The organism is Aquabacterium sp. (assembly GCF_044226965.1).
In the GTDB taxonomy this organism is placed as follows: domain Bacteria; phylum Pseudomonadota; class Gammaproteobacteria; order Burkholderiales; family Burkholderiaceae_C; genus Pseudaquabacterium.
This window is the reverse complement of sequence record NZ_JBGAGA010000040.1, coordinates 1-53,691: the sequence shown is the minus strand read 5'-3', so window position 1 is coordinate 53,691 and position 53,691 is coordinate 1. Positions and strand designations below refer to the sequence as shown.

The window sequence follows — 53,691 nt, the reverse complement described above, 5'->3', positions numbered from 1 at the left end:
AGCCGCCAGGGTGCGAGCGCGCGAAGTCCTCCTCGCGGAAGCCGCGCGCGTCGAGCAGCGCCACGGCCAGCGCATCCCCCAGCGCCATCTGCGCGGTGGTGCTGGCGGTGGGCGCCAGGTTCAGCGGGCAGGCCTCCTGGTCGACCGCGCTGGAGACCACCATGTCGGCGTGGCGGGCCAGCGTCGAGCCCGGCTTGCCGGTCATCGCCACCAGCGTGATGCCCAGGCGCCGCAAGGTCGGCAGGATGGCGGCGAGCTCGTCGCTCTCGCCACTGTTGGAAATCGCCAGCACCACGTCGCCGGGCGTCACCATGCCCAGGTCGCCGTGGCTGGCCTCGGCCGGGTGCACGAAGAAGGCCGGGGTGCCGGTGGAGGCCAGCGTCGCGGCGATCTTGCGACCGACATGGCCGCTCTTGCCCATGCCCATCACCACCACGCGGCCGCGGCAGCGCAGCATGGCCTCGACGGCGCGCGTGAAGCCCTCGCCCTGGCGCGCGGCCAGGCCTTGCAGTGCCGCAGCCTCGATCTCGAAGGTCTGTGCGGCCAGCGCCAGCGCACGCTGGGCATCGAACGGAACGGCAGTGCTCATCGAGCGCCCGTGGCGGCCGCATCGGGGGCGGCCGCGTCGCTTAGGATCGGGCATTCTAGGAGGCAGGCCCGCCGCGTGCCTGGCCTCTCCGACCGGGCCCTCTCTCCCGCCCCCCGCGATGGCATCGACTCTCGAACTGGCCCTGTTGTACCTGGTGGCCGCCGTGCTCGGCGTGGTCGCCTGCCGGCTGCTGAAGCTGCCGCCGATGCTCGGCTACCTGGCCGTCGGCGTGCTGATCGGGCCGAACGCGCTGTCGCTGGCCAGCGACTCGGCTGGCATCAAGTACCTCGCCGAGTTCGGCGTGGTGTTCCTGATGTTCGTGATCGGGCTGGAGTTCAACCTGCCCAAGCTGCGCAGCATGCGCACGCTGGTGTTCGGGCTGGGCCTGTCGCAGGTGGGCTTCACGATTGCCGGCGCCGTGCTGGGCAACACGCTGCTGACGCTGGCCTTCGCCTGGCTGGGCCGGCAGTGGGAGCTGTCGTGGCAGGGCGCCATCGCGCTCGGGGCGGCCATGGCGATGTCGTCCACTGCCATCGTCGTCAAGCTGATGGCCGAGCGGCTCGAGCTCGAGACCGAGCATGGCCGCCGCGTGATGGGCGTGCTGCTGTTCCAGGACCTGGCGGTGGTGCCGCTGCTGGTGCTGATTCCCGCTCTGGGCGACAGCGGCGGCGACATGGTGCGGACCCTCTCGTTCGCCTTGCTGAAGGCGGTGGTGCTGCTGACCATCCTGCTGGTCGGCGGCCAGCGCGTGATGCGCTGGTGGCTCACGCTGGTGGCACGGCGCAAGAGCGAAGAGCTGTTCATCCTGAACCTGCTGCTGGTCACGCTGGGCCTGGCCTGGCTGACCGAGCATGCCGGCCTGTCGCTGGCGCTGGGCGCCTTCATCGCCGGCATGCTGATCGCCGAGACCGAATACAAGCACCAGGTGGAGACCGACATCCGGCCCTTCCACGACGTGCTGCTGGGGCTGTTCTTCATCACCATCGGCATGAAGCTGGACTGGCGCCCGGTGTGGGACCAGTGGCTGCTGGTGCTGCTGCTGACGACCCTGCCGGTGGTGGCCAAGGCCGCGCTGGTGGCGCTGCTGGCGCTGGGCTTTCGCGCCACGCCAGGCGTGGCCATCCGCACCGGCCTGTACCTGGCGCAGGCCGGCGAATTCGGATTCGTGCTGCTGACGCTGGGCGCCGACGAGGGCCTGATCTCGCAGCGCTGGATGAGCCCGGTGCTGGCCAGCATGGTGCTGTCGATGCTGGCCACGCCCTTTGTCGTGATGTACAGCAACCGCATCGTGATGAAGCTGCATGCCGGCGAATGGCTGCTGCAATCGGTGCAGCTGACCTCGATCGCGAAGAAGTCGATCAAGACCGAGGCCCACGTGATCATCGCGGGCTATGGCCGCAGCGGCCAGAACCTGGCGCGCCTGCTCGACCAGGAACGCATCCCCTACATGGCGCTGGACCTCGACCCCGACCGCGTGCGTCAGGCCGCCGCGGCCGGCCAGAGCGTGGTGTTCGGCGACGCCGCCCGCCTGCCCAGCCTGATGGCCGCCGGCCTGGCGCGCGCCAGCGCGGTGGTGGTGAGCTACCACGACACCGCATCGGCGCTGAAGATCCTGCACCTGGTGCGCGAGCATGCGCCGCGCGTGCCGGTGATCGTGCGCACCATCGACGACACCGACCTCGAGAAGCTGCGCGACGCCGGCGCCACCGAGGTGGTGCCCGAGGCCATTGAAGGCTCGCTGATGATGGCCGCGCAGACCCTGGCGCTGGTGGGCGTGCCGATGCGCCGCGTGATCCGGCTGACGCGTGACGCACGCGATGCGCGCTACAGCCTGCTGCGTGGCTACTTCCACGGCACCGACGACGACACGGTGGAAGAGCTGCAGCAGGCCCGGCTGTCGACCGTTGCGCTGCCGGTGGCGGCGGCCTGCCTGGGCCGCAAGCTGTCCGACCTGGCCCTGCACGCAGTGGGCGTGCAGGTGGTGTCGGTGCGCCAGGCCTCGGGCCGCGTCGTCGACGGCCACGACGGCCTGGTGCTGGCCGCCGGCGACACGCTGGTGATCAGCGGCCTGCCCGAGCCGCTGGCGCTGGCCGAAGAGAAACTGTTGAAAGGATGACGATCGCTATGACCGAAGTGCTGCGCCTGGGCATACTGAGCACCGCCAACATCGCCCACGGATTTGCCGAGGGCCTTGCCGACGCGCGCGGCGTGCGCATCGACGCGGTGGCCAGCCGCAATGCGGAGGCTGCCGGTGCCTTCGCGGCACGCCACGGCATCGCGCGCAGCCATGCGCGCTATGAAGACCTGCTGGCCGATCCGGCGATCGACGCGATCTACAACCCCTTGCCCAACAGCCTGCATGCGGCCTGGACCGAGGCTGCGCTGAAGGCCGGCAAGCATGTGCTGTGCGAGAAACCGCTGACGCTGACCCGCGCCGAGGCCGAGCCGCTGTTCGCGCTGGCGCGCGAAAGCGGTCTGGTGCTGCTGGAGGCCTTTCCGTACCGCTACCAGCCGCAGACCTTGCGCCTGCGCCAGCTGCTGGCCGAAGGCGCGATCGGCCAGGTGCGGATGATCCAGGCCTACTTCGGCTTCTCGCTGCGCGAGGGGCCGAACATCCGGCTCGACCCCGCGCTGGGCGGCGGCGCGCTGCTGGACGCGGGTTGCTATGCGGTGAGCTTCGCGCGGCTGGCGGCCGGGGCTGTGCCGGTATCGGTGCTGGCCCAGGCGCGCTGGGGCGACAGCGGCGTCGACATGGCGCTGACCGGCACGGTGCACTATGCCAACGGCGCGGTGGCGCAGATCGGCTGCGCGATGGATACCGCACCCCAGCGCCTGGCGCTGGTGGTCGGCAACCAGGGCGTGATCGAGACCGACTACCTGAACCACACCAGCGTGGCGCGCCCGGGTTGCCTGCGCGTGCGCCGCGGTGCGGGCTGGGACAGCGTGGCGCAGGACGAGCCCTATGCGCTGGCCAACGGCTTCCGCTGCGAGGCCGAGCACTTTGCGCGTCAGGTGGCGCTGCCGGCCCTGCAGCGCGACCGCGAGGACGAGGCGCTCAGCCTGCAGAACATGGCCACGCTCGAGGCGCTGCTGCGCAGCGCCCGCGAGGGGCGGGCTGTGAACCTGGCCACGGCCTGAGCCCGGGCCCGGGCCCGCCAGCGCTGCCCCGGGCTGCGGGCCCGGTGGCGACTCACTTGCCGATGCAGAAACGGCTGAAGATCTCGCCCAACAGGTCGTCGCTGGTGAAGGCGCCGGTGATCTCGGCCAGCGCGTCGTGTGCCAGGCGCAGTTCCTCGGCCAGCAGGTCCAGCGCGGCGTCGGCGGCCGCGGCGTGGACCTGGGCGGCCTGCAGGTGTGCGCGGCTGCGCTGCAAGGCCTGCACATGGCGCTTGCGGGCCGTGAACACGCCTTCGGGCGCTGCGTGCCAGCCGGCCCGCTCGAGCAGGGCCTGGCGCAGCGCGGCCAGGCCTTCGCCACTGCGGGCCGACAGCACGAGACCCTGCTCGCGCAGCGGCGGCCCCGGCGTCACGGCGTCGGCCTTGTTGTGCACGTGCAGGATGCGCTGCGGATCGTCGAGGTGCAGGCGCTCGGCGATCGCGAGCTCGGCGGCTTCGTAGTCGGGCTGGCCGCGGCGCGTCAGGTCGTGCAGGAAGATCACGGCGTCGGCCTGCCCGATCGCGTCCCAGCTGCGCGCGATGCCGATGCGCTCGACCTCGTCCTGCGTGCTCTCGCGCAGGCCCGCGGTGTCGATGACATGCAGCGGCACGCCGTGGATCTGGATCGTCTCGCTGACCTTGTCGCGCGTGGTGCCCGGAATCGGCGTGACGATCGCCAGCTCGGCACCGGCCAGCGCGTTCAGCAGCGAGCTCTTGCCGACGTTGGGCTGGCCGGCCAGCACCACCTGCAGGCCTTCGCGCAGCAGCGCCCCCTGGCGCGCCTGGTCGAGCACGCGGTCGACTGAAAGCACCAGCGCGTCGAGCTGGCCGCGGGCATCGGCCTTCTCGAGGAAGTCGATCTCTTCCTCGGGAAAGTCGAGCGTCGCCTCGACCAGCATGCGCAGCCGCACGATGCGCTCGCGCAGGCCATCGACCTCGCGCGAGAAGGCACCTGACAGCGAGCGCCCGGCCGAGCGCGCCGCGGCTTCGGTGCTGGCCTCGATCAGGTCGGCGACCGCCTCGGCCTGAGCCAGGTCGAGCTTGTCGTTCAGGAACGCGCGCTCGGTGAATTCGCCCGGGCCCGCCAGGCGCAGGCCCGGCAGGCGCGGGCGGCCGGTGGCCGGATCGGCTTCGGCCGCGGCTTCCAGGCAGCGCGCCAGCAGCAGCTGCAGCAGCACCGGGCCACCATGCGCCTGCAGCTCCAGCACATGCTCGCCGGTGTAGGACTGCGGGGCCGGAAAGTGCAGCGCCAGGCCCTGGTCGATGGCCTGGCCGTCGGCGGCCAGCAAGGGACCGTAGTGCGCATGGCGCGGCTGCAGCACCCGGCCGCACAGCGCATGGATCAGCGGCTGCAGCGCGACGCCGGCCGAGACCCGCACGATGCCCACCGCGCCACGGCCCGGCGCGGTGGCAATCGCGACGATCGGCTCATGGTGGCGGGGCAGGGTCACCGCGGCATTCTGGCCCAGCGGGCCAGACGGGGCTTCGCTGCGCGACCCGCCGGCACGGCGTGGGGCCGGCGGGTCGGCGCCGTTGGCGCGGGGTGGAGCGTCGGGCAGGCCGCGTGGCCCGCTCGGTGACACGCCCCAAGGCCGGTGTTGGGCACACCAGGGGTCCCCGCATTGATCGGTAGCCGCATCTTCGGCCGGCGGGGCCCGGATTCAACCCCCCGCCTGGGGAGGGCGATGCCCCGGCCGTGCCGCTTGTCACGCGTTGCCGCGTGCCTTCACCTGGCGCCGATCTGCCGGTTGATGAACCACTGCTGCGCAATGCCCAGGATGTTGTTCGTCAACCAGTACAGCACCAGGCCGGACGGGAAGAAGAAGAACATCACGCTGAACATCAGCGGCATGATCCACATCATCTTGGCCTGCACCGGATCGGCCGGTGTCGGGTTCAGCCAGGTCTGGAACATCGTCGAGGCCGTCATCAGCAGCGGCAGGATGTACAGCGGGTCTTTCGTCGACAGGTCGTGGATCCAGCCGATCCACGGCGCATCGCGCATCTCGACGGTCGACAGCAGCACCCAGTACAGCGCAATGAAGAAGGGCATCTGCACGAAGATCGGCAGGCAGCCGCCGATCGGGTTGACCTTCTCCTCGCGGTAGATGCGCATCATCTCCTGCTGCATCTGCTGCGGCTTGTCCTTGTAGCGCTCGCGCAGCTCCATCACCCGCGGGTTGATGGCCTTCATCTTGGCCATCGAGCGGTAGGCGCTGGCATTGAGCCAGTAGAACGCGATCTTCAGCAGCACCACCAGCGCGACGATGGCCCAGCCCCAGTTGTGCAGCAGGCCGTGCAGCGCATCGAGCAGCCAGAACAAGGGCTTGGCGATGATCGCGAAGATGCCGTAGTCCTTCACCAGTTCGAGGTTGGGCGCCAGCGCGGCGAGCTTCTTCTCCTCCTGCGGACCGGCGAACAGCGTGGCCTCGTGCACCAGCTTGCCGTCGGCCGCCAGCTCACCCAGGGGCAGCACCATCGCGATCGAGTACAGGTTGCTGCCGGGCTTGTCGGTGCGGAACTCGCGCGCGCCAGGCTTGTTCACCAGCCAGGCCGAGTTGAAGTAATGCTGGACCATCGCGATCCAGCCGTCGTTGGCCTTCTCGACCGTGTGGAAGGCCTCGCCCTTCTTGTCGCGCTCGGCCTTTTCCTTGTCGAGTTCCTTGAAGTCGAACTTGCGGTACTTGCCGGCCTCGGTGTACAGCGCCGGGCCGGTGAAGGCGCTGGGCGCCATGAACATGCTGCTGGCCGGCACCTGGCCATGGCGCGCGAGCTGCAGGTAGAGCTCGGGCTTGATCACCGCCGACGAGCCGTTGCGCAGCTCGTGTTTCACCGCGATCGTGTAGCTGCCGGGCTGGAAGGTGAAGGTCTTGATCAGCCGCACGCCGCCCTGGTCGGGCGACTCGAAGCTCAGGCTCAGCTCCTTGTCGCCGGCCTTCAGCGTGCGCTCGCCCGGCGCCACGGTCATCGGCGTCAGGTGGTTCGGCAGCTGCACGCCGGCCTGCTGGGTGACCAGGCCGGTCTGGGCCAGGTATTCGTTGCCCGCCGTGTTGTCGAAGAGCAGCATGTTGCGCTTCGGGTCGTCGGCATCGTGGTACTTCAGCAGCTCCAGCCGCACCAGCTGGCCGCCGATGCTGTTGAACGTGGCCTTCAGCACATCGGTGCTGATGACCACCAGTTCGCCAGCGGCCGACGGGCTGGCCGCCGGCGTGGCGGCAGCGCCGGCCGTGGCGGCGGTGCCAGCCGCGGCCGGCACGCCCGAGGCGGCGGGCGAGGCGCCTGCCGCCGCCGTCCGGGCCGGCGCGGGGCTGAACATCGACGGGTGGCCGTTGTACTTGTTCCAGGCGTCCCACAACAGGACGAGCGAGGCGGAGAACACCACCCAGAGGATGGTGCGGCGCATATCGGTCATGGGCGGGTCTTCGAGAGCAGGCGGGAGAACAGGCGGGGCGGCTGGTCCGGCACCGGATCACAGCCGCCGTCGCACCAGGGGTGGCAGCGCAGGATGCGCGTGACCATCAGGTAGCTGCCGACCGCGGCGCCGTGGCGATCGAGCGCCTGCAGGGCATAGGCCGAGCAGGTGGGCTCGAATCGGCAGGCGTTGCCAAGCCAGGGCTTGAGAAAAAAGCGATAGCCGCGCACCAGCCCTGTCAGCAGGGCTTGCGGCAGGTGCATCAGCGTTTCGATCACGGCAGGGGCGGCCGCTCAGCGCGCCGCGGCGGCGCGCTGCAGCAAGGCCTGCAGTTCATCGCGCACACAGTGGCGCAGCGGCTGCGAAGCCGGGCTCGGGAACTGGCGGGCATCGAAGCCCGCCTTCAAGCGCAGGACCCACAGGCCTGCCGGCAGGCCCTGGGCCTGGGCCGCCATCACCGCGCGCATCTGGCGCTTCAGCAGGTTGCGGGTCACGGCACGACGGGCGTGGCGCTTGGGCACCACGGTGCCAAGCCACCAGCCCTGCGGCGCTGCCACCGGCAAGTCATCCACAGACTGTGGACCAATTGGTGCACCGACTGTGGATAACTGGCTGATAACTGCCTTGGCCGGGGCTTTTCGCGGCGGCACCGAGGGCTTTGCCGCCAGGTGATGGACGGCAAAGTGGGCACTGCGCGAACGCGGCGCCTGGGCCAGCACGCTCTCGAAATCGGCCGTCCGCACGATGCGACCGACCATGTCCGGCAACGTGGCGTCAGCCCCGGGGCGCGGGTCAGACCTGCGACAGGCGCTTGCGACCCTTGGCGCGGCGCGCCGAGATCACTGCACGGCCGCCACGGGTCTTCATGCGAACGAGAAAACCGTGCGTACGGGCACGGCGGACTTTGGACGGCTGGTAGGTGCGCTTCATATGATTTCCTTCGGGGGGTGCCTGACTCAAGGATCCAAGGATCGAGCCCAGGCTTGGAACTCCCCGGAAGCTTTGGGTCGCTTCTTGCCTTTTTAGGGCGTTGGGGAAACCCACTATTAGAGCAAAAAGCCCCTTTAGGGTCAAACACTTGCACCACAAGCTGTGGGCTGGCGCGGGGCTTGACCCTGGGCTTCAAACTGTGGATAACAGCGGTCCTGGCGGCCACGGGGGCCTACAATGCCGCCGCTCTGAGAAGAACTTGTCCACAATGAGCCTAGACCTCTGGCAGCGCGGTTGCGAGCGCCTCGCGATCGAATTGCCCGAACAGCAATTCAACACCTGGATCCGGCCACTGCCCGCCGCCGACATCACCGACGATGGCGACGAGGGCGCGGTGGCGTCGGTGCGCGTGCCCAACCGCTTCAAGCTGGACTGGATCCGCTCGCAGTACGCCCACCGCATCGAAGGTGTCCTCAGCGACCTGGCCGGCAAGCCGGTGCGGCTGGAACTGGTGCTGGCGCCCCGCGAGCCGCTGCCGGCGCGCGGCGCGCTGCCGGCCAACCAGCCCGTGCGTGCCGCCGCGCTGCTGAACGGCCAGGCGCTGGCGGCTTCCACCAGCGTGCGGCCCAGCGGCGCGACGCCGATGGCCAGCGCCGGCGCGATCAACGGCCACCTGCCGCCGGCCGCCCACAGCCATCGGCTGAACACCGCGCTGACCTTCGACACGCTGGTCGCCGGTCGCGCCAACCAGATGGCCCGCACCGCCGCGCTGCATGTCGCCGGCGCGCCGGGGGTCATGTACAACCCCTTGTTCATCTATGGCGGCGTCGGCCTGGGCAAGACGCATCTGATTCATGCGGTCGGCAATGCGCTGCTGAAGGACAAGCCCGATGCCCGCGTGCTGTACCTGCATGCCGAGCAGTTCATCTCCGACGTCGTCAAGAACTACCAGCGCAAGACCTTCGACGAGCTGAAGGCCAAGTACCACAGCCTGGACCTGCTGCTGATCGACGACGTGCAGTTCTTCGCCGGCAAGGACCGCACGCAGGAAGAGTTCTTCAACGCCTTCGAGGCGCTGCTGGCCAAGCGGGCACACATCATCATGACCAGCGACACCTATCCCAAGGGGCTGGTCGACATCGACGAGCGGCTGACCAGTCGCTTCGACGCCGGGCTCACGGTGGCGATCGAGCCGCCCGAGCTCGAGATGCGGGTCGCGATCCTGATCCGCAAGGCGCAGTCCGAGGGGGCGACGATGCCCGAGGACGTGGCCTTCTTCGTCGCCAAGAACGTGCGCGCCAACGTGCGCGAGCTCGAAGGCGCGCTGCGCAAGGTGCTGGCCTACAGCCGCTTCTCGCACAAGGAGATCAACATCGGCCTGGCGCGCGAGGCGCTGAAGGACCTGCTGTCGATCCAGAACCGGCAGATCTCGGTCGAGAACATCCAGAAGACGGTGGCCGACTTCTACAAGATCAAGGTCGCCGACATGTACTCGAAGAAGCGGCCGGCCTCGATCGCCAAGCCGCGGCAGATCGCGATGTACCTGGCCAAGGAGCTGACGCAGAAAAGCCTGCCCGAGATCGGCGAGCTGTTCGGCGGCCGCGACCACACCACCGTGCTGCATGCGGTGCGCAAGATCGGCGGCGACCGCACCAAGGACACCGAGCTGAACCAGCAGCTGCATGTGCTGGAACAAACCCTCAAAGGCTGATGCCGGGCACCCTGCGCGCAACCCTGTGGAGAAGTTTCGAACAACCGCCCCGTCATCCACAGGCCCTGCTGCCGGCGCCGACTTGTTATCGGTCAGCCAGCCTCGTTCCAGGCCTGCCGCCCACAGGGTTCATGCCCGGCTAAACCCTTGAAATTGCAGGCGAAAATAGCGTTCTCCACAGCCCGAGCGGCCCCCTACTAGAACCACCAAGTTCAAAGAGGAAGACATGATTGTTCTGAAAGCTCCACAACAAAAACTGCTCGACGCGCTGCAATCGGTGGCGGGCATCGTGGAGCGCCGGCACACGCTGCCGATCCTGGCCAACGTGCTGCTGCGCAAGACCGGCGGCGACATCGAGCTGACCACCAGCGACCTCGAGATCCAGGTGCGCACCCAGGCTGAGCTGGGGGGCGACGCCGGCAACTTCGCCACCACCGTCGGTGCGCGCAAGCTGATCGACATCCTGCGCACCCTGCCGTCGGACCAGCTGGTGACGCTCACCGCCGCGCAGTCCAAGCTGACGCTGACCGGCGGCAAGAGTCGCTTCACGCTGCAGACCCTGCCGGCCGACGACTTCCCGCTGGTCAACGAGGCGGTGGACTTCGGCCCCAGCTTTGCGGTGCCGCAGAAGACGCTGAAGATGCTGATCAACCAGGTGCACTTCGCGATGGCCGTGCACGATATCCGTTATTACCTGAACGGCATCCTGTTCGTCGCCGAAGGCAAGACGCTGACGCTGGTGGCCACCGACGGCCACCGCCTGGGCCTGGCCCAGGCCACGCTGGAGAACGAGATCCCGAAGCAGGAGGTGATCCTGCCGCGCAAGACCGTGCTCGAGCTGCAGCGGCTGCTGAAGGACGAGGACACCCCGATCGAGATGCGCTTCGCCGGCAACCAGGCCAAGTTCGCGTTCTCGGGCATGGAGTTCGTCACCAAGCTGGTCGAGGGCAAGTTCCCCGACTACAACCGCGTGATCCCGAAGAACCACAAGAACGCGGTCATCCTGGGCCGCCAGCCGCTGCTGGCCAGCCTGCAGCGCGCGGCCATCCTGACCAGCGAGAAGTTCAAGGGCGTGCGGGTCAACCTCGAGCCCGGGCTGATGCGCATCGCCTCCAGCAACTCCGAGCAGGAAGAGGCCAAGGAAGAGATCGAGATCGACTACAACGGCGATGCGATCGAGATCGGCTTCAACGTCACCTACCTGATGGACGTGCTGGCCAACATCAGCCAGGACATGGTGAGGGTCGAGCTGCAGGACAGCAACTCCAGCGCGCTGATCACCGTGCCCGAGCAGACCGGCTTCAAGTACGTGGTCATGCCGATGAGGATTTAGGACCCCCCGGAGCGCCTTCGGCGCCTCCCCCCGAGGGGGCGGACGCCAACGGCCCGGCAGAGCCGGTTCCGTGGTGTCTGCTTGACGAATACGGCGTCCCCGCGGGCGCCGATGAAAGTGGTTCATGAGCGATTCCAACAGTCCCGATCCGAAGCCCGTCGACACCGGCTATGGCGAGGGCAGCATCCAGATCCTCGAAGGCCTGGAGGCCGTGCGCAAGCGGCCGGGCATGTACATCGGCGATACGTCCGACGGCACCGGCCTGCACCACCTGGTGTTCGAGGTGGTCGACAACTCGATCGACGAGGCATTGGCCGGCTTCTGCGACGACATCATCGTCACGATCCATTCCGACAACTCGATCTCCGTCATCGACAACGGCCGCGGCATTCCCACCGGCGTGAAGATGGACGACAAGCACGAGCCCAAGCGCTCGGCGGCCGAGATCGCGCTGACCGAGCTGCACGCCGGGGGCAAGTTCAACCAGAACAGCTACAAGGTGTCCGGCGGCCTGCACGGCGTGGGGGTCTCGTGCGTCAACGCACTGAGCAAGTGGCTGCGCCTGACGGTGCGCCGCGAAGGCCAGGTCCACTTCATCGAGTTCGTCCGGGGCGTGCCGCAGGACCGGGTGCTCGAGGTCCGCGATGGTTTCGAAGTCAGCCCGATGAAGGTCACTGGCGAGACCGAGAAGCGCGGCACCGAAGTGCACTTCCTGCCCGACGAAGAGATCTTCTCCAACATCGACTTCCACTACGACGTGCTGGCCAAGCGCCTGCGCGAGCTCTCGTTCCTGAACAACGGCGTGAAGATCCGCCTGGTCGACGAGCGCAATGCCAAGGAAGACAACTTCGCGTTCGCCGGTGGCGTGAAGGGCTTCGTCGAGTTCATCAACCAGGGCAAGAAGGTGCTGCACCCGAACATCTTCCATGCCATGGGCGACAAGCTCAGCGAGCAGAACACCAACGTCGGCGTCGAAGTGGCGATGCAGTGGAACGACGGCTACAACGAGAGCGTGCTGTGCTTCACCAACAACATCCCGCAGCGTGACGGCGGCACCCACCTGACCGGCCTGCGCGCGGCGATGACGCGGGTCATCAACAAGTACATCGAAGACAACGAGCTGGCCAAGAAGGCCAAGGTCGAGATCGCCGGCGACGACATGCGCGAAGGCCTGGCCTGCGTCATCAGCGTGAAGGTGCCCGAGCCCAAGTTCTCCAGCCAGACCAAGGACAAGCTCGTATCGTCCGAAGTACGCGGCCCTGTGGAGGAAATCGTCTCCAAGCTGCTGACCGACTGGCTGCTGGAGAACCCGCTGGATGCCAAGACCATCTGCGGCAAGATCGTCGAGGCCGCACGCGCCCGTGAGGCTGCTCGCAAGGCACGCGAGATGACGCGCCGCAAGGGCGTGCTCGACGGCATGGGCCTGCCCGGCAAGCTGGCCGATTGCCAGGAGAAGGACCCCGCGCTGTGCGAGATCTACATCGTCGAGGGTGACTCCGCCGGTGGCTCGGCCAAGCAGGGCCGCGACCGCAAGTTCCAGGCGATCCTGCCGCTGCGGGGCAAGATCCTCAACGTCGAGAAGGCGCGCTACGAGAAGCTCTTGTCCAGCGACGCGATCCTGACGCTGATCACCGCTTTGGGCACCGGCATCGGCAGCGAGGACTTCAATGCCGACAAGCTGCGCTACCACCGCATCATCATCATGACCGACGCGGACGTGGACGGCGCCCACATCCGCACGCTGCTGCTGACCTTCTTCTACCGCCAGATGCCCACGCTGGTGGAGCGCGGCCACATCTACATCGCGCAGCCGCCGCTGTACAAGGTGAAGGTCGGCAAGCAGGAGCAGTACCTGAAGGACGGCCACGAGCTGGATGCCTACCTGCTGAAGGTAGCCCTGGACAGCGCCGCCGTGCTGCCCGATGGCGCCGCCGGCGGTCGCCCCGCGCTGAGCGGCGACACGCTCGAGGGCCTGGCGCGCAAGTACGTGCTGGCCAATCACGTGATCGACCGGCTGGGCAACTGGATGGACCTGGAGGCGCTGCGCGCCATCGCCAACGGCCTGACGCTGGACCTGGACGGCGCCGCGCAGGCCGAGGCCAGCGCGGTGGCCATGCAGGCCGCGCTGCACGACGCCGAAGTCGAGGCGCAGTTCGACGAACGCACCGACAAGCACCTGCTGCGCATCAGCCGCCGCCACCACGGCAACATCAAGTCCAGCGTCATCACGCAGGACTTCGTGCACGGCGCCGACTACGCCGCGCTGAAGGAAGCCGGCGTCACCTTCAAGGACCTGCTGGGCGCCGAGGCCATCGTGCGCCGCGGCGAAGGCGAGCGCATGAAGGAACAGAAGGTTGCCGACTTCCGCGCCGCGATGGCCTGGCTGATGGCCCAGGCCGAAAGCGCCGTCGGCCGCCAGCGCTACAAGGGCCTGGGCGAGATGAACCCCGAGCAGCTGTGGGAAACCACGATGGACCCCAACGTCCGCCGGTTGCTGCGCGTGCAGATCGAGGACGCGATCGAGGCCGACCGGGTGTTCACGATGCTGATGGGCGACGAGGTCGAGCCGCGCCGGGATTTCATCGAGAGCAACGCGCTGCGGGCGGCGAATATCGACGTCTAAGGCTGGCCCGCCCGCGTCGCCCATGAAGCGCCGACTCGCGGACCTCGACAGCGCAGTGGCGGTTCAAGCTGCGCTGGATGAGTTCAGGCGGCTCGGTCGGGAGGCCTTTCTGACGCGGTACGGATTTGGCCCCTCGCGTCTCTACTTTGTGATTGACCCGTTGACGGGGATCCAAGCGGATTCAAAGGCCATCGCGGGAGTCGCAGTCGGCTACCAGTTTCCCGAGTCGGGCCCCTTGCGTTCCGAAGATTTCTCCGGCGGGGATGCGACGGTGGCGCCGTTGCTTCAAGCGCTAGGCTTTCGCGTGATTCGCGCCGGCACGGCCTCGTCCGGCGAGGACTGGTCGCGCGATGAGGTGGAACTCATCGTCGCGGACTATCTGTCGATGCTCACGCTGGAGCTGGCGGGTCAGCGGTACAACAAGTCTGCGCACCGTGCACGCTTGCTGGCCCAGCTTCGCAATCGTTCTGCCGGCTCAGTTGAGTTCAAGCACGCCAACATCAGCGCGGTCATGCTCGAGATGGGCTTCCCGTATCTCCGGGGCTACAAGCCGCGCGTCAACTTTCAACGGAGTCTGCTGACCAGCGTGGTCGCTGAGCAGGTGATCCGGCATCGCGTGCTTGATGAAGCGGCGTATTCGGCAGTGCAGCGGCCGGCAGAGCGGCCGCCTGTGGTCGACTTCCATCGTGTTCGAGCCGATGCGCCACAACGCGTCGCGCTCGCCAGCGAGCGACCTTCGCACTACGGACCGACGCCGATCAAGCGCGACTATCTTGAACGGGAATCGCAGAACCGATCGCTCGGACGTGCTGGTGAAGACTTTGCGATGGACTTCGAACGGTGGCGATTGCGTGAGCTGGGCGTTGCTCAACTGGCCGACCAGGTGGAGCATGTGTCCGCTACGCAGGGGGATGGCTTGGGCTACGACATTCGCTCCTTCGAAGTGGATGGGAGTGAGCGCCTGATCGAGGTCAAGACCACCAGCTTTGGCGAGCGGACGCCATTCTTCGTCTCGGCCAATGAAGTTCGCGTGGCCCGTGATCGCAGCGCCCAGTTTCGGCTGTACCGCTTGTTCGACTTCAGATCTTCGCCGCGCCTGTTCGAGTTGGCAGGTCCGATCGAGCGTCATTGCACGCTCGATCCCACCACTTTCCGCGCTAGCTTCTAAGCGCGTCAAAGCTCAGCCCGGCCCGCCGCCCGTCAGGCCGCCCGCTGCGCCCCCACCCACGCATCCATCCGCTCCCATTCGGCCAAGGCCCAATCCGCCTGGCCGCGCCGGTCGCGCGGCACACAGGCGGCCGGCAGCGTGCGCCAGGCCCGGTGCAGGGTCTTCTCGCGCGCCACCGCGCGCCAGAGCGCGGGCACCGTATGCAGGTCGTCGAGGCCGGCGTGCGCCACCACGGCCACGTCCAGGTCGGGCCGGGCGGCCAGCGCGGCCTGCAGGCCCAGTGCGCGGGGCGGCATCAGGTGGCGGATGCGCTCGGCGCGCCGCGCGGCCTGTTCGCGGCCGGCCCGGCGCAGCCGCTCGATGGCGCGGTGGCGCCGGCGCGGGTTGACGTTGCGGCCTTCGGGAAAGATCAGCAGCGCGTCGCCGGCTCCCATGGTCCGTGCGAGTTCGGCGATGCCGGCGCGCTGGCCGCGCGGCTGCGGCGCCGCGGGGTCGACGAAGCGCATCGGCAGCCGATGGAAGACGAGGTCGATCATCGGGTCCCACTGCAGCGTGTGCTTCAGCACGATGCGCGGGCGGCGGCGGGCCACCGTGAACAGCTCGTGGATCATCAGCATCGAATCGCCGGGCCCGGCATGGCGGCTCAGCACCAGCAGCGGTCGCTGGTCGTCGGGCAGCTGCAGCGGCTGGCGCCGCACGGTGAGCGTGAAGAGGCTCGACCCGCAGCGCACCAGCAGGCCGATCACGGTGGCGAACAGCCGGTAGTGGAACGCGACGAAGGCGGGCCGCTGCAGCCGGCGGCCCAGGCCGCTGGCCAGCCAGCTGGCCAGGGCGATCGGCATCACCAGCAGTTCCAGGCCCAGGTAGAGCCAGCCGAAGGCCAGCAGCCGCAAGCCGCGGCGCGGTCCGGGCCAGGCGACGGACAGCAGCGCCGCCAGCGCCAGCGCGATCGGCATCGCGGTGACGAACAGCACCAGCCCCAGCAGCCACAGCAGCGGGTGCAGCACCAGCCTGCGACACCAGCGCGGCGGCAGTGGCAGGCCTGCGGCGAATCGGCCGGACCATCGAACTGCGAAGCTGTTGCGTGGAGTCAATGTGGGTGGCCCGGGTCGGTAAGAGCATGTAAGTGTCAGCCGGCCCTCGACGAGGCCGGTTGATCAAGCCCAATGCCAACGCCGGGCCTGCCTGTCCGATCGTCGAGTTCACTACGAGCCCGCCATGTCCGAGTCTTCCTCCTCTTCGTTCCCCCTGGCGCTGTCGCTGCTGGCCGCGGCCGTGCTGCTTGCCTGTGGCGACGATCCCTCGCGTGGCGCTGGCGAGAAGTTCGTCGCTGCGATCCGCAACGTCGATGCGCAGGCCCGGCCGCTGGCGCCCGGTGCCGCGGCCGCGGCGGCCACCAGCAGCAGCATCACCAACGACCAGGTGTTCGCCTGGGCGCAGCTGACCTATCCGGAGCTGTTCCCCGGCGTGCCGGCCCCCTTCAGCGGCATCGTCTACCAGGGCAAGACCTTCACCGGCCAGGGCTACGCCAACGGCAACTACCTGGCGGTGGCCAACGGCGAGGCCTGGGGCCTGGGCCCGTTCACCAACCAGGTGCTGACGAACTTCGGCAAGGTGCAGAACTATGCCGAGCTGGTGTGCGCGCTGATCGACTGCGGCCGCAGCGGCCCGGCCAACGCCTGCACGATGCCGCAGAACGAAGCGCTGCTGGCCGGCTCGCGCCTGGTGACCACCTACGTGCGCAACACCTTCGTGCCGGCGGCGTCGACGGATGAGTTCACCGGCACCGTGGTGGTCGACGGACCGAGCACCTTCCAGGGCCAGGCGGTGGTGATGATGACCAGCACCACGGCCATCGGTTCGACCCCCGTCGCCGGCAGCGTGAAGACCTACCTGCAGGCCGGCAATGGCGGCCTGGTGCGCACGCTGGGCACCGACACCAGCACCAGCGGCAGTGGCCCGACCACGCGCGTGGTGTTCGACCCCGCGCTGCAGAACAGCGAGTTCACACTGCAGCCGGGGCAGGCGCTGACGAAGACCGCGTCGATGAGCACGACGCAGCTGAACCCCACGCTGCCGGCGGTGGCGAGCACCCGCTCGACGACCTACCGCTTCGAGGCCCGCGAGTCCGTCACCGTGCAGGGCCGCAGCTACGACACCTGCCGCTACCGCGAAGTGCCGGTGGGCGGCGCGACGGTCACCACGCGCTGGAACATCGTGGGTAGCGGCATCCCGGCGCGCATCGAGACGCGCGATGCCGCGTCGGTGCTGCAGCAGCGGGTGGAACTGAAGTCCGGCACGATGAACGGTGCGCCACTGTCGCCCGGGCAGGCCACGCTGGACGTCGCGTCGGCCGAGCGCATGGTGGCCGATTACTCCTATGTGCTGCCGATCTGCAGCCCGGGCGGCACGCCCAAGGCCTTCGGCCCCAGTGCCGCGTCTTATGCGCGTCAGGCACTGGCACTGCGCCAGGCCGCGCGCATCGCGGCGGCGGCGGCCGCGCGGCCGCGCCAGCGGGCGCTGGCCTATGGCGCGACCAAGCCGGCCGACCAGCTGGGCGAATGCGGCGGTCGGCAGACCTACCCGAGCTACGCGAACGCGAATGGCGTGACCACCGCCACGATGCGCTGGGAGAACTACTGCAGCCAGGATGCGGACACCGGCGCCACCACGGTGCTGAACGGCAGCTGGTCCTTCGTCGAGACCACCGGCCCGGGCAGCAGCGGGCCGGTGCGCACGAAGTACGAGGCCAGCTCACCGGCCGGCATCTCGATGGTCAACAAGGACGGCAGCGGCAAGACCATCGGTTCGCAGCTGGTGACGGTGCTGGGCTACCTCAGCACGCCCGGTGTGCCGGGTGGCGATGCCACGGAGTCCAAGCCCGACCGCATGCAGATCGCCGAGCTGCAGATCCGCAACGACCTGAGCGCCAAGACCTACCGGCAGACCGGCTACACGGTGACCAGCTTCACCAATGCCAGCGGCGGCGAGCAGTCCACGATGAGCGGCCGCGGCTACCGCTCCACCGGCTACTACGACCTGACGACCACCAAGCCCATCGTCACCGATGACGACGGCAACTACCTGTCCGGCACGCTGGTGTCCACCGGTGTCGGCGGCGAGGCGGTGGTCATCACGCTGGTGCCGGGCAAGGAGATGCAGGGCACGATGACGGTCAACGGCACGCCGGTCACCAGCGCGCCCGCCTGCAAGTAGGCCGGGGCCGGCCGGGGCTCGCCGCATGATCTTCCTGCGCAATGTGCTGCGGGCGCGCGGCCGCAGCCTGATGACGGTGATCGGCATCGCCAGCGGCATCGCGCTGTTCACCGCGATCACCGCGATCACGAGCGACCTGCAGTCGCAGATCGATGGCGCGGTGGCCAGCTACCGCGCCGAGCTCGTCATCAGCGAGCGGCGCGCCACCTCGCCGATGTCCTCGCGCGTGCCCGGGCCGCTGATGGACCAGCTGGTGGCCGAGTTCGGCGAAGACCTCTCGCCGCTGCTGATGGGCACGCTCAACGAGGCCTGGAATCCCTATGCGCTGATCGTTGGTGCGCAGGGGCGTTTCGTGCGCCGCATACCGCTGGTGCGGGGCGAGCCCTTCGTGCCGGGCCAGGCGCAGGTGCTGATCGGCGAGCTCGGCGCGCAACGCCTGGGGCTGTCGCCGGGGCAGACGGTGCAGGTGGGTGGGCGCGATTTCCGCATCACCGGCATCTTCCGCACCGGCAGCCGCATCTTCGACAGCGCGCTGCTGACCGACCTGGACCAGGCGCGGCGCCTGCTGGCACGCGATGGTGCCGCCAGCCACTACACGCTGGCCGCGCTGCACGTGGGCCTGGGCCGCTCCACCGACGAGGTGATGCGCCAGGTCAACGCGCGTTACCCGGCGCTGAAGGCGGTGCCCGGCACCGAGCTGTCGGGCAGCCTGCGGCTGATCCGCATCGTGCGCGCCTTCGTCGGCACGATCTCGGTGATCGCGATCTTCGGCACCTGCGTCGTGCTGACGAACACGATGCTGATGGCGGTGGCCGAGCGCACGCGCGAGATCGGCATCCTGATGACGGTGGGCTGGACCCCCGCGATGGTGCTGCGCATGTTGCTGGCCGAGAGCCTGCTGCTGTGCCTGCTGGGCGGCCTGCTCGGCGATGGCTTCGCGATCGGCATCCTGCATGCGGTGAACCGCCTGCCCTCGGTGGGCTTCGGCTGGATACCGGTCGACCTGTCCTTCACGCTGGTCGGCCTGTCGCTGCTGATGGCGCTGGGGGTCGCGCTGGCCGCGCTGCTGTGGCCGGCGCTGGTGGTGCTGCGCCTGCAGCCGCTGGCGGCGCTGCGCCATGAATGAGGCCACCGGTTCGCCGCTGCTGCGCGTCGAAGGCGTGAGCCGCCGCTTTGCCGACGGCGACGTGCAGGCGCTGGACGGCGTGTCGTTCAGCGCCTCGGCCGGCGAGACCCTCGCGCTGACCGGCCCGTCGGGCTGCGGCAAGAGCACGCTGCTGTCGCTGATCGGCCTTCTCGACCAGCCGGACCGCGGCCGCATCCTGATCGGCGGGCAGGACCTGGCCCGCGTGCGCCAGGCCAGCGCGTTCCGCGCGCGCCACCTGGGCTTCGTGTTCCAGTACCACCACATGGTGCCGACGATGACGCTGCAGGAAAACGTCGAGGCGCCGATGCTGGCGCTGGGCCTGCCGCGTGCGGCGCGGCGCGACCGTGCGGCCGAACTGCTGCAGGCCGTGGGGCTGGCGCCGCGCGCGGGCTTCCTGCCGCGCCATGTGTCCGGCGGCGAGCGCCAGCGCGCCGCGGTGGCGCGGGCGTTGGCGAACCGGCCGGCCATCGTGCTGGCCGACGAGCCCACCGGCAGCCTGGACAGCCGCAACGGCCAGCGCGTGGTGGAGCTGCTGATCACCCAGGCCCGGGCCGAAGGCGCGCTGGTGCTGGTGGCCAGCCACAACCCCGAGGTGGCGGCGGCGCTGCAGCGGCGCATTGCGCTGCGCGACGGTGTTTGCGTGGCCGACGACCGCGAGCGGCTGCGGCCGGCGCCGCCTCAGGGCCTGGCCAGCGTCTTCTCCAGCACCGTCAGGTAGGTCTGCACCTCGCCGGCCAGCGCGTGGTCCGGGTAGCGCGCCAGCAGCGCGCGCAGGATCTTCTGCGCCTTGTCGTGCTGGCGTGCGTATTCGCTCATCAGGCGCGCGCCGAGGAAGAAGGCCGCGGGAATGGCGGGGTGTTCCGGGAAGCGCCTGTCGAAGCCCTGCAGCAGCTTGACCGCCAGCGCATGCTCGCCCTGCTTGCTGGCGGCGTTGGCGGCCTCCAGCACCGCATGGCCGTCCTGCGGCGTGAAGTCGGGGTCGAGGGCCTGCAGCGTGCGCAGCGCGGCCAGCGTCTCGCGCGACTGGCCGGCCTGGCCCAGCGCGGCCAGCCATTGCTGGCCGTGGCGCAGCGTGGCGTCGTTGTCGCCCTGGCGCGCATGCAGCCGGTGCAGCTGCGTGTTGAGCTTCGGGTCGAGCCGGGCGTAGCGCATCTCGTCCTTCACCACGTCGATGGCGTCGGCGATGCGGCCTTCGTGCACCAGCGCGTGTACGCGGCGCTCGAACGGGTCCTTGGGCTCGGCCTGGCGCAGCGCGGCATGGGTGTTGCCGGCACGCGCGATGCCTTGCGCGCCACCGGCGCGGTGGTGGGCGGCGAAGTCGACCTCCACCGCCATGTTGATTTCGCGGTGGTACTGGTACAGCGCATAGCCCAGCAGCGCGCACAGCACCAGGCCGAGGTAGCTGGCCAGGCCCAGCTCGAGCGCGAAGCGCAGCGGTGCCGGCAGGCTGGCGCCGGCACTGAGCACCAGCTGGCGCATGCCGGCGATCGCGATGAAGAAGCCCCACAGCGCGAAGTAGGCGCCGCCCATCTTGCGTATGAAGAACAGCATCTGCGCCGGGTTCAGCGCGCGGAAGAACGCGTCCTCCAGCGCGATGACGATGGTGGCCGAGGGCAGCAGCAGGCTCAACGCCGCCATCACCGCCCAGTACCAGGCCGGCAGCACGCGGTACCACAGCGGGTCCGCGTACGTCGGGCGATAGGACGCCAGGATCTCGGTCCGGCTCGGGCCGGGTTCGGCCGCCGCCGCCTCCTGCGGTTCGGCCATGGCGCGCGCCATCTCGGCCAGCTCGCCGGCATGGGTCGCGCGGTAGCGCTGCACGATGCGGTCCTGCACCTGCGGGTCGCGCGCGATGCGGGCATCGACCAGCGCATTGCCGAGCGCGCCGCCGATCAGCACGTACAGCACCACCACCAGGCCCAGCTTGGCCGGGCGCTTCTCGGGACCCCACAGCGTGTAGTCGGGCGATTCGCCTTCGAAGCGGCCCTTGGCGAACAGCTCCAGCACGTTGAAGCCGTAGCGCAGCCCCAGGTACACCAGCGTGCCCTTGAACAGCAGGCCGAAGGCGCCGAACACCAGCCCGGCCAGCGCGCCGGCGGCGGTGAGGCAGACCAGGAACACCAGCGGCCCCGGCCGCAGCGGGAAGGCCAGGAAGAAGGGCAGGCGCTGCCAGAAAGGCGCGATGCGCGCGGCCGGCGACGGCGCACGCGACGGCAGATCGGCGTCGGTGTCGCCGGCCAGGGTGTCGCTCATTCGGTCCTCCCGGGGGTCTGCAGTCGCCGGTCGCATGCCGGCGTCCTGACTGCTGGGGTGGCGCAGCATAACGCGGGACCTGCGTGGCCAGGCGTCCTGCCCGTCGCGCCTCGGTAGCGCCCCGGCCGCGCCGTGACCGGGCTGTGGTGCAATGCCATGGCCCACCCCACGACGACACGATGTTCGGCCTGTTCAAACGCCCCAAGACCGTGAGGCAAGGTCCGCCCCCTGGCACCCTGCCCTTGCTGGACGACCTGGTGTCCGAGTTCCGGCCGGTGACGCGGCGCCAGCGGCTGGCGATCGTCGCGGTGGCGCTGGTCACCGTGGTGACGCTGTGGCTGCTGCTGCTGTTCCGGCCGGGCGGCCATCCGCGGGTGTTTCCGCCGGCGCCGCCGGCGTCCTCCTCGCTGCCCTGCCCGCCGGGCCAGGCCAGCGGCTGCGTCGGCGGGCAGGCGGATGTGCTGCTGTTGCCGGCGGCGCCTGCTTCGGCGGCGCGGTGAGCGTTCAGCCCTGGGTGAGTTGCTGCTGAATCAGCGACACCAGGGCCGCCGGCCCGGTGAGGCTCAGGCCGACGTATGTTTCAGCTTCCAGCCGCATCGGACAGCCCCTGAGCTGGAAGTCCATCGACTCGAGTTCCTGAGAGCCGCCCAGCGCCCAAGCCGCCGCATTCGGCGAGGTGGCGCCCAGCGAGCGCAGCACCGCCAGCACGCGCACACGCAGCGCGTCGTCGAACTCGTCGCCCAGCACCCGCGTGGTCACGGTGGCATCGTTGTCCAGCGCCATGGCACGATTCTCCGGTAGAAGGCGGGCCCACTCAGAAGCCGAGATCCTTGCCCCCGGCGCGGCCAGCGGATTCGATGATCTGTTCCCAGGTCTTGCCTTGCTCGCGCAGCCAGTCCACGGTGGGTCCCAGTTTGTCACCGTACCTGTCGAGGTTGCGCTGATAGATCTCCGCCAGCTTTTCCGGTGGCGTCAGCGACTTGTACTTCTCTCCGATGGCGCGACGCTCCGCATGCAGCGCGCGAGCGACTTCTTCCGGCGACTGCCCGGCGTCGAGCATGGCCTGTCCCTTGCTGCGCAGGCGAGCCACCTCGTCGACATACGCTTGCCGCAGCGGCGGCAGGTCCTTCGGCGCCGGCTCTTCGGGCGGCGGCTTGGGCCGGGGCGGAGGCTCCACGGGTTCAAGCGGCTCCACCGGCCGGGTGGGTCGGCTCTTCGACGCCGGCGGCTCTGGCGGCGCCTCCGGCGGCGGCTTGCCGCGGCCGATGCGGCCGCGCGCGACCCTGACCAGCAGCGCGATGAAGGCCGCCACGCCGATCACTGCGATCGCGCGGGCCAGGTGCCCGGCCGCTTCGTCGAGTTCTGCCGGCGTGGTGGCGCCGGCGGCGAGGCTCAGGAAGCTGCCGATCTCGCCGGCGACGTCGAAGGCCGCCATGCCCAGCATCGCGATGCCGCCGATCAGCAGCAGGATGTCCACCGCCTCGCCAACGCCGAAGGCATGCGAGCCGGCCCACACCACCAGCGTGCCGGCCATGATGCCCAGGCTCTTGGGGCTGAGCAGCGCGAGGAATTCATGCTGCAGGTGCGAGGGCAGCTTGGGCGCGGTGCGGCGCAGCGCTTCGGCGAACTTGCGCTCCAGCGGCCAGTCCGCCACGGTTTCGGCCGCGGGTGGCAGCGCGGCCAGCAGCAGCGACTCCGGCGTGCTGGCTGCTGTCCGGGTGGCCACAGCCTGGGTGGCCGCTACCAGTGCAGCCGCCTGCCATGCCGCCTGCGCCGCGGCGCTGGCTTCGTCGCGGCAGAGGTGGAACCAGGTCTTGGGCCCGACCACACCATCGGCGGCCAGCTGGTGCGTCCGCTGGAAGTCCTGTACCGCACGCCGAGTCAGCGGGCCGAACAGGCCGTCGAGCACCAGCAAGGGCGCCGGCGCGGCCAGCAGGTTGATCCGCCGCTGCAGAAGAACCACCGCGCTGCCGCTGCTGCCCTCGGCCAGCCGCGGGTAGGCACGGGCCAGCGAAGGCCTGCGGGCCGGCGTGCGGAACACGCGCGGCGGCCCTGCGGAAGCCGGCCACGCCGCCACGCTGCCCTGGTGCGTGATGCCCGGAGCGGGCATGCGCAGGCGTGCCATCGTCCCGTCGTTCAGCGACGCGGCGGGATCGTGGTGGGCCGCCAGGGGCCCGGGCTTGCTCGAACCGGCCATCGGGAACGCACCTGCTCGCGGGCGAAGAAAGCCGATTGCAGCTTACCCTGTGGCCGGAGGCCGGCGCACTGCGCTACGCTGGGCCAGCTCATCCATCGGAAGGACAGTTCGCAATGTTCCGCACCGCCGTTGCCGGCAGCCTGCCCAAGCCCGCCTGGCTGGCCGAGACCCAGACCCTGTGGCCGAAGTGGCAGGCCAGCGGCGAGGCACTGGCGCAGGCCAAGCTCGACGCCACGCTGCTGTGGATCAAGACGCAGGAGGACGCCGGCCTGTCGGTCATCGGCGACGGCGAGCAGTCGCGCCAGCACTTCGTGCACGGCTTCCTCGAGAAGGTGGCCGGCATCGACTTCGAGCACAAGGTCGAGATGGGCATCCGCAACGACCGCTACAAGGCCATGGTGCCGCAGGTGGTGGGGCCGCTGTCGCTGACCGGCCGCGTGCACGAGGCCGAGGCGCGGCTGCTGCGCGCGCACACGCCGCGGCGCATCAAGTTCACCTTGCCGGGCCCGATGACCATCGTCGACACCGTGGCCGACCGCCACTACGGCGACCGCGTCAAGCTGGCCTTCGCCTTTGCCGAGCTGCTGAACCAGGAGGCGCGCGCGCTGGAAGCCGATGGCGTGGACATCGTGCAGTTCGACGAGCCGGCCTTCAATGTCTACATGGCCGAGGCCGCCGACTGGGGCGTGCGGGCGCTCGAGCGTGCGGCCGAGGGCCTGCGCTGCACGACCGCCGTGCACATCTGCTACGGCTACGGCATCGAGGCCAACCTGGCCTGGAAGAAGACGCTGGGCGAGGAATGGCGCCAGTACGAGCAGATCCTGCCCGCGCTGGCGGCCAGCCGCATCGACCAGGTGAGCCTGGAGTGCATCCACTCGCGCGTGCCGCCCGAGCTGATGGCGCTGCTGAAGGACACCGAGGTGATGGTCGGCGTGATCGACGTCGCCAGCGACGTGGTGGAAACGCCCGAGGAAGTGGCCGACACCATCGGCCGCGCGCTGCAGCACGTGCCGCGCGAACGGCTGATCGCCTGCACCAACTGCGGCATGGCGCCGATGAACCGGCAGGTGGCCGAGGCCAAGCTGCGTGCGCTGGCCGCGGGCGCGGCGCTGGCCGACGCGCGCTACGGCTGAAGGCGCGGCTCGCCGCGGGGCTGCATGGCCGGCCGTACAGCCCGGGCCGGCGCGGCCGACAATACCGAGGTGAAGTCCCGGCCTGTCCCCTGAGCGATGAACACCGCCTTGCTGCCGCCATCGGACGCCGCGGAGGGGCCCGACCCGAGCGCGCCGCTGGCGCAGCTGATGGGCCTGTTCCGCAGCGGGCAGTACGCCGAGGTCGTGCAGCAGGCCCCGGCGCTGCTGGCGCGGCTGGCCGCCGCCGGGCGGGACACCGAGCGCCGCGACCTGCTGTACGTGCTGGTGCTGAGCGCCTGCGAATCGGCGCATTTCGATGTTGCGATCGAATCGGCGCAGGCCCTGGGCGACCTGGCGGCGCGCGAGGGCGCGCCCGGGCCGCTGCTGCAGGCGGCCTTCGCGCTCGGCGTTGCGCTGGAGCGCCTGGGCGATGCCTGGCAGGCCGAGCGGGTGCTGGCCGAGGCCCTGGCCACGCCCGGGCTGCAGGCGCCGCTGCGCGAGCGCATGGTGGCGCTGAACGGGCTGTGCGCCATCACGATCGGCGTGTTCCACCGCCTGCGCGATGTCGAGGACGCCGCCGCGCAGCGCGCGGTGCTCGAGCGCGCGCGCCTGTTCGCGCTGCAGGCGCGCGAGCTGCTGCGCCAGTTGCCGGACCCGGCCTACGAGGTGACGATCACCGGCAACCTCGGCGAGGTGCTGCTGCACCTGGGCGAGCGCGACGAGGCGCACGCGCTGCTGCAGGCCGCGCTGACGCAGGCGCGTGAGCGCGGCTTCCAGGCGCATGTGTGGCGCATTGCCTGCACACTGGGCGAATGGCAGCTGGCCAGCGGCGACGCGGCCGGTGCGCGCCAGGCGATGCAGGCGCTGCTGGCGACGCTGGATGCTGCCGCGCCGCCGCAGACGGTGATCCGTGCCCACCAGGCCGCCTACCGGGCCTGCCGGGCGCTCGGCCTGTACCACGAGGCCCTGCTGCACTTCGAGGCGGCCGAGCACCTGGAGCGCCGGCGCGTCACCGCGCAGCTGCGCGCGCAGTCGCAGCTCTTCGTCACCCGCAGCGAGGCCGAGCACGCGTTGATCGAGGCGCGGCGCCAGCGCGCGCTGGCCACCGAGCTGGCCGAGCGCGCCGAGCGCGACCCGCTCACCGGCCTGGGCAACCGGCGCCACCTGGACCGCCGCTTCGTCGAGCTGCTGGCCGAGGCCGAGCGCCAGCACAAGCCGCTGGTGGTGGCGGTGATGGACCTGGACCACTTCAAGCAGATCAACGACCGCCACGGCCATGCCGCGGGCGACCAGGTGCTGGTGGCGCTGGCGCCGCTGCTGCGCGAGAACATGCGCGCCGGCGATGCGCTGGCCCGCGTGGGCGGCGAGGAGTTCGTCGCGGTGTTCGCCGACACGCCGACGCAGCGCGCCGCGGACATCTGCGAACGGCTGCGCGAGCGCCTGGCGCAGCAGCGCTGGGCCGGCCTGCCCGAAGCCCAGCCCGTCACCCTGAGCATCGGCCTGGCGGGCGCGCCGCCCTACGACCGCATCGAGCTGATGCGCCGCGCCGATGCCGCGCTGTACGAGGCCAAGCGGCGCGGGCGCGACCAGGTCTGCGTGGGCTGAATGACCGTCTTCAGGCCGGGATGTACTCGAAGCCGGTGTCCGCCAGACCCACCAAGGTGGCGCTGCCAACATTCAGTGGCGAGTGGCAGGCCAGCGCACAGAGTGCCGCGGTGCTGTAGGCGCCGCTGTCCAGCCAGCCGGTGAAAAGGTCGATTTCCGCGGACGTCCCCGCGTGTCCGACCACGTTCTGGTAGACGCGTTCGACGATGGCGCGATGGCTGTTGCCGCCGGGCTGCAGCGTGAAGAACGGACTGGCCACCGCTGCGGCCACGAGCTCGTCGTAGCTCAGGCCGCCATCCAGGGCCTTCAGGCCGATGCCCACGAGGTCGGCCCGCTGCAGCCAGGCACTGCCGAACAGCCCGCGCAGGATCTGCGCCACCTGGCCGGCGTGCTGGTCGGCGGCCGTGTCGAAGGCCAGGCCTCGGTCGGCAAACTGCAGGCGTTCGATGCTGTGCAGTTCGTCGACGTTCACGCCCGTGCCGGTGCCCTTGTCGGTCACGCGCCAGCCGTCATCGGTGCGTTGCCAGGTGTAGTTGGCACGGCCCTTCTCGAACACGGCCGTGTCCACCCCCGCACCGCCATCGATCAGGTCGGGACCGCCACGACCTTGCAGGAAGTCGTCGCCGCGGCCGCCGCTGAGTTGGTTGGCCAGCTCGTTGCCGGCGAGCGTGTCGTTGCCGTCCCCGCCGTAGGCCCGTTCGATGGACGTGCCGCCGGAGATCTGCAGGCTGCCGCCGCCGATCTGGCTGCGCGCCAGCGGGGCGAGATCGATCTTCACGCCCAAAGTCGTCGCCGCGGCGTTCAGCGTGTCGTCCCCCTCGTGATCGGTCAGGATCGTGCGCAGCGGGTCGGCGGCGGCCACGGCCCCGAACTCGTCGGTGAAGACGTAGGTGTTGTCGGTCGATGGTGCAGCGCCGAAGAAGTCCAGCGACCAGTCGGCGAGCGAGCCGCCGGTGCTGCTGCTATCGTGGAAGTGCAGCGTCCAGCGGCCGTCCGCTTGTTCGCCCAGATCGAGGACGGTCGAGAACGTGAAGTCGATCTGCGGACCCGCAACACTGGCCCCGCCGGCCAGAAAGCTGTCCTGCACACCGAGGGCGGCTTCGCTCAACAAGACGCTTTGGGTGCCTGATGGCGATTCGAGCCAGACATTCAGCTTGCCTGGCGTGGCATGGGTCAGGTGCAGTGTCACCTCGACCCGCTCGATCGTCAGCGTAGCGCCCTGCACCAGCAGCGAATCGATCGTCGAACCGAAGGGTGCAAGTTTCAGCGGCGTCATGCGCCCGGCGTCCTGGTGCAGGGTCTGCTCGTTGGCCGAGGTCTGCGACGTGGCGTGCCAGCTTTCGGCAAGACGGACGGCAGCACGGGCATCGACCATGCCAAAGCCGATCGCGCCGATGGTGTCGTAGTGCAGGCCGCCGCCGTTCCAGTCGTCCGCGCCATTGATCGACCACTCGGTCCGCGATATTCCCAGCTCGGGGATCGGGTAGTGGTAGTCGGTTTGGTGTGTCGAGTACGCGAGCAGCTTCTCGAGGTCGCGCCAACCCAGCATCGGATTGGCCTGCAGCATCAGCGCGACAATACCGGCCACGGTGGGTGCGGCCGATGCGGTGTCTGTGCCATAGAGCGCGGTGCCGGCAGCGCTCGACACGGTGGTGCGGATGTCGGTGCCGTCCGCCTGGCCGCCCGTCGGTGCGGCCAGCAGGACGTTCGATCCTGAACTGGTACCAGCCACGTTGAGCAGGCGGTCCAGCGCACCGACCATCACTACATGGCGGTCGTTGGCGAGGTTGTCCAGATTGACATTGAGGTTCTTGCCGCCAAGCGGGACGCCTGTGACAACGATGGTGCCGCGCCCGTCGCGGCCCTCGGCACCCAACCGGTCCAGGGCCTGGTCGATGGCCGACCAGCCGGGCTTCGAGAAGTTGATCAGGAACCCACTCATCGTGGGCTCGAAGATGGAATGGGACCAGCGACCCCATCCGCTGAGCAGCACGTCTGCCGACAGAGCGGCATGAAGCGCTTGGACCAACTCGTCCGCGGGCTGCACGTTCCAGGCGCCGTAGGGCACCAGCGACATCAGTGTGGCATCCGGTGCCACTCCGACCGTGCCCAACCCGTTGCGGCCTGCCGCCACCACGCCGGCCATACGGGTACCCAGAGCGCCGGACCCAGCGCCGGTCGTCGCCACCGGAAGACCTGACGCGTCGATGACGCGGCCGCTCAGATCCGGATGTTGCCCGTCGATGCCATCGGCCAGTACGGCCACGATCACGCCCTTGCCGGTGGCGTCTGCCCAGGCCGGCAGCACATCAGCGCCGACATTCGGAAAGAGTGGCCATTGCCGCGCGGCCAGCGGGTCCTGGGGCAGCAGCCCGAGTCGGATCAGGTCATCGTCGTGGATCGTCAGCGTGACCTTGGCGGCGGGCTGGTAAATGCTGTACGTCAGCGCCACGGTGATCTGTTCATCGCCCTCGACGGCGTTGTCGTCGACCACCGGGATCGTCCAGTCGAACGAGCGGGTTCCCGCGGGCACGACCAGCGTCCACCCATTGGTGTCGAGCAGGAAGTCCGCACCCGGCCGGGCGATCTGCCAGCCGCTGAAGTAGAAGCTGACCGGGGTGGGTGAAAGCTGCTTGTTGCCCAGGTCGAGGTGCACGTGCAGCACACCATCGGACTCCAGCGCCTCGGCGCTGGCATCGCTGATGCGCAGTGGCAAAGAGCGGGTCACGAAGGGACGCGAGAGCGTTGCGGCCAAGGGGTTGCCGCTCAAGTCCGTGACCGACCCGGGCTCGAACTCGACGGTGAAGTGAGTGCCGCTCTCGAGCGCCATGCCCGGCGCGAGGGTCACCTGCCGGCCTTCGATGCGCACCTGGCTGCTGGTCGCGGGGACGAAACTGGCCACCACCTTGCCGGTATCGTCGCGCAGCAGGATGCGGCCGTTGCTGGCCTTGATCGCTTCGTCGAAGCCGAAGGTCAATGTCGCATTGTCGGGAGCAACGCCACCACTGCTGGCCTCCCCCGCCGGGAAGCTCAGCAATTGGGGCGCTTTGTGATCCCCGAAGGCGGTGGCATCGAATTCGCCGTCGTCGAAGACCAGTGTCTCGACGTTGCGCAGCCGCGCAGTGCTGCCGTAGAGCCTGACCAGCAATTCACCAGTGTCGGGATCGACGCTGAACGTCGCGTCAGCCCGCTTGCCGTCGAAGATGGCGCTGTCGTGGCCTGCGCCACCGTCGATGCGGTCGTTGCCGCCGCTGCCCTGGATGTCGTTGTCCTCGGCAGAGCCGATCAGCGTGTCGTCGTAGCGTGAACCGATGACCGACTCGATGGACAGCAGGCGGTCGTTGCCAGCGGCACCGCTCGCTCGCTGTTCGGCCAGGTTGACCGTGACCGCGCCCGGGGTCATCAGGTATACCGCGGTGTCGTCGCCGGATCCGCCATCGAGCAGATCGTCGCCCGCGCCCCCATTGAGCAGGTCGTCGCCTTCATGGCCCAGCAGGCTGTCGTTGCCGGGGCCTCCGTTGAGGCCATCGTGGCCGCTGCTGCCGGTGACCACGAGGCCAGCAGCGGGGTAGGCCGTGCGCTCCAGCGTGAGCACGTAGCTCGCTGCGCCGGGCTCCGCCAGGCCCAGCCCCAGCAGCAGGTCTTCGCCGCTGCCCAGCCAGAAGCCGAGCACCGCGTCGCTTCCCGGGGGCGCGGCGGACCCGCCAAAGCGCTCCTGGTAGGAGCCATAGGGACTGAACAGGGCGATCAGCAGCTCGGACTGCGCGAGTGTCCAGTCGTCGGCTGGGGCATTGGCCGCGTCATTGGACAGGGTGATGCGGTAGTAGCCCGGCGTCGAGGCGTCGATCTCGTACAGATCGACTTCATCGTCAACGGCCAGGCTGCCGAACGCCAGCGTGGCCAGATCAAGCCGGAAGCTCGCCAGGTCTGACGGGCTGTCGATCCCCTGGCTGAGTTCATCGGCCGTGCTGGCCGAGCCGTTCAAACGTGACATGAACCCTCCCTCGTGGCGGGCTCAGCGCTGGCCCGCAGCATGGCGTCGAGTGTCGCTCACGCCGCTGCTGCCGGCGATGCGCGCCGGGCCACCGATCCGAGGGAGGCCAGCGCCGCGTCAGCGCGGCTGCTTGACGATGCGCAGGTAGCGCTTGGGCGCCTTCCAGCCGTCGGGGAACAGCTTCTTCGCGTCCTCGTCGGAGTTGCGGCCGGTGGTCATCGGGTAGCTCACAGCAGCAGCTTGATCTTCTTGTCCGGGCCGATGATGAAGGCCGAGCGTACGGTGGCGTTGGTGGCTGCGGTGCGGCCGTCGGCGCCGCCGGCCTCGCCGGCGGGCAGCATGTTGTAGAGCTTGGCCACCGCGAGGTGGGTGTCGCCGATCATCGGGTCCTTGACCGTCGCTCCCTGGGTCTCCTCGATGTCGGCGACCCAGTTGCTGTGGTTGTCCACCGGGTCGACCGACAGGCCGATGAGCTTGCACTTGCGCCGGGTGAACTCGGGCTCGATCTTGGCCAGGTAGCCGAGCTCGGTGGTGCACACCGGGGTGAAGTCCTTCGGGTGCGAGAACAGGCAGGCCCAGCGGTCGCCGATCCACTCGTGGAAGCGGATGGTGCCGTGCGTGGTGTTGGCGGTGAAGTCGGGGGCGGTGTCGTTGATGCCTTGCGCGTTCAGCGCGCGTCGAGCGTCGGATCGATCAGGAACTTGTGGCCGGTGCTGCGTTGCCCGTAGGCGCGGATCGCGTCCAGCTGCAGCGCGCCGGCCAGTGACACCACCTGCGTGTAGTGGCTGGCGAAGGTGGTCTTCAGCTCCGCCGCCACGCGCTGCTTCAGCGCCTGCGCGCCGGCCGGGCCGATCTTCTGCAGGAACGGGAACAGCAGCCAGCCGCCCATGCCCCAGCTCATGCCGAAGCTGCGGCTGAACTCGGTCGGGCCGGTGTCGAGGCCGCCGTACAGGTAGACCTGCTTGTGCACCGACGAGCCATAGCGGCTGTAGTCGGTGGCCTGGCGGTTGATTGCCGCTTCCATGCAGGCCAGGATCTGGCCGGCGAGCTTGCCGCCGCCGATGGCGTCGAAGGCCAGCGTGGCGCCGGTGGCGGCCAGCGCGTCGGTCAGTGCGGGCAGGAAGTCGGGCGCGCTGCTGTCGACCACCTGGCGTGCGCCGGCCGCGCGCAGCAAGGCCGCCTGCTCGGGCTTGCGCACGATGTTGACCAGGCCGATGCCGTCCTGCAGGCAGATGCGGTTGAGCATCTGGCCCAGGTTCGACGCAGCCGCGGTGTGCGCCAGCGCGGTGTGCCCCTCGCGCTTCATCGTCTCGACCATGCCCAGCGCGGTGAGCGGGTTCACGAAGCAGGAGGCGCCTTCGGCCGCGCTGGCGCCTTCGGGCAGCGCCAGGCATTGCGCCACCGGCAGGCAGCGGTACTGCGCATACATCGCGCCGCCCAGGCCCGCCACGCGGCGGCCCAGCAGCGCCTGTGCGGCGGGGGACGTGCCGGCGGCCACCACCGTGCCGGCGCCCTCGTTGCCCACCGGCATCGACTGCCCGGCGCGGCCGGCCATCGCGCGCATCAGCGCCGCGGGCACCTGGGCCGTGATGACCGGCTGCGCCGCGCTGCCGCCCTGCACCGCGGTGGCCATGTCGGCGGCGCCGAACAGCAGGCCGATGTCCGACGGATTGATCGGCGTGGCCTCGACGCGGATCAGCACCTCGTCCGGGCCCGGGCTCGGCGTGGGCACCCGGGCCAGCGAGAGTTCGAGCCGGCCCTCGGGCGTCACCAGCGAGCGCAGCTGCAGGCCGTGGTCGGGAATCGTGTCGCGCATCGCGTCTCCTCGTGTCGTCCTGGCGGGAAGCGGCGGCCTGCGGGCCGCCAGGTCACAGACGGTACACGCGCTGCGCGGTGGCGCTGAACAGTGCGGTCTTTTCGGCGTCGGACGCACCCTGGGCCAGGCGCCTGAACGCGTTCCACAGCACCGCATAGCCGGTGCCGATCTTGTCGACCGGGAAGTTGCTTTCGAACAGGCAGCGCCCGGCGCCAAAGGCCTCGACGCAGGTCTCGATCCACGGCCGCCAGGCGTCGGCCAGCTCGGCCGACGTGGGCGGCCGTTCGCGGCGATGGAAGTCGAAGGGCCCGGTGCGCATGCCCAGGCCGCCGAGCTTGACGCAGACGTTCGGGCAGCGCGCCAGCGCGGCGATGTGCTGGCGCCATGACGCGAACACCGCGTCGTGCCGGCCGGCGTAGGGCCCGACGCCCAGCGGCCCGCCGACATGGTTGAGCACGATCGTGGTGTCCGAGAAGGCCTGCGCCAGCGCGATGAGCTCGGGCAGCTGCGGGTGGAACTGCCAGGCCTCGAAGCTGAGCCCGAGCGGGGCCAGCTGCGCGAAGCCGGCACGGAAGGCCGGCAGCGCGTACAGGCCCGGCGGCGGCTGCGTGTGCGCGTTGTGGATGTCCGGGCTGGCCTCCCACGCGCCGGCATGGCGGATGCCGCGAAAGCGGCCGTCACCGGCCGCGAGGTGGGCCTGCAGCACCTCGCGCACGGCCGCGCCCAGCGTCAGGTCGGCGAAGCCGACGATGCCGGCGCAGGCGCGGGTGCCACCGGCAGCCTCGGCCTGCCTGGCGATGGCGGCGGCGAACTCGGTTTCGCCGACCGGGCGCAGCGCGGCCGGCCCCTCGCTGCGGTAGCCGGACAGGCATTCCACATGCACCGTGGCGATCACGCGGTGGCCGCTGCCGGTGTCGGCCAGCAGCTCGGGCAGCCCGTAGCGGTGGCCCGGGTGGTCCCACAGGTGGTGGTGCGCGTCGACGATCGGAAGCGCCGGCTCGAGGATGGGCTCCGGCGCCTGCAGCGACAGCCACTCGGGCCGCGGCCGGCCGGCGGCGCGGACCGCGCCGGGCGACTTCGGCGGGGCGCTGATGGGCGCTTCACTCATGGGCGCCGGCGCGTCAGGGCCGCTCGAAGCAGGGCCCCAGCGCGCGGATCTCCACCGTGCACCATTCGGCGGCCGGGCAGGCCGCGGCGATTTCCAGCGCCTCGGCCTCGGTCACGTCCTTCAGCAGGAAGAAGCCGCCGACCATTTCCTTGGTCTCGGCGAAGGGGCCGTCGACCACGCTGCGCTGGCCGTTGCGCACCTGCAGCCGCTTGGCGTCGCCATGGCCGGCGAGCGACTGCGTGGCCTGCAGCACGCCGCGCGCCTGCAGTTCGGCGGCGAAATCGAGCATGCGCTGGTAGACCTGCTGTCCGGCTTCCAGGCCGCGTTCGCGGCGCTGCTCGATCGGCTCGATCATCAACAAGGCATAGGACATGGCGCACCCGCGGCGGCAAAGATGCCGATGCTACTGGCCGCGGCGCCGGGTCGCTATCCTTGCCACCATGTACGAATCGTTCTTCGGCCTCGCGCGCGAGCCCTTCTCGGTGGCGCCGGACCCGGCCTTCCTGTACATGAGCGCGCAGCACCGCGAGGCGCTGGAGCACCTGAACTACGGGCTGCGGCGCGGCGGCGGCTTCGTGCTGCTGACCGGCGAGATCGGCGCCGGCAAGTCCACGCTGTGGCGCTGCTTTCTCGAGCAGCTGCCGCCGGACCTGGACGTGGCCTCGGTGGTGAACCCCAAGCTGGGCGTGGCCGCGCTGCTGGCGCGCGTGTGCGAGGACCTGCAGGTCGAGCCGCCGCCCGAGGGCGGGCGCGCCGTCGACCCGATCGACGCGCTGCACGGCCACCTGCTGCTGACCCATGCGCGCGGCCGGCGCACGCTGATCGTCGTCGACGAGGCGCAGGCGCTGTCGACCGAGGCGCTGGAGCAGCTGCGCCTGCTGACCAACCTGGATACCAGCGACCACAAGCTGGTGCAGGTGCTGCTGATCGGCCAGCCCGAGCTGCGCGAGCTGCTGGAAAAGCCGGCGATGGAGCCGCTGGCGCAGCGGGTGGTGGCGCGCTTCCACCTGGCGGCGCTGTCCGAGGACGAGACCATCCGCTACATCGCGCACCGGCTGGCGGTGGCCGGCCTGGCCGGCGAGCTGCCCTTCGACGCCGAGGCGCTGGCGCGTGTCCACGAACTCTGCGGCGGCGTGCCGCGCCGCATCAACGTGCTGTGCGACCGCGCGCTGATCGCCGGCCATGCTGCGCGCGCGCTGCGGGTCACGCGCCCGCTGGTGGACCTGGCGGCCCAGTCGGTGTTCGGACGCCTCGGTGCGCCGGCAGCGGCGGAAGGGGCGGCGCCGGCAGCGGCGGGTGCGGGTGCGGCGGATGCGGCGAAGCCGGCGGCCACCGATTGGCGCCTGGTGGCCGGCGTCGCCGCGGGCCTGGCCGCCGGCGTGCTGGTGGCGATGCTGGTGCTGACTGGTAAAGGGAGCGGCCTTGCCGCCGAGCGCAGCGCCGGGGCAGCGTCGTCGCCGCCGGCGGGCGTGGCCGCCGCTGCAGCGCTGCAGGCGCCAGCGGCCGCCACGGCCGCCACGGCGGGCTCCGCGGGCGCTGCGACCCCGGTGGCCGATGGCCCGGCACTGGCCGCCGCCATGGCGGTGGCCGGCGACGTCGACGAAGCCCGCGCCTGGCGTGCGCTGGCCGAGATGTGGGGTCGCACCCTGCCCGCCGGCGACCCCTGCGCGATGGCGCCGACGCAAGGTCTGCGCTGCTACCGCGGCCGTGGCGGGCTGGCGCCGGTGCGCCAGCTGGCACGGCCCGGCATCGTCAGGCTCGTCGACGCGCAGGGCCGCAGCGCGCAGGCCTTGCTGATCGGGCTGGACGCGCAGCAGGCGCAGCTGCGCATCGGCGAGCAGGCGCTGTCGGTGCCGCTGGCGCAGCTGGCAAGGGTGTGGCGCGGGGACTTCGCGACGCTGTGGCGCGCGCCCGCGTCCTATCATGACAATGGTGCGGCCGAGGCCGGGGACCGGCTGCTGCCCTGGCTGCAGGAGCGGCTGGCCGCGGCCGAAAGTGCCGGTTCGGCCAGTGCTGCTGCCAATGCCAGCGCGCGCGAGCGGCTGCAGGCCTTCCAGCTGGCGCAGGGCCTGACGCCCGATGGCGTGCCGGGGCCGCTGACCCTGATGCACCTGAACCGCGCCAGCGGCGTCGACGAGCCGCGGCTGGCCCTCGGCCGCTGAGCGCTTGCGAGGCCGCGCGGGCCTCATCCGGCCAGGCTCATCGCGGCCTCAGGTGCGCCAGGGTAGCGCCAGCGGCTCGTCGCCGGGCAGGTAGGTGGCCACCGGCGTCGCGGCCAGCACCGCCAGCGTCACCAGCGGCTCGCTGCCGTCGTTGACGATCTGGTGCCAGCTGCCGGCCGGCAGCGTCATCAGCTGCCCGGCCACGAAGGGCAGGCGCTCGCCGTCGACCAGCAGCGTGCCGCGGCCGGCCTGGCACAGCACCAGCTCGTCGCAGTCGTGCCGGTGCGGCGGCGTGGCGCAGCCGGGCGCCATCTGCTGGTTCCACAGGCTCAGCTGGCGCAGGCCCTCGGCTTCGCCGGCCCAGGTGGCGTGGGCAATGCCGGGGAACGGGGTCTCGGAGGGGGCGGGTGTCGGATGCAGGTACATGGGCGGGGCTTTCGGCGAACAGGGTGTTGCGGACATCGCGCTGCGCAGTGTGGCGACCCGCACGGCCGGCGTGAAGAAGGGTCAATGGCGCTACATTGACGACAAAATTTCCGTAATCCACAAGCACCGACGAGGGCACGATGGCCGGCATGCAGCAGTTCATGGCCTTTGCCGAGACGGCCAAGCACGGCAGCTTCGCGGCCGCGGCACGTGAGCTTGGCGCCGGCGCGTCCACCCTGGCCAAGGCCGTGGCGCGGCTGGAGACGAGCCTGGGCGTCAAGCTGTTCCACCGCACCACGCGCCAGGTCAGCCTGACGGCCGACGGCGAGCGCCTGTTCCAGCGCTGCCAGCGCGTGCTGGCCGAGATCGACGAGCTGCATGCCGATGCCGCCGGTGCCCGCGCCGCGCCCGGCGGCACCCTGCGCGCCAGCGTGCCCATCGTCTACGGCAAGCGGGTGATGGTGCCGCTGCTGGCCAGGCTGCTGCAGCAGCATCCCGGCCTGGCGCTGGACCTGCGGCTGGACGACGGCTATGTCGACCTGGTGAAGGAAGGCTTCGACCTGGCGGTGCGCGTGGGCGAGCTGCAGGACTCGGGCCTGGTGGCGCAGCGCTTCGACAGCCAGCAGCTGGTGCTGTGCGCGAGCCCGGCCTACCTGGCGCGCGCCGGCACGCCGCGCGGCATCGAGGCACTGAAGCAGCTTGCGGTGGTGGCTTTCCGGCTGCCCAGCACCGGCCGCTCGCGCGCCTGGCAGCTGCGCAGCCGCGGCCAGGCGCTGCAGTGGACGCCGCAGGCGCGCGTGCAGGTCAACGACGGCGAAGGCCTGATCGCCGCGGTGCTGCAGGGCCTGGGCGTGGCGCAGGTGCCCGACTACATGGTCGAGGACGAGCTGCGCGACGGCCGGCTGGTCGAGCTGCTGCCCGGCTGCCGGCCGGCAGCGATGCCGATCAGCGCGGTCTACCCCTCGGGCCGCCTGGTGCCGCCGCGGGTGCGGGCGCTGCTGGCACTGCTGAAGACCTTGAAGCGCTAGGTCGCAAAAGGCGCGGCCGCTGCGTTCAGTGCAGGCCGAGCAGGCGGCGTGCCTCGGCTGGCGTGGCCACGCTGCGGCCGGCATTGCGGGCGCAGGCGGCCAGCGCCTCGATCAGCACGCCGTTGCCCGCCGCCCGCGCGCCGCCGGGCAGATAGAAGGTGTCTTCCAGCCCGGTGCGCAGCATGCCGCCCAACTCGGCCGCGCGCTGGTGCACCGGCCAGATCTCGCCGCGGCCGATCAAGGTGGCCTGCCACACGCCACCCTCGGCCATGTAGCGCGGCAGCAGCGCGAGCAGATCGGTGTCGCAGGGCATGCCCGAGGCCACGCCCATCACGAAGTTGTACTCGGGCACGCCGACGGTCCCGCGCGCCATGCCGTTCTTCAGGTACATGCCCACCGAGCGCACGATGCCGACGTCAAAGCACTCGAACTCCGGGTGCGTGCCGCATTCGGCCATCACGTCCAGGTACTGCTGCACCTTGGCCACCGGGTTGTCGAACACCATCGGCGGCCAGGCCCAGTCGCCGTTGTCCTTGAGCTTCAGATAGTTCAGGCTGCCGGCATTGCAGGCGGCGATCTCGGGCCGCACGCGGCGGATGCAGGCCAGCGGGCCGCTGACGTCCGGCCCCACGGTGCCGGTGGTCAGGTTGATGATCACGCCGGGGCAGGCCTCGCGGATGGCGCCGATGACGGCCTCGGCCACGTCCGGATCCCAGCTCGGCAGGTGGCCCATGCCGGGCTCCTGGCGCCGCAGGTGCACGTGCATCACCGAGGCGCCGGCGTTGAAGGCATCGCGCGCCTCGGCGGCCATCTGCGCCGGCGTCACCGGCACCGGGTGCTGCTGCGGGTTGGTCAGCACGCCGGTCAGCGCGCAGGTCAGGATGGCCTTGTCCATCACGGCTCCTTCGTTTCGGTTGTCGCCAGGTCCAGCTCGATCAGCAGCGTGCCGGCATCCACCGCGTCGCGCGGCGCCACGTGCACGGCCGCCACACGTCCGGCGGCGGCGGCGTGCTGCCACATCTCCATCTTCATTGCCTCGACGCAGACCAGTGCCTGGCCCTCGGCCACCGCGTCGCCGGGCTGCACCGCCACCGCGGCCACCGTGCCGGCCACCGGCGCACGCAAGGCCCGCGGGTCGCGCTCCACCGCGGTCGCCGGGTAGGGTGAGACTTCCTCGAACGCGAAGGCCCAGGCGGCACGCACCAGGCGCAGGCCGTCGGGCGCCAGCAGGGCGATGCAGCGGCGCTGCAGGCCGTCGAGCTGATAACGCAGCAGACGATCGTCCAGGCGCAACTGCTGGAAGTGCAGCGGTCGGCCCTGCGCGGGCGTGACGCGCACGCCGGCGCCGCGGGTGCCGCCGTGGCCGGCGGCGGGGGGCTCGGGCTGCACGCGCAGGCTGCGACGCTCGTCGCCGCAGCGCAGCGTCAGGCTCCAGGCGCCGACGCTGGCCGGGCGCCGCCCCGCGCCCTCGCGCAGCGCCAGCAGCGCGGCGGCCAACGCCCAGTCTTCGTCGTCGGGCTGCGGGCGTTGCAGCAGCGGCAGGCCCTGCGCGGCCCAGTCGTCGAGCAGGCCGGTGTGCATCGCGGCCTGGCGGAAGGCCGGGCTGTCGAGAAGCGCGTGCACGAAGCGGCCGTTGTTGACCGGGCCGATCAGCGGCGCGTCGCACAACGCGGCGCGCAGCCGCCGGATCGCGTCGTCGCGGTCGCGGCCATGGGCGATGAACTTGGCCACCATCGCGTCGTAGTACGGCGTGATCTCGCCGCCTTCGGCGAGGCCGTCGTCGATGCGCAGGCCGCCGAAGGCCGCGGTGCCGGGCGCGCGGCCCTGCAGCGCGTCGGCGGGGCGCCAGTGCAGCACCGGCCCGGTCTGCGGCACGAAGCCGGCATAGGGGTCTTCGGCATACAGCCGTACCTCGATCGCATGGCCGTGCAGCGGCACCTGGTGCTGCTGCAGCGGCAGCGCTTCGCCCGCAGCCACGCGCAGCTGCCATTCGACGAGGTCCAGCCCGGTCACGCATTCGGTCACCGGGTGCTCGACCTGCAGCCGCGTGTTCATTTCCAGGAAGTAGTGGTTCAGCTGCGCATCGACGATGAATTCCACCGTGCCGGCGCCGCGGTAGCCCACCGCCTGCGCCGCGGCCACCGCGTCGGCGCCGATGCGTGCGCGCATCTCGGGGCTGACCACCGGCGAGGGCGCTTCCTCGATCACCTTCTGTCGTCGGCGCTGCGCGGTGCAGTCGCGTTCGCCCAGGTGGATGCAGTGGCCGTGCGCGTCGGCGAAGACCTGCACCTCGATGTGGCGGCCGCCTTCGATCAGGCGTTCGAGCATCAGCGTGGGGTCGCCGAAGGCGCTCTGCGCCTCGCGGCGGGCGCCGGCCAGCGCCGCGGGCAGTTCGGCGATGTCGTGCACCAGCCGCATGCCGCGGCCGCCACCGCCGGCCACGGCCTTCACCAGCAGCGGCAGGCCCAGGCGCCGGGCCTCGGCCAGCAGCGTGTCGTCGTCCTGCCGTTCGCCGAGGTAGCCGGGCGCGCAGGGCACGCCGGCTTCGCGCATGCGGCGCTTCGCGGCGGCCTTGTCGCCCATCGCGCGGATGGCGGCCGGCGGCGGGCCGATGAACACCAGGCCGGCATCGAGGCAGGCCTGCGCGAAGTCCGCCCGCTCGGACAGGAAGCCGTAGCCCGGGTGCACCGCGTCGGCGCCGCTGCGACGCGCGGCCTCGATCAGCAGGTCGATGCGCAGGTAGCTGTCGGCCGCCGCGAGGCCGCCCAGCGCCACCGCTTCGTCGGCCTGCCGCACGTGGGGCGCGTGGGCGTCGGCGTCGCTGTACACCGCGACGGTCGCGTAGCCCAGCGTGCGCGCGGTGCGCATCACGCGGCAGGCAATCTCGCCGCGGTTGGCGATCAGGATCTTGTGGAACATGCCGGCGTTGGGTTCGCTCATTGCGGCGCCCAGCTCGGGCTGCGCTTCTGCAGGAAGGCGCTGGTGCCCTCGATGCCTTCGGGCCCCTGCACCGCGCGCGAGAACACGCTGGCGGCCTCGTCGACCAGCGAGGCGCCGGCCGTGAAGCGGGCGCGCGCCAGCAGCCGCTTGGTGGCGGCGATGGCACCGGGCGCGCAGCGCAGGATGTCGTTCAGCACGCGGGCCAGTGCGGCGTCGAGCGCGTCGGCGCCGTGCACCTCGTGGACCAGGCGGATGGCCAGCGCTTCGCTGGCACCCAGGCGTGCACCGCACACCGCCAGGCGCTTGGCCTCGCTGTAGCCCAGGCGCTCGACCAGGAAGGGCGCGATCTGCGCCGGCACCACGCCGAGCGAGGTCTCGGGCAGGCGGAACTGCACGCTGTCCGACGCGATGGCCACGTCCGACACGCAGGCCAGGCCGAAGCCGCCGCCCATCACGGTGCCTTCCAGCACCGTCACCAGCGCCAGCGGCGTCGCGGCGAAGGCTGCGCACAACGCGCCAAAGGCGTGGCTGACCTGGGCGATGGGGTCTTCGCCCTCCGCGGCCGGGCGGGCCCGGGCGGCGGCCATGTCGCGGATGTCGCCGCCGGCACAGAAGTGGCCGCCGGCACCGCGCAGCACCAGCGCGCGGGTGTGCCCGTCGCGCTCGGCCTCGGCCAGCGCGCTGCGCAGCTCCAGCACCATCTGCAGCGACATCGCGTTGCGCTGCTCGGGGCGGTTCAGCGTCAGGTGCAGCACGCCGCTGCTGCGCTGCACCCGCAGCGTGGACGGTTCGGCGGCCATGGTCAGTGCGCGCCCTTGGGCAGCGTGCCTTCGAACTTGGCGATGATGCCCAGCATCACCTCGTCGGCGCCGCCGCCGATGGACACCAGGCGCTGGTCGCGCCAGGCGCGCGAGACCAGGTTGTCCATCGTGTAGCCCATGCCGCCCCAGAACTGCAGGCAGGCATCGGTCACCTCGCGGCCGAGGCGTCCGCACTTGAGCTTGGCCATCGACGCGAGCTTGGTCACGTCCTTGCCGCTGACGTACATCTCCACCGCGCGGTAGGTCAGTGCGCGCAGCGCCTCGATCTCGGTGCGCAGCTCGGCCAGCCGGAAATGCTGCACCTGGTTGTCCAGCAGCGGCTTGCCGAAGGCCTTGCGCTCGCGGGTGTAGGCAATGGTCAGGTCGATGACCTTGTCCAGCCCGCGCAGCGACGAGGCGGCGCCGAACAGGCGCTCTTCCTGGAACTGCATCATCTGGAACATGAAGCCCATGCCTTCCTGGCCGATCAGGTGGCGCTGCGGCACGCGCACGTTGTCGAAGAACAGCTGCGCGGTGTCCGAGCTGTTCATGCCGATCTTGTGGATCTTCTGCCGCGTGATGCCCGGCGCGTCCATCGGCACGATGATCAGGCTCTTGTTCTTGTGCGGGCCGCCTTCGTCGCTGGTGTTGGCCAGCAGGCAGCACCAGTCGGCCTTCAGGCCGTTGGTGATCCACATCTTGCTGCCGTTGATGACGTAGTCGCCGCCCTGCTTGCGGGCGGTGGTCTTCACCGCCGCGACGTCCGAGCCGCCGCCGGGCTCGCTGACGCCCAGGCAGCCCACCAGGTCGCCGTCGATCGAGGGGGTGAGGAACTCGCGGCGCAGCGCGTCGGTGCCGAAGCGGGCCAGCGCCGGGGTGCACATGTCGGTGTGCACGCCGATGGCCATCGGCACCCCGCCGCAGTCGGCCGCGCCCAGCGCCTCGGCCATCACCATCGAGTAGCTGAAGTCCAGGCCGGCGCCGCCGAATTCCTCCGGGTACTTCAGGCCCAGCAGGCCCAGCTTGCCGAGCTTCTTGAACACCTCGTGGCTGGGGAATTCCTCGGCCTTCTCCCAGGCGTCGATGTAGGGGTTCAGCTCCTGCTGGACGAAGCGGGTGACGGTGTCGTCGAGCTGGCGGTGCTGGTCGGTGAACTGCATGGTGTCTCCTGGAAGGGTGGCCGCGTTTTTTGCGCGCTAGAGGCGTGCAACGCCGAAGGTGTTGGGGTGGAGAATGCGGCGCGAGCTTTCCGCCGCCAGCGTGAGGCCGAGCGCCAGCACGCGGCGCGTGTCGCGCGGGTCGATGATCCCGTCGTCCCACAGCCGCGCGGTGCCGTACAGCGCGGTGGATTCGGCATCGAGCCGGCGCTTCAGCTGCTCGCTCATCGCCTTCAGCCCGGCCTCGGCCTGCTCGTCCAGCGCCATGCCGCCGCGCTGCAGCTTGGCGCGGTTGACGATGTCCATCACCATCGCCGCCTGCGCGCCGCCCATCACCGCGGTGCGGGCGGTGGGCCAGGCGAAGATGAAGCGCGGGTCGAAGCCGCGGCCGCACATGCCGTAGTTGCCGGCGCCGAAGCTGCCGCCGAGCACGATGGTGAACTTTGGCACCCGCGCGTTGGCCACCGCCTGGATCATCTTGCTGCCGTGCTTGATGGCGCCCGCGGCTTCGGCCGCCGAGCCCACCATGTAGCCGGTGGTGTTCTGCAGGAAGACCAGCGGCGTGCCGCTCTGGTCGCACAGCTGGATGAACTGCGCGGCCTTGGTCGAGCCGTTGGGCTGGATCGGCCCGTTGTTGCCGATGAGGCCGACCGCATGGCCTTCGATCCGGGCATGGCCGCAGATGGTGTCGCCGGCATAGGCGGCCTTGAACTCGAGGAAGGCCGAGTCGTCGACGATGCGGGCGATGACCTCGCGCACGTCGTAGGGCTGGCGTTCGTCGGCCGGCACGATGCCCATCAGCTCCTCGGCGGCATAACGTGGCAAAGGGGCGTCCGCGGGCGCGCTGGCGTCGTCCCAGGGCAGGCTGGCGAACAGCTCGCGCGCCAGCGCGATGGCATGCGCATCGTCCTCCGCCAGGTATTCGCCGAGACCCGTGGTGCGGGCATGCAGCTCGGCGCCGCCGAGCTCTTCCTCGTTGGCCTCCTCGCCGATGGCGGCTTTCACCAGCGGCGGGCCGGCGAGGTAGATGCTGGAGCGGTTCTTCACCAGCACCACGTAGTCCGACAGCCCTGGCAGGTAGGCGCCGCCGGCGGTGGACGCGCCGTGCACCACCGCCACCTGCGGGATGCCGGCGGCCGACAGCCGCGCCTGGTTGGCGAAGCTGCGGCCACCGTCGACGAAGATCTCGGCCTGGTACAGCAGGTTCGCGCCGCCGGACTCGACCAGCGAGATCAGCGGCAGCTTGTTCTCCAGCGCCAGGGCCTGCGCGCGCAGCCCCTTCTTCAGCCCCATCGGCGCGACGGTGCCGCCCTTCACCGCGCTGTCGTTGGCGCTGATCAGCACCCGTTTGCCGCTGACGACGCCGATGCCGACGATCGCGCCGCCGCCCATCACGCTTTTCTTGCCGTCGTCGTCGTGCATGCCCAAGCCGGCCAGCGTGGCGAGTTCGAGGAACTCGCTGCCGCGGTCGATCAGCCGTGCGACGCGTTCGCGTGGCAGCAGCTGGCCGCGCGCCTCGAACTTCGCGCGCTTGCTTTCCGATTCGGCGACGACCAGCGCTTCGAGCGCGCGCACCTCGGCCAGGCGCTCGTGCATGCGGCGCGCGTTGGTCGCGAAGGCGGCCGACTTCGGGTCGAGCTGGGAGATGAGCGTGGGCATCAGCGCAGCACTTCCGGGGTGACGGCGCGGTGGAAGCCGTCGAACGCGGTGCTGCGTTCGACCGGCAGCGGCGGGATCAGCGGCGTGTGCAGCGAGGCCGCGCCGTCGATCTGCAAGGTGACGCCGGTGATGAAGCCGGCGGCCGGCGACAGCAGGAACACGATGGCCGCGCTGACCTCGGCCTCCAGCCCCATGCGGCGCATCGGCACATGGTTCTTCAGCTGCGGGATCAGCGCCTTCATCGCGCCGCCGTAGGTGTCCATGCCCGAGCTGGCGATCCAGCCCGGCGCCACCGCGTTGACCCGCACACCGGCGTGCGCCCATTCCACCGCGGCGGTCATCGTCAGGTTGCTCATGCCGGCACGGGCGGCGCCCGAGTGGCCCATGCCGGGCATGCCGTTGCGGAAATCGGCCGTCATGTTGACCACCGCGCCACCGTGCTGCTGCAGGCACTGCGTGAACAGCTCGCGCATCATCAGGAAGCCGCCGGTGAGGTTGTTGGCCACCACCGCGTCGAAGCCGCGCTTGGAGATCGCCAGCAGCGGCGCCGGGAACTGCCCGCCGGCGTTGTTGACCAGGCCGGTGATCGGGCCCAGCGCGGCCAGCGCGGCGCCGACGTTGGCCTTGACCGCTTCTTCATCGCGGATGTCGAACGCGCGCCAGGCGCAGCGGCCGCCGTCGGCCTCGATCTCGGCGGCCACGCGCTGCAGCTTGTCTTCGCTGCGGCCGCTGATCAGCACCTGCGCGCCCAGCGCGGCCAGCTCGTGCGCGACGCAGCGGCCGATGCCGGAGCCGCCGCCGGTGACCCAGATCGTCTGCCCGGCGAACAGGCCGGGGCGGAACACGCTGCGGTAGCGGGCGGTGGTGCCGGGGGCGTCGGGGGAAGCGGCTGGGGGGGCGGCTGGGCTCATGGTCCCGCATTAGGCGGCAGGGTGACGTTAACGTCAACGTGCTGACACTTAGGGAATACCAGCGCCCGGCGCGTGATGCCCGCCGCTTACGATGCCGGCCGCAACCCCGAAGCTGGAGAGAACACGATGGACCTGCAAGCCTGCACCGAAGCCCTGCGCGGCAAGGTGGGTGAACAAAGCGGCCTGGGCGCGGTGCTGAAGTTCGACTGCGGCGCCGACGGCGTGGTGCTGATCGACGGCAAGTCGATCCCGAACACGGTGAGCAACACCGACGGCCCGGCCGACTGCACCGTGGCCATCACGCTGGAGAACCTGAACGCGCTGCTGACCGGCGCGCTGGAACCGGTGACCGGCTTCATGACCGGCGAGAACCTGAACGCGCTGCTGACCGGCGCGCTGGAACCGGTGACCGGCTTCATGACCGGCCGGTTCAAGGTCAGCGGCGACATGAGCGTCGCGATGAAATTGCAGAGAGTCGTATGAAGTCCTCGCGCGCCGAGCAGCTGGCCGCCCAGCAGGCGGTCGAAGCCCATCGCAGCGACGATGCGAGCGAGCTGTTCGGCGTGACCGAGCTGTGCGAAGCCTTCGGCATCACGCCGCGGGCGATCCGCTTCTACGAAGACAAGGGCCTGCTGGCGCCGCGGCGCGTCAATGGCGCCCGCGTGTACACCCGGCGCGACCGCGCGCGGCTGGCGCTGATCTTGCGCGCCAAGGCCATCGGCTCGTCGCTGGACGAGATCAAGCACTACCTGGACCTCTACGGCACGCATGGCGAAGGCCGCGCGCAGCAGCTGCGCTACGTGCTGGACCGCACCGATGCGGCGATTGCCGAGCTGGAGCAGAAGCGCGCGCACATCGAGACCACGCTGGCCGAGCTGCGGGTGATCAACGGCACGGTGCGCAAGCAGCTCGGCGGCTGAGCCGGGCGCGCTAGTCGAGCGGCCACGGCACCGCCTGCGGCATCGGTGGTTCCGGCTGCGGCGCAGGCTCGGGCGCGCGCGGCGCGGCGCCCTCCACCGCGCGCCACCAGGGCTGCACGGCTTCGCTGAGCGCGTGCACCGGCTCCACCGCCTCGCCCAGGCGCGGCATCACCAGCCTGGCCTGGTGCTGCGGCGCCAGCGCCAGCAGCGTGTCGGCCGGTTCGTCCCAGGCATGCAGCGCCAGCGCGAACGTGCCCCAGTGCACCGGCAGCAGCGGCGGGCGGCCCAGCAGGTCCAGTGCCTTCAGCGCATTCGCGGGCCCGAGGTGGATGTCGCCCCACGAGGGGTGGAAGGCGCCCACCTCCAGCAGCGCCAGGTCGAAGGGGCCGAGCCGCTCACGGATCAGCGCGTATTCGCCGGACAGGCCGGTGTCGCCGCTGAAGAACACGCGGTGCCGCTCGCCCTCGATCACCAGTGACGACCACAGCGTGGCATTGCGGTCCTTCAGGTGGCGGCCGGAGAAATGCTGCGAGGGTGCGGCGGTGATCGTCAGGCCGGTGCCGGGCACGCGGTGGCTTTGCCACCAGTCGAGCTCGGTGATGCGTTCGGGCGCGATGCCCCAGGCTTCCAGGTGCGCGCCGACGCCCAGCGAGGTGACGAAGGGGACCTTGCTCTTCACCAGCGCCTTGATCGTCGGGTAGTCGAGGTGGTCGTAGTGGTCGTGCGAGACCACGATCACGTCGACCTCGGGCATCTCGCGCAGCGGCACCGCGGCGGGCTGGAAGCGCTTCGGCCCGGCCAGCCGCAGCGGCGATGCACGCGGGCCCCACACCGGGTCGGTCAGCACGCGGTGGCCGTCGATTTCCAGCAGCACGGTGGAGTGGCCGATCCAGGTGGCGCGCAGGCCGCTGGGCGGCGGCCGCTGCCACGTGGCGCGTGGGTCGGCCAGCGGCAGGGGCGCGCGCGGCGCGCGGCGCTCGCCGCCGCACAGGAACTCGCTGATCGACGGCCGCGGCGCGGCGGCGTCGCGCAGGCCGGCGGCAATCGGGAAGACATTGCGAAAACCTTCGCCCATCCACTGCAGCGACGCGCGCATGCGCTCGAGCCGCAGGCCTTCCGATCGTTGGCCGAATGACTTCATGGGGTCCCCTGCCGCCCGCGGCAGGGGCGGGCTTGCCGTGCCGACGATAGCGTGGAAACCGGCCACGGGGTGCGGACCGCAAGTTGTCGCCGCATGTTGCAGCCAGCAACGAATTGCGCGGCGCTCCCCTGGGACGACGCGTCTCACCGTCATTGCCGAGTTAGGGGTCCGGCCAAAACCGCCGCAGCGCTCGGCTAGATTGGCGGCCTCGCGCGCGCGGGGTGGCCACCGCAGCCACCCGCAGGCGCCCGCGGCGATGGATGGGGAGCCCTGATGATGATCGATGCGCTGGCGGCCGTGGCGCCGCCGGCTACCGGCTTCGTGACCGGTGAACGCCTGTACCACCTGGAGTCCGGCGGGCCTTTTGCCGACCTGCTGGTGGAGGCCTGGTGCAAGGACGAGGCGCTGAACGAGCCCTGGCGCCTGCAGCTCAGTGCCCTGGCGCTGCGGCCCGACCTGGACCTGGACGCCATGCTCGGCCAGTGCCTGACGCTGCGCAGCACGCTGGCCGACGGCAGCGCCTGGCGTTGCAGCGGCGTGGTCACGGCGGCAACGGCTGAAGAATCGGACGGCGGTCTTGCGCGCTATCGGCTGACGGTCGAATGCTGGCTCGGCTTGGCGGCGCACACCCGGCGCAGCCAGGTGTGGCAGGAGAAGTCGCTGCCCGAGATCATCGACAGCGTTTTCGAGCGCTACAGCGCCTTCGCCGCCTGGCGCTGGGCCGACTGCGTCGACGCGCACCTGGCGCAAAGCCCGTTCTGCAGCGAAGGCACGACCCGCAGCTACACCGTGCAGTACCGCGAGACCGACCTGGCCTTCGTGCAGCGCCTGCTGGCCGAGGAAGGCCTGGTGTGGCGCAGCGAGGCCGATGACACCGCGCCGATGGGCCACGCAATCGTGATCCTGGCCGACACCGTGAGCCGCAGCTCGTGCCCGGAGGACATCGGCAGCGCCAGCGCGCTGGGCGGCGCGGGCATCCGCTACCACCGCGAAGGCATCGTCGAGGACCAGGACACCATCCAGGCCTTCGGCGGCGTGCGCGCACTGCCCAGCGCGGTGAGCAGCGCCACCGCCTGGGACTACGCGGCCAAGCGCGTGCTCGCCGCCAGCGTACCCACCGCCGCGGCCTACGGCGGCGAGCACGCGCCCTGGCTGGAGGCCTACGATCACTTTGGCGCCTATGCCTTCGCCGGCCGCGCGCAGGCCGAGCGCGCGCTGGAGCTGGCGCAACAGGCCCACGAAGCCCGCCACAAGCGCTGGCTGGGCCGCGGCACGGTGCGCAGCTTCACGGCCGGCACGCACTTCTCGTTGAGCGAATCGATGCTCGACGTGCAGCAGCAGCTGGGGTCCACCGACAAGCGCTTCGTGCTCACGCGCGTGGTCTCGGCCGGCATCAACAACTTGCCGAAGGACCGCAGCGAGCGCATTGCCGCCGGGGCCGACCACAGCGAGCGCGACCTGCTGCAGCCGCTGCTGGCCGACTGGGTGCCGGCCGAGGTCAAGGCCCAGGCCGCGGCCTCGGGCTACGGCAACCACTTCGAGGCGCAGCGCGCCAGCGTGCCCTGGCGGCCGCTGCGTGCCGACGGCACCGGCCAGCGCCTGAACCCCAAGCCGACGGCCGAAGGCCCGCTGACGGCCACGGTGGTGGGACCGGCCGGCCAGGAGATCCACATGGATGCGCTGGGCCGCATCCGCATCCGCTTCGACTTCCAGACCCAGCCCGGCCAGGGCCCGGACACCAGCGCGGGCAGCACCTGGGTGCGCGTGCTGCAGCGCCATGCGGGCGCCGGCATGGGGCTGCAGTTCATCCCGCGCATCGGGCAGGACGTGCTGGTGGATTTTGTCGACGGCGACATCGACCGGCCCCTCGTCATTGGCGCGCTGTACGACGGCCAGGGCGAAGCCGGCATCCCGCCCACGCCCGGGGGCGCCGAGGCGGCCGAAGACGGCAAGCCCTTCAGCCAGTCCAGCGACCACCGCCCCAGCGCACAGGGCAACCGCGCAGGCGGCCGCAGCCCGGCCTGGCATGGCCACAGCGCGGCCGATGCGGTACCCGAGGGCGGCCAGCGCAACGCCGCGGCCTTGAGCGGCTGGAAGACGCAGGAGTTCGGAGCGGTCGGGTACAACCAGCTCGTGTTCGACGACAGCAACAGCCAGCTGCGCGCGCAGCTGGCGAGCACGCAGCACGCGAGCCAGCTGAACCTGGGGCACCTGATCCACCAGGCCGACAACCACCGCGGCAGCTTCCGCGGCTTAGGCTTCGAGCTGCGCAGCGATGCCTATGGCGCGATCAGAGCGGCCAGGGGCGTGCTCGTCACCAGCTACGGCGCGCAGGCCGCCGAACCGGCGGGGGACATGGCCGCGGCCATCGCGCTGGCCAAGCAGCTCGCCAGCCTGGGCCAGGTGATGAGCGACGCAGCGAAGCTGCACCAGACCGTGAGCCTGGCCGCGCACATCGGCAGCGGCCAGGCGGGGCAGAGTTTCATCGACGCGAAGGCCGCGCCGCTGAAGGCGCTGCAGACGGTGGTCTCGGGCATGGTCGACGAGCAGGGCGTGGACGCCGCGCAGGCCGATGCAGCCGCCAAGACCACCGCCGCGAGCGACACGCGCCAGCCGCACGCCACCGACCCCATCGTCGGGATCGCCGCGCGGGCCGGGTTGGCCGTCACCGCGGGGCAGGACCAGCAGTGGGCCGCCGGCGAGACCATCACCAGTGCCAGCGGCCAGGACACGCACTGGGCCAGCGGCGGGAACCTGCGGCTGCACACCGGCCAGGCCATCGGCATGCTGGGCGGGGCGATCGGGCCGGGCAACGAGGCCGCCGGCAAGGGGCTGACGATCGTCGCGGCCAAGCGCGACATCGAGGTGCAGGCGCAGGCCGGCACGCTGGACATCGCGTCGCAGAAGGCGCTGCTGGTCGAATCGGAGAACGGCTTCCTGGACATCGCCAGCCCGAAGAAGATATCGCTGAGCGTGAGCGGCGGCGCGAACATCACGATCGACGGCAACATCACGATCCAGTGCCCGGGGACGATCCTGGTGCTGGCGGGGCACAAGAGTTTCATTGCGCCGAGCGCCATGCCGTATGCGCTGCCGCTGATGCCGCGGCAGATCTGCAAGGAGTGCCTGCTGAGAGCGCGTGCGGCAGGTTCACCGTTCGCGGTGTTGTGATGCTGCGGGCGACGTTTCGGGATGCCGTGGCCGCGTCGTTGAGCGAGGCGCTTGCCGAGGGGCACGGGCGCTACCTGCTGGTCGACGCTGCGGCGCTTGATGGCGCGGGGCTGGGTACCGCCTTGCCGTTGCAGGGCGAGGTGGTCGATCTGCTGGCCTTGGCGCCACTGAAGGATTGGCGCGACACGGCGGCGCCCTTGCTGTTTCCCTTGCAGACGGGTCGATGGTCCGCAGGCGCATTGGCCGCCTGGCGCTCGGTGGCGGATCGCTGGCGCCATGCCAATGCGCTCACCTACATCGAAAGCGTGCTGGATCAGCACGCTATGGCCGCGGCGCTGGCGAGCCGCCAGCGTGCCATGCTGACCGGTGGGATGCCGGTGCTGCTGCGCTATTTCGACAACCGGGTGTTCTCGGTGCTGATGCAGGTGCTGGTTGCCGAGCAGCGGGCCGAGTTGCTGGCGCCGGGGCATTGTTGGGTCCATGCCGATCGGTCCGGACGCGCGTGCGTTCACGCCGCGGAACGCCCCTGCGTCGATCAGGCGCAGCGGCTGACGATGACGGCCGAGCAGGAGGCCGCCCTGATCAAGGCCGCCGAAGCCGATGCGGTGATCGACCAGTTGCTGAACCAGCGTCATCCGCAACTGCTGGCCTTGCTGCCGCCCGATCAGCACGAGGCGGTGTCGCTGGCGCTGGAAGCCGCGACAGCCCATGGCCTGGCCGGCAATCCGGAGCAGGTGGCATTCAGCAGCCTGGCGCTGGCGCTGGGTGCCGGGTTCGACCAGCAGGCGCCATGGGCGACGCTGCTGGCCGATGCGAAGGCGGGTCGCCAGCCTTTCCTGAAGGGTCTCGCGCGGATGGTGACGGAGGGCACATCGTGAGGCGCGGCGCGATGACGTGGCGGCTTCTGGGTGGGTTGGCATGCATCGGGTGGCTGGCGCTGTCCGGCTGCAGCCGCGCGCCCAGTGGTCCGCTCGCGCAGGACGCGCGGCCGGCGCCGGAGCGCTACCACCGCTACAGCCTGACGGTGACGGGCTACAACTACACAGACACGGAGATCGGCTATTTCGGGGCTGCGTTTGGGCCCGGCAGCAATCTCGAAGTGAGCACCCCAACCTCTGGCGGAGGCGGATCATCCTGCTGCGGCACGGTGTCGACGCCGCTGTCGGACAGCAGCACCGTGCCGGTGCGGTGGACACGTGATGGCGATACCTGGTGCCGCCAGGAGGTGCCGCTGAAGGGCCCGATCCCGGCCGACGCGGCCTACCTCGAAGTCCATTTCTACCGCGATGGCCACATCGAGGTGGCGGTGACGGCGCACGCATCGCCGCCACGCCTGCGCCTGGAGCGGGCGCATGCCAACAGCCGCCATGCCGACGAGCGCCAGAACGTCATCAACGACGCAGTCTTTTCGAGGTGCAAGCTTGGCGACTGAGCAAGAGATTCACACGCTGCTGGAGCAGCGGCCGGACACCCTGGCCTTTGCGGCCGCCGGCACCCCGCTGGGTGCACAGCCGACCGAGCGGGCGCCGACGCCGCCCTCGGCGCTGCGTGCCGTTGCGGCAGGCGCGGGCGCCAGCGCTGCGGCCGCTCGCGCTGCGCCTGCCGGCTGCAGCTGCCAGCAACGGCTGGTGCTGAGCTTCTTCTTCGACGGCACCGGCAACAACATCGATGCCGATGTCGGCACGATGCAGCACAGCAATGTCGCGCGCCTGTACCAGAGCCACCAACCCGATGACGAGACGCTGGGGCGCTACCGCTTCTATGTCTACGGTCTCGGCACCTACTTCAAGGCGATCGGCGACGATGGCAACACGGCCCGCGGCAAGGGCATGGGGCACATGGGCCAGGCGCGGCTGGACTGGGCGTTCGATCGCTTCCACGAGAAGGTGAAGGCGGCCGAGAGCCGCGCACAGAACCCGACCAACAAGATCATCGACATCAAGGTCCATGTGTTCGGCTTCTCGCGCGGTGCGACCGCCGCGCGGGCCTTCGTGCGCGACCTGCAGAAGCTGTGCGACTTTCGCGATGGCGCGCACCGCCTGAAGCAAGGCCGGCATCCGGTCGAGCTGAGCTTTCTCGGCATCTTCGACACGGTGGCGTCGGTGGGTCTGCCGATGAGCGCGAACAACACGCCGGGGGCGCGCAGCGCGGGCTGGTACTCGACCACGACCACGGTCGACCTGCGCGCTGGCAATGGCACGGAGAACGGCATCCTCGGCATGGCCTTCGGCGAGCCGGGCGCCGACCCCGCGCCGGGCACCTACGACGGGCATGCCAGCTGGGCCGATGGGCTCGTGGTGTCTGCCCCCGGCTTCGTCAAGCGCTGCGTGCACATGGTCGCGGGCCACGAGATCCGCAATTCGTTTCCGCTGGACAGTGCGCTGGACGGCACGCGCTACCCGCCGGGCGTCAGCGAAATCGTCTACCCGGGCGCGCATTCGGATGTCGGTGGCGGCTACCAGCCCGGTGAGGGCGCGCGCAGCGAGCACTATGGCGAAGTGCTGAGCCTGGTCCCGTTGCGCGCGATGCATGCGGCGGCGATCGAGGCCGGCGTACCGCTGATGGACATCAATACCTTGCGCAGCCGAGCTCAGATCGTCCAGCGATCCTTCGCGCTCGACCCGGAAGGCTCCCGCAAGTTCGCCGAGCTGGCCGATCACTTCAACCACTATCGAACCACGGCGGGCAGCGGGGGCCGCGATGTCGGCCACGAAATGCTCGCGCACAGCCTGTGGTACCTGCGTTGGCGCTTCTTCAACATCCGCCGCACTCGCGAGGCGGCGCGTCGCGGCCAGCCGGGGCATGACCAGGCGATCGTCGCGAGCCGTGAGCCCGGCTTTGCCGCAGAACGCCGGCGCCGAGAGGCCGATGTCAAGGCGCGCCAGGCCGAGGCGGACCGCGCACAGGCCCAGCTCGACCGTGCCGAGTCCGATCTGCAGGCGGCCGAGTACCTGCAGGCGCGCGCGGGGCGGCCGGTGCCGCCTGATCTGCAGCCGCGGGTCGAGCAGGCGCGCATCGAACACGACCGCAAGCGCGACGAGTACCTGTCCGAGAAAGCCAAGCTCGACACGTTCGCCAACGACAGTACGCTGGCCGCCGAGCTGACGGCCTATGACCAGCGCTTGATGCTGGATGCCGAAGCCATCGTGGCGCACCACCGGAAGAACCCGTCATTGAAGCTGCGGCCGCACTACGCCAATCTGGTGAGTGCGTACCTGGACGAGTTCTCGAACGGCAAGGGCTTGAGCGACGCGAAGATCATCGCTTTCTTCGACCGCTATGTGCACGATTCGCTGGCAGGCTTTGCGATGGACTCGACCCTGCCCTCGGACCCACGCGTGGTGTACGCAGGGGGCGACAACAAGCTCCGCTTTGCTGGCTTGAAGAGCGGTGACCGCGACAAGCGCGACCAACAGGCCGCGTGATGTGATGTGATGGTCTGACTCGCCTGGCGCTCACCCGCGCAGATGCTGCAGATGCCGGAACCCGGCGGCACGCGCAAAGTCCGCCAGCCGCCACAGCTGCCCGTTCGCGCCCCAGTGCCCATCCGGCACCTCGTCGAGGATCACCGAGCTGAGCAGGGGCCGCGGGTCCTGCGGCGGCTTGGCCTCGGCCAGCGCGTCATGCAGCTGCCGGATGGCCTGGGCGCGGCGGGCCTCGTCGGGCAGGATGTCGGGCGGCAGCGTGACGGTGATGTAGGGCACGACTGAAATGACAAGGGCACGGGGGAAGTCCCGTGCCTGCATCGTCGTGCCGGTCGGCTTCGGTTCGAAGTGTCGGTTTCGACAGCTTTCGGGCCGAATGCGCCAGCGGCTCTCCTTGAGTTCAGCGCACCCGGAACGAGGCCACCGCGGTGGCCAGCTTGTTGGCCTGTTCCTTCAGCGAATCGGCGGCGGCGGCCGATTGCTCCACCAGCGCGGCGTTCTGCTGCGTCATCTGGTCGAGCTGGTTCACGGTGCCGTTGACCTGGCCGATGCTGCCGCTCT

At 70.4% G+C, this 53,691-nt stretch carries 42 protein-coding genes and 2 pseudogenes; 20 read left to right on the top strand and 24 right to left on the bottom strand.

Annotated elements, in window-relative coordinates; translation table 11 throughout:
• On the bottom strand, positions 1 to 589 hold a 589-nt coding region (locus ACILR4_RS17950), incomplete at its 3' end, for an SIS domain-containing protein (RefSeq protein WP_395702231.1).
• 118 nt (positions 590 to 707) lie between these two features.
• On the opposite strand from ACILR4_RS17950, the gene ACILR4_RS17945 reads away from it, so the two are divergent.
• Positions 708 to 2,705, top strand: a complete 1,998-nt coding sequence (locus ACILR4_RS17945) for a cation:proton antiporter (protein ID WP_395702230.1) — start codon at positions 708 to 710, stop codon at positions 2,703 to 2,705.
• A gap of 8 nt (positions 2,706 to 2,713) precedes the next feature.
• On the top strand, positions 2,714 to 3,727 hold the full coding sequence (locus tag ACILR4_RS17940) for a Gfo/Idh/MocA family protein (RefSeq protein WP_395702229.1): 1,014 nt from the start codon (positions 2,714 to 2,716) through the stop codon (positions 3,725 to 3,727).
• Positions 3,728 to 3,779: 52 nt separating this feature from the next.
• Here the strand turns inward: ACILR4_RS17940 and mnmE are convergent, their stop codons facing one another.
• The 5 genes from mnmE to rpmH form a co-directional block, all read right to left on the bottom strand.
• On the bottom strand, positions 3,780 to 5,195 hold the full coding sequence (gene mnmE, locus ACILR4_RS17935) for a tRNA uridine-5-carboxymethylaminomethyl(34) synthesis GTPase MnmE (protein ID WP_395702228.1): 1,416 nt from the start codon (positions 5,193 to 5,195) through the stop codon (positions 3,780 to 3,782).
• Positions 5,196 to 5,470: 275 nt separating this feature from the next.
• A complete protein-coding gene (gene yidC / locus ACILR4_RS17930; protein ID WP_395702227.1) occupies positions 5,471 to 7,156 on the bottom strand; it encodes a membrane protein insertase YidC in 1,686 nt (561 codons plus the stop codon).
• Positions 7,153 to 7,419, bottom strand: a complete 267-nt coding sequence (gene yidD, locus ACILR4_RS17925; protein WP_395702233.1) for a membrane protein insertion efficiency factor YidD — start codon at positions 7,417 to 7,419, stop codon at positions 7,153 to 7,155. Before yidD ends, yidC begins: the two co-directional genes overlap by 4 nt.
• 30 nt (positions 7,420 to 7,449) lie before the next feature.
• Positions 7,450 to 7,914, bottom strand: coding sequence for a ribonuclease P protein component (locus tag ACILR4_RS17920; protein ID WP_395702232.1), 465 nt, complete (start codon positions 7,912 to 7,914; stop codon positions 7,450 to 7,452).
• Between the two features lie 34 nt (positions 7,915 to 7,948).
• On the bottom strand, positions 7,949 to 8,086 hold the full coding sequence (gene rpmH, locus ACILR4_RS17915; RefSeq protein ID WP_395702226.1) for a 50S ribosomal protein L34: 138 nt from the start codon (positions 8,084 to 8,086) through the stop codon (positions 7,949 to 7,951).
• Between the two features lie 268 nt (positions 8,087 to 8,354).
• Between rpmH and dnaA the strand changes: the two genes are divergently transcribed.
• The 4 genes and pseudogenes from dnaA (at position 8,355) to ACILR4_RS17895 (ending at position 14,921) form a co-directional block, all read left to right on the top strand.
• Positions 8,355 to 9,797 carry a chromosomal replication initiator protein DnaA gene (gene dnaA / locus ACILR4_RS17910; protein ID WP_395702225.1) on the top strand — a complete coding sequence of 481 codons (1,443 nt, stop codon included), beginning with the start codon at positions 8,355 to 8,357 and terminating at the stop codon, positions 9,795 to 9,797.
• 226 nt (positions 9,798 to 10,023) lie between these two features.
• Positions 10,024 to 11,130, top strand: coding sequence for a DNA polymerase III subunit beta (dnaN, locus tag ACILR4_RS17905; protein ID WP_395702224.1), 1,107 nt, complete (start codon positions 10,024 to 10,026; stop codon positions 11,128 to 11,130).
• 169 nt (positions 11,131 to 11,299) lie between these two features.
• A pseudogene (gene gyrB / locus ACILR4_RS17900) lies at positions 11,300 to 13,753 on the top strand (DNA topoisomerase (ATP-hydrolyzing) subunit B); the annotation flags it as partial.
• Positions 13,754 to 13,775: 22 nt separating this feature from the next.
• Complete coding sequence (locus tag ACILR4_RS17895) at positions 13,776 to 14,921, top strand: DUF3883 domain-containing protein (protein ID WP_395702222.1); 1,146 nt, start codon at positions 13,776 to 13,778, stop codon at positions 14,919 to 14,921.
• Between the two features lie 32 nt (positions 14,922 to 14,953).
• Here the strand turns inward: ACILR4_RS17895 and ACILR4_RS17890 are convergent, their stop codons facing one another.
• A complete protein-coding gene (locus ACILR4_RS17890; RefSeq protein WP_395702221.1) occupies positions 14,954 to 15,928 on the bottom strand; it encodes a 1-acyl-sn-glycerol-3-phosphate acyltransferase in 975 nt (324 codons plus the stop codon).
• Positions 15,929 to 16,139: 211 nt separating this feature from the next.
• Here ACILR4_RS17890 and ACILR4_RS17885 point away from each other — a divergent pair, with 211 nt between their 5' ends.
• Genes ACILR4_RS17885 through ACILR4_RS17875 form a run of 3 tightly spaced genes read left to right on the top strand, consistent with a single transcriptional unit; the run spans position 16,140 to position 20,002 of the window.
• Complete coding sequence (locus tag ACILR4_RS17885; RefSeq protein WP_395702220.1) at positions 16,140 to 18,137, top strand: hypothetical protein; 1,998 nt, start codon at positions 16,140 to 16,142, stop codon at positions 18,135 to 18,137.
• A 25-nt stretch (positions 18,138 to 18,162) separates the two neighbouring features.
• Positions 18,163 to 19,263 carry an ABC transporter permease gene (locus tag ACILR4_RS17880; protein ID WP_395702219.1) on the top strand — a complete coding sequence of 367 codons (1,101 nt, stop codon included), beginning with the start codon at positions 18,163 to 18,165 and terminating at the stop codon, positions 19,261 to 19,263.
• Positions 19,256 to 20,002 carry an ABC transporter ATP-binding protein gene (locus ACILR4_RS17875; RefSeq protein ID WP_395702218.1) on the top strand — a complete coding sequence of 249 codons (747 nt, stop codon included), beginning with the start codon at positions 19,256 to 19,258 and terminating at the stop codon, positions 20,000 to 20,002. Before ACILR4_RS17880 ends, ACILR4_RS17875 begins: the two co-directional genes overlap by 8 nt.
• Here the strand turns inward: ACILR4_RS17875 and ACILR4_RS17870 are convergent.
• Positions 19,963 to 21,537 carry a tol-pal system YbgF family protein gene (locus tag ACILR4_RS17870; RefSeq protein WP_395702217.1) on the bottom strand — a complete coding sequence of 525 codons (1,575 nt, stop codon included), beginning with the start codon at positions 21,535 to 21,537 and terminating at the stop codon, positions 19,963 to 19,965. The genes ACILR4_RS17875 and ACILR4_RS17870 overlap by 40 nt on opposite strands.
• A 179-nt stretch (positions 21,538 to 21,716) precedes the next feature.
• Between ACILR4_RS17870 and ACILR4_RS17865 the strand changes: the two genes are divergently transcribed.
• The gene (locus tag ACILR4_RS17865) at positions 21,717 to 22,037 is read left to right on the top strand and encodes a hypothetical protein (RefSeq protein WP_395702216.1); all 321 of its coding nucleotides are present in this window, start codon (positions 21,717 to 21,719) and stop codon (positions 22,035 to 22,037) included.
• 4 nt (positions 22,038 to 22,041) lie between these two features.
• Here the strand turns inward: ACILR4_RS17865 and ACILR4_RS17860 are convergent, their stop codons facing one another.
• Together ACILR4_RS17860 and ACILR4_RS17855 are read right to left on the bottom strand one after the other, a co-directional pair.
• Positions 22,042 to 22,320, bottom strand: a complete 279-nt coding sequence (locus ACILR4_RS17860; RefSeq protein WP_395702215.1) for a hypothetical protein — start codon at positions 22,318 to 22,320, stop codon at positions 22,042 to 22,044.
• A gap of 31 nt (positions 22,321 to 22,351) precedes the next feature.
• Complete coding sequence (locus ACILR4_RS17855; RefSeq protein WP_395702214.1) at positions 22,352 to 23,734, bottom strand: peptidoglycan-binding protein; 1,383 nt, start codon at positions 23,732 to 23,734, stop codon at positions 22,352 to 22,354.
• A 113-nt stretch (positions 23,735 to 23,847) separates the two neighbouring features.
• Between ACILR4_RS17855 and ACILR4_RS17850 the strand changes: the two genes are divergently transcribed.
• Both ACILR4_RS17850 and ACILR4_RS17845 read left to right on the top strand, forming a co-directional pair.
• Positions 23,848 to 24,867, top strand: a complete 1,020-nt coding sequence (locus tag ACILR4_RS17850) for a methionine synthase (protein WP_395702213.1) — start codon at positions 23,848 to 23,850, stop codon at positions 24,865 to 24,867.
• Positions 24,868 to 24,963: 96 nt separating this feature from the next.
• On the top strand, positions 24,964 to 26,472 hold the full coding sequence (locus ACILR4_RS17845) for a diguanylate cyclase (RefSeq protein ID WP_395702212.1): 1,509 nt from the start codon (positions 24,964 to 24,966) through the stop codon (positions 26,470 to 26,472).
• A gap of 10 nt (positions 26,473 to 26,482) precedes the next feature.
• On the opposite strand, the gene ACILR4_RS17840 is transcribed toward ACILR4_RS17845, so the two are convergent.
• The 5 genes and pseudogenes from ACILR4_RS17840 to ACILR4_RS17820 all read right to left on the bottom strand — a co-directional run bounded on the left by ACILR4_RS17840 (position 26,483) and on the right by ACILR4_RS17820 (position 33,763).
• Positions 26,483 to 30,466, bottom strand: a complete 3,984-nt coding sequence (locus tag ACILR4_RS17840; protein WP_395702211.1) for a S8 family serine peptidase — start codon at positions 30,464 to 30,466, stop codon at positions 26,483 to 26,485.
• A 117-nt stretch (positions 30,467 to 30,583) separates the two neighbouring features.
• Positions 30,584 to 31,122 (bottom strand): annotated as a pseudogene (locus ACILR4_RS17835) (redoxin domain-containing protein).
• 11 nt (positions 31,123 to 31,133) lie between these two features.
• A complete protein-coding gene (locus ACILR4_RS17830) occupies positions 31,134 to 32,282 on the bottom strand; it encodes a zinc-binding dehydrogenase (protein WP_395702210.1) in 1,149 nt (382 codons plus the stop codon).
• 52 nt (positions 32,283 to 32,334) lie between these two features.
• Positions 32,335 to 33,390 carry an amidohydrolase family protein gene (locus ACILR4_RS17825; protein WP_395702209.1) on the bottom strand — a complete coding sequence of 352 codons (1,056 nt, stop codon included), beginning with the start codon at positions 33,388 to 33,390 and terminating at the stop codon, positions 32,335 to 32,337.
• Positions 33,391 to 33,403: 13 nt separating this feature from the next.
• Positions 33,404 to 33,763 carry a YciI family protein gene (locus tag ACILR4_RS17820; RefSeq protein WP_395702208.1) on the bottom strand — a complete coding sequence of 120 codons (360 nt, stop codon included), beginning with the start codon at positions 33,761 to 33,763 and terminating at the stop codon, positions 33,404 to 33,406.
• Positions 33,764 to 33,830: 67 nt separating this feature from the next.
• On the opposite strand from ACILR4_RS17820, the gene ACILR4_RS17815 reads away from it, so the two are divergent.
• Positions 33,831 to 35,552 (top strand): ExeA family protein, encoded by a 1,722-nt coding sequence (locus tag ACILR4_RS17815; RefSeq protein WP_395702207.1) that lies wholly within the window; start codon positions 33,831 to 33,833, stop codon positions 35,550 to 35,552.
• A gap of 48 nt (positions 35,553 to 35,600) precedes the next feature.
• On the opposite strand, the gene ACILR4_RS17810 is transcribed toward ACILR4_RS17815, so the two are convergent.
• On the bottom strand, positions 35,601 to 35,978 hold the full coding sequence (locus ACILR4_RS17810) for a cupin domain-containing protein (RefSeq protein ID WP_395702206.1): 378 nt from the start codon (positions 35,976 to 35,978) through the stop codon (positions 35,601 to 35,603).
• Positions 35,979 to 36,118: 140 nt separating this feature from the next.
• Between ACILR4_RS17810 and ACILR4_RS17805 the strand changes: the two genes are divergently transcribed.
• A complete protein-coding gene (locus ACILR4_RS17805) occupies positions 36,119 to 37,006 on the top strand; it encodes a LysR family transcriptional regulator (protein WP_395702205.1) in 888 nt (295 codons plus the stop codon).
• 25 nt (positions 37,007 to 37,031) lie between these two features.
• Here ACILR4_RS17805 and ACILR4_RS17800 read toward each other — a convergent pair whose 3' ends face one another.
• Genes ACILR4_RS17800 through ACILR4_RS17775 form a run of 6 tightly spaced genes read right to left on the bottom strand, consistent with a single transcriptional unit; the run spans position 37,032 to position 44,473 of the window.
• The gene (locus ACILR4_RS17800; RefSeq protein ID WP_395702204.1) at positions 37,032 to 37,901 is read right to left on the bottom strand and encodes a 3-keto-5-aminohexanoate cleavage protein; all 870 of its coding nucleotides are present in this window, start codon (positions 37,899 to 37,901) and stop codon (positions 37,032 to 37,034) included.
• Entirely contained in the window at positions 37,901 to 39,946 is a 2,046-nt protein-coding gene (locus ACILR4_RS17795; protein WP_395702203.1) for a biotin carboxylase N-terminal domain-containing protein, read from the bottom strand. Before ACILR4_RS17795 ends, ACILR4_RS17800 begins: the two co-directional genes overlap by 1 nt.
• Positions 39,943 to 40,746, bottom strand: coding sequence for an enoyl-CoA hydratase/isomerase family protein (locus ACILR4_RS17790; protein WP_395702202.1), 804 nt, complete (start codon positions 40,744 to 40,746; stop codon positions 39,943 to 39,945). The genes ACILR4_RS17795 and ACILR4_RS17790 overlap by 4 nt, the downstream gene beginning before the upstream one ends.
• 2 nt (positions 40,747 to 40,748) lie before the next feature.
• Positions 40,749 to 41,906: an acyl-CoA dehydrogenase family protein gene (locus ACILR4_RS17785; protein WP_395702201.1), complete on the bottom strand. Its 1,158-nt coding sequence runs from the start codon at positions 41,904 to 41,906 to the stop codon at positions 40,749 to 40,751.
• Between the two features lie 36 nt (positions 41,907 to 41,942).
• Entirely contained in the window at positions 41,943 to 43,562 is a 1,620-nt protein-coding gene (locus ACILR4_RS17780) for an acyl-CoA carboxylase subunit beta (protein WP_395702200.1), read from the bottom strand.
• Positions 43,562 to 44,473 (bottom strand): SDR family oxidoreductase, encoded by a 912-nt coding sequence (locus tag ACILR4_RS17775; RefSeq protein ID WP_395702199.1) that lies wholly within the window; start codon positions 44,471 to 44,473, stop codon positions 43,562 to 43,564. The genes ACILR4_RS17780 and ACILR4_RS17775 overlap by 1 nt, the downstream gene beginning before the upstream one ends.
• Before the next feature lie 126 nt (positions 44,474 to 44,599).
• Between ACILR4_RS17775 and ACILR4_RS17770 the strand changes: the two genes are divergently transcribed.
• Both ACILR4_RS17770 and ACILR4_RS17765 read left to right on the top strand, forming a co-directional pair.
• Positions 44,600 to 44,956 carry an SCP2 sterol-binding domain-containing protein gene (locus tag ACILR4_RS17770; protein ID WP_395702198.1) on the top strand — a complete coding sequence of 119 codons (357 nt, stop codon included), beginning with the start codon at positions 44,600 to 44,602 and terminating at the stop codon, positions 44,954 to 44,956.
• Positions 44,953 to 45,393 (top strand): MerR family DNA-binding transcriptional regulator, encoded by a 441-nt coding sequence (locus ACILR4_RS17765; RefSeq protein ID WP_395702197.1) that lies wholly within the window; start codon positions 44,953 to 44,955, stop codon positions 45,391 to 45,393. Before ACILR4_RS17770 ends, ACILR4_RS17765 begins: the two co-directional genes overlap by 4 nt.
• Before the next feature lie 10 nt (positions 45,394 to 45,403).
• Here the strand turns inward: ACILR4_RS17765 and ACILR4_RS17760 are convergent, their stop codons facing one another.
• Entirely contained in the window at positions 45,404 to 46,534 is a 1,131-nt protein-coding gene (locus ACILR4_RS17760; RefSeq protein WP_395702196.1) for an MBL fold metallo-hydrolase, read from the bottom strand.
• 273 nt (positions 46,535 to 46,807) lie between these two features.
• Here ACILR4_RS17760 and ACILR4_RS17755 point away from each other — a divergent pair, with 273 nt between their 5' ends.
• Genes ACILR4_RS17755 through ACILR4_RS17740 form a run of 4 tightly spaced genes read left to right on the top strand, consistent with a single transcriptional unit; the run spans position 46,808 to position 53,130 of the window.
• Positions 46,808 to 49,705, top strand: coding sequence for a type VI secretion system Vgr family protein (locus ACILR4_RS17755; protein WP_395702195.1), 2,898 nt, complete (start codon positions 46,808 to 46,810; stop codon positions 49,703 to 49,705).
• Positions 49,705 to 50,583 (top strand): DUF4123 domain-containing protein, encoded by an 879-nt coding sequence (locus ACILR4_RS17750; RefSeq protein ID WP_395702194.1) that lies wholly within the window; start codon positions 49,705 to 49,707, stop codon positions 50,581 to 50,583. Before ACILR4_RS17755 ends, ACILR4_RS17750 begins: the two co-directional genes overlap by 1 nt.
• Before the next feature lie 11 nt (positions 50,584 to 50,594).
• On the top strand, positions 50,595 to 51,137 hold the full coding sequence (locus ACILR4_RS17745) for a hypothetical protein (protein ID WP_395702193.1): 543 nt from the start codon (positions 50,595 to 50,597) through the stop codon (positions 51,135 to 51,137).
• Entirely contained in the window at positions 51,127 to 53,130 is a 2,004-nt protein-coding gene (locus tag ACILR4_RS17740) for a phospholipase effector Tle1 domain-containing protein (protein ID WP_395702192.1), read from the top strand. Before ACILR4_RS17745 ends, ACILR4_RS17740 begins: the two co-directional genes overlap by 11 nt.
• Positions 53,131 to 53,160: 30 nt before the next feature.
• On the opposite strand, the gene ACILR4_RS17735 is transcribed toward ACILR4_RS17740, so the two are convergent.
• On the bottom strand, positions 53,161 to 53,409 hold the full coding sequence (locus ACILR4_RS17735) for a 4-oxalocrotonate tautomerase family protein (RefSeq protein ID WP_395702191.1): 249 nt from the start codon (positions 53,407 to 53,409) through the stop codon (positions 53,161 to 53,163).
• Positions 53,410 to 53,691: the final 282 nt, after the last annotated feature.

What these genes read in the sequence shown, in the direction of transcription:
- ACILR4_RS17945 (WP_395702230.1), top strand. Translation starts at nt 708, where the DNA reads ATGGCATCGACTCTCGAACTGGCCCTGTTGTACCTGGTGGCCGCCGTG.
- ACILR4_RS17940 (WP_395702229.1), top strand. Translation starts at nt 2,714, where the DNA reads ATGACCGAAGTGCTGCGCCTGGGCATACTGAGCACCGCCAACATCGCC.
- ACILR4_RS17895 (WP_395702222.1), top strand. Translation starts at nt 13,776, where the DNA reads ATGAAGCGCCGACTCGCGGACCTCGACAGCGCAGTGGCGGTTCAAGCT.
- ACILR4_RS17815 (WP_395702207.1), top strand. Translation starts at nt 33,831, where the DNA reads ATGTACGAATCGTTCTTCGGCCTCGCGCGCGAGCCCTTCTCGGTGGCG.
- ACILR4_RS17745 (WP_395702193.1), top strand. Translation starts at nt 50,595, where the DNA reads ATGACGTGGCGGCTTCTGGGTGGGTTGGCATGCATCGGGTGGCTGGCG.
- ACILR4_RS17885 (WP_395702220.1), top strand. Translation starts at nt 16,140, where the DNA reads ATGTCCGAGTCTTCCTCCTCTTCGTTCCCCCTGGCGCTGTCGCTGCTG.
- ACILR4_RS17875 (WP_395702218.1), top strand. Translation starts at nt 19,256, where the DNA reads ATGAATGAGGCCACCGGTTCGCCGCTGCTGCGCGTCGAAGGCGTGAGC.
- ACILR4_RS17775 (WP_395702199.1), bottom strand. Translation starts at nt 44,473, where the DNA reads ATGAGCCCAGCCGCCCCCCCAGCCGCTTCCCCCGACGCCCCCGGCACC.
- ACILR4_RS17830 (WP_395702210.1), bottom strand. Translation starts at nt 32,282, where the DNA reads ATGCGCGACACGATTCCCGACCACGGCCTGCAGCTGCGCTCGCTGGTG.
- yidD (WP_395702233.1), bottom strand. Translation starts at nt 7,419, where the DNA reads ATGCACCTGCCGCAAGCCCTGCTGACAGGGCTGGTGCGCGGCTATCGC.
- dnaN (WP_395702224.1), top strand. Translation starts at nt 10,024, where the DNA reads ATGATTGTTCTGAAAGCTCCACAACAAAAACTGCTCGACGCGCTGCAA.
- ACILR4_RS17865 (WP_395702216.1), top strand. Translation starts at nt 21,717, where the DNA reads ATGTTCGGCCTGTTCAAACGCCCCAAGACCGTGAGGCAAGGTCCGCCC.
- ACILR4_RS17840 (WP_395702211.1), bottom strand. Translation starts at nt 30,466, where the DNA reads ATGTCACGTTTGAACGGCTCGGCCAGCACGGCCGATGAACTCAGCCAG.
- ACILR4_RS17860 (WP_395702215.1), bottom strand. Translation starts at nt 22,320, where the DNA reads ATGGCGCTGGACAACGATGCCACCGTGACCACGCGGGTGCTGGGCGAC.
- ACILR4_RS17785 (WP_395702201.1), bottom strand. Translation starts at nt 41,906, where the DNA reads ATGCAGTTCACCGACCAGCACCGCCAGCTCGACGACACCGTCACCCGC.
- ACILR4_RS17755 (WP_395702195.1), top strand. Translation starts at nt 46,808, where the DNA reads ATGATGATCGATGCGCTGGCGGCCGTGGCGCCGCCGGCTACCGGCTTC.
- ACILR4_RS17855 (WP_395702214.1), bottom strand. Translation starts at nt 23,734, where the DNA reads ATGGCCGGTTCGAGCAAGCCCGGGCCCCTGGCGGCCCACCACGATCCC.
- ACILR4_RS17800 (WP_395702204.1), bottom strand. Translation starts at nt 37,901, where the DNA reads ATGGACAAGGCCATCCTGACCTGCGCGCTGACCGGCGTGCTGACCAAC.
- ACILR4_RS17765 (WP_395702197.1), top strand. Translation starts at nt 44,953, where the DNA reads ATGAAGTCCTCGCGCGCCGAGCAGCTGGCCGCCCAGCAGGCGGTCGAA.
- ACILR4_RS17770 (WP_395702198.1), top strand. Translation starts at nt 44,600, where the DNA reads ATGGACCTGCAAGCCTGCACCGAAGCCCTGCGCGGCAAGGTGGGTGAA.
- dnaA (WP_395702225.1), top strand. Translation starts at nt 8,355, where the DNA reads ATGAGCCTAGACCTCTGGCAGCGCGGTTGCGAGCGCCTCGCGATCGAA.
- ACILR4_RS17795 (WP_395702203.1), bottom strand. Translation starts at nt 39,946, where the DNA reads ATGAGCGAACCCAACGCCGGCATGTTCCACAAGATCCTGATCGCCAAC.
- ACILR4_RS17870 (WP_395702217.1), bottom strand. Translation starts at nt 21,537, where the DNA reads ATGAGCGACACCCTGGCCGGCGACACCGACGCCGATCTGCCGTCGCGT.
- ACILR4_RS17760 (WP_395702196.1), bottom strand. Translation starts at nt 46,534, where the DNA reads ATGAAGTCATTCGGCCAACGATCGGAAGGCCTGCGGCTCGAGCGCATG.
- ACILR4_RS17750 (WP_395702194.1), top strand. Translation starts at nt 49,705, where the DNA reads ATGCTGCGGGCGACGTTTCGGGATGCCGTGGCCGCGTCGTTGAGCGAG.
- ACILR4_RS17920 (WP_395702232.1), bottom strand. Translation starts at nt 7,914, where the DNA reads ATGGTCGGTCGCATCGTGCGGACGGCCGATTTCGAGAGCGTGCTGGCC.
- ACILR4_RS17845 (WP_395702212.1), top strand. Translation starts at nt 24,964, where the DNA reads ATGAACACCGCCTTGCTGCCGCCATCGGACGCCGCGGAGGGGCCCGAC.
- ACILR4_RS17790 (WP_395702202.1), bottom strand. Translation starts at nt 40,746, where the DNA reads ATGGCCGCCGAACCGTCCACGCTGCGGGTGCAGCGCAGCAGCGGCGTG.
- ACILR4_RS17820 (WP_395702208.1), bottom strand. Translation starts at nt 33,763, where the DNA reads ATGTCCTATGCCTTGTTGATGATCGAGCCGATCGAGCAGCGCCGCGAA.
- ACILR4_RS17880 (WP_395702219.1), top strand. Translation starts at nt 18,163, where the DNA reads ATGATCTTCCTGCGCAATGTGCTGCGGGCGCGCGGCCGCAGCCTGATG.
- ACILR4_RS17825 (WP_395702209.1), bottom strand. Translation starts at nt 33,390, where the DNA reads ATGAGTGAAGCGCCCATCAGCGCCCCGCCGAAGTCGCCCGGCGCGGTC.
- yidC (WP_395702227.1), bottom strand. Translation starts at nt 7,156, where the DNA reads ATGACCGATATGCGCCGCACCATCCTCTGGGTGGTGTTCTCCGCCTCG.
- ACILR4_RS17780 (WP_395702200.1), bottom strand. Translation starts at nt 43,562, where the DNA reads ATGCCCACGCTCATCTCCCAGCTCGACCCGAAGTCGGCCGCCTTCGCG.
- ACILR4_RS17850 (WP_395702213.1), top strand. Translation starts at nt 23,848, where the DNA reads ATGTTCCGCACCGCCGTTGCCGGCAGCCTGCCCAAGCCCGCCTGGCTG.
- ACILR4_RS17810 (WP_395702206.1), bottom strand. Translation starts at nt 35,978, where the DNA reads ATGTACCTGCATCCGACACCCGCCCCCTCCGAGACCCCGTTCCCCGGC.
- ACILR4_RS17805 (WP_395702205.1), top strand. Translation starts at nt 36,119, where the DNA reads ATGGCCGGCATGCAGCAGTTCATGGCCTTTGCCGAGACGGCCAAGCAC.
- rpmH (WP_395702226.1), bottom strand. Translation starts at nt 8,086, where the DNA reads ATGAAGCGCACCTACCAGCCGTCCAAAGTCCGCCGTGCCCGTACGCAC.